This window comes from Exiguobacterium sp. s168, assembly GCF_018619035.1.
GTDB lineage: Bacteria > Bacillota > Bacilli > Exiguobacteriales > Exiguobacteriaceae > Exiguobacterium_A > Exiguobacterium_A acetylicum.
In genome coordinates this window covers 1-57,671 of the sequence record NZ_JACSNE010000012.1, presented here as the reverse complement: position 1 = coordinate 57,671, position 57,671 = coordinate 1, and the positions used below count along the sequence as shown (strand labels likewise).

Sequence of the window (57,671 nt, the reverse complement as noted above, 5' to 3'; positions counted from 1 at the left end):
TGAATTTCTTCTGCGGAACGTCGTAAGCGAAAGCCCCCTTTGACACCTGGTACGGAATACAACAGATCCGCCTGAACGAGTTTTCGTAAGAGCTTTTGGAAATAGGTCGGTGAAGCACCAAGTTGTTGACTAATGAACTCACCGGACAAAACGGCGCGCTCTGGCAGGAAGGTTAAGAGCAACATTGCATAAACGGATTGCTCGACTCCTGTTTTCATTTGCATAGAAAGACTCCTTTCGTTAAACGTGGATAATATATATCCATAATGGTTCGATGATGAAAAATTGTCGAATGATATGCTCTCACAAAACCGTCACACCTTTTCGACAGCATCTGCATGGCATCCCTGTTCCGGATTCGGTATACTAAATATACGATATGTGAAAATATTCACTAAAAGTCGTTCACACTTTGTGAAAGGACGTTTGTATATGAATCCATTAAAAGGAATCGTCCAGATTCCACGTAGTATTCTCATTCAATTCATAATTGCGGCTTTCTTAATGGGGGTTGCGGTCGTCGGTCAGTCATATGGCATCGTGTTGACGGTCGATCGCATTTTCTTAAAAGAACAACCGTTTGAAGCCGTCATTCCGTTACTACTCACCGTTCTCGGTATGCTGTTGCTCCGGGTCGCCGTGACGTATTGGAACGGTCGTCTCGGTACGACGTTATCGGCACACATGAAGCAGGCACTCCGGGAAGCGCTCGTTGCGAAATACACAGGTCGCTCGGTCGAGATGATGCTACAAGGGCAAGCGGGACAGAAGGTCAGTGTCTTGCTCGATGCCGTAGACGAGATGGACAGCTATTACAGTCAATACTTGCCGAAAGTCGTCCAGACGACAATCGTTCCCTTGATGGTCTTGATCGCGGCATTCAGCTATGACTGGATCACCGGTCTCGTCATGATGATCACGGCACCGTTCATTCCGTTGTTTTACATCATCATCGGCATCATGACGCAAAAGCGGGCCGATGCTCAACTCGAGAAGATGACGGCGTTCTCAGGAATGTTTCTTGATACGTTGCAGGGATTGACGACCTTGAAGTTATTTGGTCGCGCGAAACGACAACGTGACGTCATCGAAAAAAGCAGTCTTGATTTCCGGGATGCGACGTTAACGGTCTTGAAGCTCGCTTTCTTGTCGTCGCTGATGCTTGAGTTCATCTCGATGCTCAGCATGGGAATGATCGCACTTGAGGTCAGTCTGCGCTTGATTCTGTTCCAAAGCATCACCTTCATTCCAGCGTTCCTGATGCTCGTGTTAGCACCAGAGTACTATCTTGCCTTAAAAGAGATGGGGGCTGCCTTCCATACCGGACGCGGTAGTGTCGCGGCAGCGAAACAGATCGCAGCCGAACTGACGGCAGACGATCGTCCCGTTGCCTTCGGTCAATCAGAACTTTCGATGAACCGTCCATCACGAATCGTCTTGGATGAAGTTGATTTTACGTATCAAGAAGGACGTTTTGCCTTACAAGACGTGACACTCGCGATTGAACCATATCAAAAAGTGGCGTTGATCGGTCGCAGTGGTGCCGGTAAGTCGACTGTCTTACAGTTGATTGCTGGACTCGCGGATCCAAAAGAAGGACGGATTCTGCTCGACGGGATTGAGCGCAGTCAGGTGGCGGAAGCAAGTTGGTTCCGTCAGTTGAGCTACATCTCGCAACATCCGTATCTGTATGCCGGAACGCTGGCAGAAAATATCGCGATCGGTGAACTCCGTCAAGCGACACCGGAAGAGATTTTCGAAGCGGCGCAGGCGGCAGGGCTCGAGGAGTTGATTGCGACGTTACCTGAAGGAATTAATACGGTCATCGGAGAAGGCGGACGTGGTCTATCGGGTGGCGAGAAACAGCGCGTTGCGTTGGCACGCGCATTCTTGAAGCGACCGAACGTCATCGTCTTTGATGAACCGACGACCGGACTCGACGTCAAAACAGAGCGACTGCTCCAACAAGCGATCGAACAGCTTGGACAAGCAGCGACGGTCATCACTGTCGCGCACCGCCTGCATACAATCGAGCGCTCAGATCAAATCGTCTTCCTCGACGGCGGACGAATCGTCGATCGCGGCACCCATGATGAACTGCTTGGACGTGATTCGGAATATGCCCGGATGCGGAGCGTCCAGAGAGGGGAGGAAACACGATGAAGGAATTACTAGGAGTCTTTCGGTTGATGGTGAATCAAAAACGCGATATCGCCTGGTCGATCTTCTTCGGTGTCCTCGCCGGGGTGACAGCAGTTGGGTTATTCGCAGCAAGTGGTTACCTGATTTCAAAGGCAGCCTTGTTGCCACCAATCCAGACACTCGCCGTCCTGATTGCCCTGCAAAAAATCTCGAGTCTGACGCGTGCTGTCAGTCGGTATGCGGAACGTTATTATTCGCACCGAGCGACGTTTACGATCCTCAGTGATATCCGGACGTCGTTCTACCGGAGACTCGAGCCGCTTGCACCCGGTATTTTCGGGAAGTACCGAAGTGGGGATTTACTTGCCCGAATCGTTGGGGACGTCGAGAGTCTGCAAAATACGTTTTTACGTGTCCTTTATCCACCGATCGTCTTGTTGCTCGTCTTCTTCTGTACGATCTTTTTCGTCAGTTTCTTCTCGTGGACGATTGCAGGGATTCTATTGCTTGGTCTGATTCTGACCGGTTTCTTGATTCCAGGTTGGTTCGCGTACCGCGAACAACGTTTCGCACGTTCGGTCCGTGTCCGACGCGGTGATCTGTCGACAGAGGTGACGGAGTTGTTCCAAGGCTATCGCGACTTAAAGATTTACCAGCAACTTGATCAAAAAGAACAGGACTTGAATGCCGTCGCAAAACGGTATGTCGAAGAAGAAAAACGGAATGGGTTACATGCCGTTTCGAACCTTGCCTTGAATACGATGGTGACGCTGATCATCTCTTGGCTCGTTCTGGGTGTCGGTGCCTATCTCGTCGCGAGTGGACAACTCGAAGGGGTATTCCTCGCTTTACTCGTCATGACATCGCTGACGGTCTTTGAGAATGCGGCACCGATGGCAATTTTACCAGGCTTTTTCGAAGATAGCCGGCATGCTGCGAAACGACTCGATGAAGTCGTGACCGAACAAGAAGAGGCAACTTACGACACGTTCGTTCTCAATCAGGCACCATCCTTTGAAACGAACGCGTTGACGTTCACTTTCCCTGATGCACCGCGTCCGGTTTTACGTGACGTCACCGTCTCGATTCCTGCCGGCAAGAAGACGGCGATCGTCGGGGCGAGTGGTTCCGGGAAATCCACGTTACTTCAATTGATGTTACGGATGTATCCGACAGACGGATTAACGATTGCTGGTCAAGACAGTCAGACGGTTGATCCGGAAGGACTTTGGCAACACGCAAATGTTGTCTTGCAACAAAATCATTACTTTTATGGAACGCTTCATGACAATCTATTGCTTGCGAACGAAGCAGCGACGGACGAGGCAATGCGTCAAGCACTCGATGATGTCGGATTAACAACATTTGAATTGAACGACCGTGTATTTGAAAAAGGCGAGAACTTGTCTGGAGGAGAAAAACAACGCTTAGCGATTGCCCGTGTGCTCTTGCGCGAAGCGTCGCTTTACTTGCTTGACGAACCAACGTCTTCTGTTGATGCTTTAACGGAACAGATGATTCTTACACGGCTCTTCGAACGGGCAACGGATGCGACACTTGTCCTTGTCAGCCACCGATTAGCGGGTCTTGAAGCGATGGATCAAATCATCGTCATGGATCAAGGTCACGTCATCGAAGTCGGAACGTATGCCGAATTGATGGCGCGACAAGGAGCGTTCTATGAATTAAAACAAGTCGAACAGTCTGTGTTTGCTCCAATTGGATAAAAAATATGGAAGGCGATGAATCAAGTAGGGTTCATTGCCTTTTTTATTTAGCGTGGAAGAACTGAAAAGACATGACAGTCCACCTCTGAAATGGTAAAGTCTAGAAAAAGTGCGGAGGGATTTCATGCATATCGAACAATCATCCATCGTCGTCGATCAGACGACCATTTCGTATGATCATTTTCAAATGGGATCCAAACAGATCTGCTTCTTGATTTCGGGAGCATCTTACTTGTACGATCATCCTTACTTCTACTACAGCCGGATGGCACTACTCGCTCGAGACATCGATGTCATCTGTATTCACTATGTGACGGAAGAGCTCTTTTCGATGACGGACGCAGAATCGAATGCCTGTATGACCCGTCGAGTCGACGCTGTCGTCTCAGAAGTGCTTGCGACGCATCCGTACGAAAACGTTCAGTTCATCGCAAAGTCGTTAGGAACGATTCCGCTTGCCGCGTTACTTACAAAGTCGAGTCTACAGACAGCACGCTTCGTCTTTTTAACACCCGTCCTGAATGAAGTGGTCGAACAAATTGCCACATCGACGCAAGATGGACTCCTCGTCATCGGAACAGCCGATAAGTTTTATGATGAAGCGGCACTTGAAACGTGTCGGACATCACAACTAAAGATTGATGTCATCGAAGGAGTGAATCATTCACTGGATCAAGGATTCGAGGTCGATTCGTCACTTGCAGTCCTTGGACATGTCGTTCGGCAAATCGAAGCGAGTTTTTTCGAACCGCTACATAAGTAAAAATCCGTCCAGCAGAGAGTCTGCTGGACGGATTTTTTAGTATGGACGAAGTAAGGCACGAACGGGACTACCGTCGCCATCGACGAGCGGGAGCGGGACGGCGTTGAGGTGGTAATCACCAGGCGTGATCGCATCAAGGACGAGTCCTTCGAGAATATGGACTCCATGCTGCGCCAGTGCGTGATGGGCTGCCATTTCCTTACTATCGATTGCATCGACGCTTGGTAAGTCGAGACCAATCAGCGAAATCCCGAGTTCCCCAAGACGTTCAGCAAGACTTGGCGTCAAGACGGGAATCGTTTCTGGGAAAGTTGATTTGTCGATCCAACCATCCGTTTTGATGATCAAGCGCTGGACGTCATTTAGCTCAAAGCCATCTAAATCAGCGGCTGTGATTTCCTTACGACCTGGTAAGTAAATGACGCGCGCATGTCCGATATAGACATCTGGATCAAGGTCGATGATTTTTTGTCCGGCATCGTCAAAATGAAACGGCGCGTCGACGTGAGTGCCGGTATGCAGACTCATCGTTACTTTACCGACATTGACGGAACCGGTGTCTGCCTTATTCCATGTCAGTGTCGCTTCAAATGGTGTATCGCCCGGCCACGTCGTGACGTGGCGATCAAGTGGTTGTGAAACATCAATCCATCGTGTCATCGCTGCATCCTCCTCATAATGTCGTGCGGACCGACCACAGTTCCGGGAAAAATCTATGGTCAAGCACACGTCGTAGATAACTGACACCAGACGAACCGCCTGTTCCTGGCTTTTGTCCGATGATCCGTTCGACGGTACTCATATGGTTAAAGCGCCACATCTGTTGCTGGCTCCCGATATCGAGTAGTTTTTCACCGAGTTCATACAAATCCCAGTACTGATCGACATCACGATAGACGGTCGCCCAAGCTGCTTCGACACTTTCATTCGGCGTCCAGTCCTGCGTGACATCATGCTCAAGGACGGATTCGTCGATGGGTAGCCCATGGCGCGCCATCGCCCGGATCGTTTCATCGTAGATGCTTGGTGTCTTCAAATCTTCCAGCAACATTGGATAGAGTGTTTCGTCATGCGCATAAACTTTTAGCATCTGCTCATTCTTGAAGCCGAGCGCGAATTCGATTTGGCGGTTTTGATACGACTGAAAACCGGATGAGTGACCAAGCGCGTCACGGAATTCAAGATATTCGGCAGGGGTCAAGGTCGACAAAACATTCCACGACTGAATTAGCTGGTGCTGAATCTTTGAGATGCGTGCGAGCATCTTAAACGATGATTCGAGATCATCGTTTGCGACGGCTTGCGTCGCTGCACGCATCTCATGCAGGATCAGCTTCATCCAGAGTTCGCTCGTCTGATGAATGATGATGAAAAGCATCTCATCATGATGCCCCGATAAGCGATGTTGACTCGAAAGCAATGGATCTAGTTGCAAATAATCCCCGTAGGACATATCTTTCTTAAAATCCGTTTGAATCGATGCTTCAATAGACGTAGGATCTGTCTTTGTCATTCCCGTTCATCCCCTTTATCGAATTAATTCAGTTTTCGTTTTTCAGCGGTCTGTGGTTGTTCCGGATGCGCCCGTTTCCAGAAGAAATAGGCGATCGATAAGAACACTAACCACGGTACACCAAACTTCAAGACGATTTGGAAATCTGTGAACCATGTCGTTAGTACGAGTGCGGATAACAACAATGCACCGAGGGCAGTCAGATACGGATAGCCCATCATCCGGACCGGTAACGTCCGTCCACCTTCACGTTCCCATGCTTTACGGAAGTACAGATGGGAGATGAAAATCATGAACCACGTGAAAATCGCCCCGAACATCGAAATTCCCATCATGAATGGATAAGAAACGCTCGATTGACTGCTGATGATCCCCGCGAGAAAAATCCCGAGCGTTGATACGGCGAGTGCGAAGAGTGGAACACCTTTTCGATTCAAACGACCAAATACTTTTGGCGCATACGTTGCCTTCGATAAGGAATACATCATCCGTGTCGAAGCATACAGCTGACTGTTCATCGCAGACAGCGCCGCCGTCAGGATGATGAAGTTCATGATGCCGCCTGCATACGGAATCGATAGCATCTCCATTACTTTGACGAACGGACTTTGATCGACGCCGCCCGCTTGTTGCCAAGGGACGATCATCAACATCAAAGCAATCGTGATGACATAAAACGTCGAGAGACGGAAGACTGTCGCTTTTAATGCTTTCGGTACGGCGACGTCCGGGTCCTTCGCTTCACCAGCAGTTACGGCAATCAATTCCGTTCCGAGGAAGCTGAACAGAGAGATGAAGATTGCGATCCAGAGACCCGAGAAGCCGAACGGCATGAAACCACCGTCGTTCGTGAAGTTTTGCGGACCAATCTCAGGACTTGGGCTACCGATGACCAAGTAGGCACCGAGCAAAATGAATAGCAAGATGGCACTGATTTTAATGACGGAGAACCAGTATTCGAAGGTTGCGAATGTATTGACTGTCGTGGCATTGATGTAAATCAACGCGGCAGCGAATACGAGAATCCAGACGACCCCGGGAACGTCCGGGAACCAGTATTTCATATAGATCGAAATCGCACTGACTTCAACGCCAATTGCAAGAACGTTTGCGATCCAGTACGAATAGCGGACGAGAAAACCCGCATATGGACTAATGTATCGTTCGGCAATCGTACCGAACGAGCCAGATGTCGGATGGGCGACCGTCATTTCAGCCAGACAGCCCATTAAAAGTAAGACGATGAAGGCACCGACTGCGTAACTGATCAAAACGCTCGGTCCGGCAAGCCCGATCGCGAGCCCACTTCCGAGGAAGAGACCAGTTCCGATCGCACAGCCCATTGCAATCATCGTAAGTTGACGTGTCTTGAGTTCACGCCGTAGTTCAGTAGGTTGTTCCATGGTGTACTCCTTAAGCAACGACTTCGCGTTCATTTGCGAAACGTTCGTATTCTTTATCTTCCATGATTCGTTTGAGTGTCGCGACGACGTCATAGACATCGGTAAACGTATTGTAGAGCGCGACGGGTGCTAGACGAACGATGTTCGGTGCTCGGAAATCGGGGATGATTCGATTTTCCTTGAGTGCTTTACAGATCCGTGCCGCTTCCGGGTGCTCGAGGCTGAGATGCGCCCCACGGCGTTTATCGTCGATCGGGTTTCCGATGACAAAACCGTACGGTGTGAGCTCCAGCTCGACAAGTTCCATCATGTACTGTGTCAGCGCGAGTGACTTCGTCCGGACGGCTTCGATACCGACTTCGTCAAACATCTCTAATGCACCGATTTGTGGAGCGAGACTTAAGACGTGTGGTGTCCCGATTTGGAATGCCCCGGCATGCGCCGCCGGTGTCATCGTGTGATCCATGTCGAACTGCTTATCCTTACGCGAACCGAACCAGCCCGTCAGACCAGGCAACGTTCCAAAATGACGTTCGTGGACGAACAATCCACCGACCGTTCCAGGACCACCGTTCAAGTGCTTGTAATTACACCAGTAGGCAAAGTCGACACCCCAGTCATGGAAAGCATGGGGAACGGCTCCGACGGAATGACAACCATCAAAACCAATCAGGATGCCACGGTCGTGTGCCGCTTTCGTTAAACGCTCCATATCGAGAATTTGTCCACTTCGGTAAAGTACCGCCGGCAAGACGATCAACGCGATATCGTCCGTCATCGCAGCGATGATGTCGTCTTCTTCTAAAAAGCGACCGTCACGACTTGCTACTTGGACGAGGTGTGTCTCCGGATCGAGTCCACGTAAGCGAAGTTGGCTTTGAAGGGCATAGATGTCCGACGGGAATGTCAGCGCATCCGCTAAAATCTTATCTCGTCCTTCCGTCGGTTGGAAGAATGTCGCGACGAGTTGATGGAGATTGACGGTCGTCGAGCCGGTGACCATGACTTCTTCTGCTTGTGCGCCGACGAGCGGAGCGTTGAGAGCAGCGAGACGTTCCGATAATTCGAACCAAGGATGACGTCCTTTCATCCAGCCATCGATCCCGAGTTCTTTCCAGTCTGATAGCGACTCAAGCAACGTCTTCTCGGCACGCTTCGATAATAAACCGAGCGAGTTTCCGTCCATATAGATACTACCCGGTTGCAGATAAAACTCATCACGATAAGCAGATAGTGCATCGTGCTCATCCCGAGCAACAGCATCGGTCCGTTTTGCTTGCAGTGTCATACGTCATCCTCCTCAAATGAATGCTCAATCAATTTTGACAAAAGCGTAGCAAACAAGTTGACATTGTGTCAATATTATCGAATAGAGAAAACAAAAGGAGTGAAGGACATGTCATCTTCTCAACCAGAAAAAATCGATAAACGTCATCTGCGTACGGTGCGGACACGCGAGAAACTGTTGAGTGCGGCACGTGACGTCTTCTTAGAACAAGGGTTTCAAACGGCAACGATTTCACAAATCATTAAACAAGCTGGCGTCGGTTACGGAACCGCTTATGTCCATTTTGAAGGGAAAGATGAGCTACTCGTTGTTTTAATGGAAGATGTCATGAGCCGTTTCCATGCGATCGCGGAACGAACATTCGAACCGGCGACACCGATGGAGGCAAAGGAACGCATCGTGACCCAAGCAACGGATTTCTTACGTCTCGCGGAAGAAGAACGAGCGATGCTACGGATCGTCGAGCAAGCAATCGGCGTGTCTTACATCGTCCGTGCAAAATGGAAAGCGATTCGGGAACGGTTCATCGATCGGATCAGTCAGGATATCCAGTACGCGCAAGAGACAGGACTTGCACGGCAGGATGTCGACCCGAAACTCGTCGCCCGTGGTTGGTTCTTCGCGAACGAGATGTACTTATTCGAAGTCGTCCGTGAAGAGGCGACGGCCACGATTGAAGAGATTGCACACGTCTTAGCGACGATCTATACACAAGGACTCTACCGGATCGAGGATTGATGAACGGACGGGAAGGGAACGTTTCGAAGTAGAAGGGAGCGTGACCGGGATGGCGTTTGATTACGATCTCGATTTCAAGACAACGGATTTTCGTAAGGAGCCGGAAAAGTACAGGGTTGGACGCGGGGAGCAAGGGGTCTTACTCGTCGAACCTTATAAAAGTGAGATTTTGCCGCATTGGCGTTTTAAGACACCGGACATCGCGAAGGAATCGTCCGAGAAAATTTATGAGATGTATTTAGCTTATAAAGAAGACGGAGACTTCGTCGGCATGGATATGGCGCGGAAGTTCATTCAAATGGGGCATACGCGCGCACGACGTTACGCGAACTATAAGGGTGGACGAAAATACAAAGATAAAGAGAAAAACGAATTGCACACACGCGAGATCGACGAAGAAAAAGCGAAATCCGCTGCGATCTTCCAAGAAAAATGGGATTTGATCCGGGCGGACGAAGAGTACCTTGAACTCAAACGTGCGCATCAAAAGCAGTACGGATAAGTCATTTCAAAATAAAGGGAATCAATTCAAATCATGCGATACTGAAAAGAAAACGGGAGGGATCGGTATGAACCGTTGGTGGGTTCCGCTGTATCCGATCGGTCTGTTTTTACTGGTCGATCACTTTTTCTATAATATTGCAGTGACGTGGCTTATCATGCTGGGTGTCGTGAGCATCCTGTTGAGTGTACGTCCGAATCGACCGTCCTTTTCTTCGTATCGTCCATTAATGATTGGGACACTTTTGATTGGCTGTGGTCTGATGCCGTGGTTGACGCTGGATTTTACAGGAGTCGTCTTCGTCTTCTTGTTAACAGAAATCGTCGCGAAACTGCTCGTGTCAAGAACAGAGGAACAATATGTATGACGAACGAATAGGGATAAACGAAATAGCCTCGATTGCTCTGTCCGATGGGAGGGAGTAATCGAGGCTATTTTTAATACGTTTAAGAACTCTGTTCGACCTTGGCAATTAATCGTGCTTGACGTTTTTGCCAGATGAACGATCCGATGAACGTCATGACGAGGAAGATCAGACCAAGTGCGAACGGATAGAGAATGTTGACGTCATACAGGATACCTGCAAGCGTCGGTCCGAGCACGTTCCCAATGCTCATGTAGGCGTTGTTCATTCCCATAGCAAAGCCCTGCTCATTACCAGCGAGCTTTGAAATCATCGTATTCAAGACGGGACGTAAAATTGACGTCGCGAGGAAGATGACGAGGGTGATCGCAAAGAATCCACCGTAACTTGATGTCAATAATGACAACAGGAAGCCGAGCGCTGCGATGAACAGGAATAGGTTCAAGACCTTTCCTTCTCCGAGACTACGTGACAGCTTATCGACGATGAAGATTTGAGCAATGACGCTGATGATACCAGTCGACGTCACCATGATCGCGATGTCTTTCGGTGAAGCGCCGAATTGATCATCGACGAATAGACCGAGTACTGATTCGTATGCCATGAGACCAAAGCTCATGACGAGTGTAATGACGAGTGGGACGAAGTACGGTTTCTTAAACGACGTCCCGAGTTTCTTGAGCATCGATCCTTCATCGGGTGCCATTGCTGTTGCATCGTGTTGTTCGCTTTCTTGAAGCAATAAGACGCTGAATAGGACGGCTGCCCCTGAGACGATCGCTGAGACGAGGAGTGGCAATTTTAAGTCGTATTCGGCAAGGAATCCACCGATTCCAGGACCGATGACGATTCCGAGTGACATCGCAGCTGAGACGTAACTGTTTCCTTTTGCGCGTTGATCCATCGTTGTGATGTCCGCGACGTAAGCAAAAATCGCTGGAATCAGAAGTGCAGCACCGGCACCGCCGATTGCGCGCGAGATGTAGAGGACCGTGACGGAATTGGAGAAGTAGAAGACAAACATCGAGAGCGTCAAGCCGATCAATCCATAGATGATCATCTTGCGACGACCGTATTGGTCCGCCCATTTTCCGGCAATCGGTGACATGACGAGTTGTGCTCCGGCAAAGATGGCGATCATTAACCCAGCCGCCGTCCCACCTTGTCCAATCGAAGCTAAGTAAGCGGGTAGAATCGGAATGATGATCCCGAAGCTCCCGACCGCAATAAACATATTGATCATGAGGACCGTTAATTTTTTTCGTTGATCCGCGTGCAAGGGGACCCCTTCTTTCGACCCGCTTTCTGTAAGCGGTTATTTGTTTCACCTTCATTATCTTAGATTCAAGCTAAAGGACCTGTCAATGTAGACGAGTCGAGGATTCAAAAAAGACTCCATCCTTTGAGAAGGATGAAGTCAGTTCAGACTTATTGTTCTTTTTTTAATAACCATTTGATGTTCGGTGACAGCAACGGTCGGAAGATTGTCACGACGGGGCGACTCGACAGCAACCAGACGAATCCGGTAGCGAGCAAGAAGGACAGTCCGATTAGTAACAGTGGCGACTCCGTAATGGCTGGTGGAACCGAATCACGGAACAACCGGACGATGAACGAGTGAATCAAGTAGATCGCTAGCGTCTGGATGCCGATCTGATCGAATCGATCTCCAAATGACCGGTGCGGCACGAGCAACAAGACCGAGAAGATCATGATCGTACTGACGGCATAGAGGAACAATTGAATCGCTGCTCCCTTCAGAAGCGAGACTTCAAATTCCCCATAGGTGTCGCGGTAGAAGAGCCAGACCGTATCAAATCCGTTTTTCGTCCAGACAATCATGAAGACGACAATCAAGAGCGAGACGATTAGTCCGGTCAGTCGACCGATCGGTGCCGTCATCTGCTTTCGCCAGCCGGCGTCAGTCAGCCAACCGCGCTCTTTGACGAGGTAACCCATCAAAAAGAACGGATAAAAACTGACGACTTTTTGTAACGACAGGAAGTTCGTGATTGAATCTGGGTTGGCATTGATCAATAACGCAAATAAGACACTGACGATCAGCGGGAAACGCATCACCTGGAATGCCGGTGTGACGGTTTGCCAAATGATGATCCCAAGCAGATACCAAAGCGTCCAATTCGGAACGAGCGGATGGAGTAACCCATCGAGCATCTCACGTAAGGAATCATCCTGCGTGTAGGACAAATAGATTTCGTGAATCGATTGCCAGATGAAATACAGGGCAACGAAGGCGAGGATGCGTTGAGGTCGAACTTGTTTGAAAAAGTAGCCGCTCATGAAGATGAAGGCGGGCATGTGCAACAAGTAAATGACGTTATACGCCATCCTCACACTATCGTTTCCCGGTAAATCACGGAACGTCTCGATCAAATGACCGAAGACGACCATGAAGATGAGTAAGACTTTATAGTTCCCAAGCCAATGATCGTACGTAGGGGTAGTCACTGGTTTGATAGGAGCAGTCATTTGTTCTCACCTAGCAGAATTTGATCAACGAACCGGGCACTCGATTTCCCGTCCTGATGTTCAAAGAAATATTCTGCGAATGCTTTGACGTTATGCATTTCAAAGTCTTTGTTTTTAATCCGTTCAATCAACTCTTCCGATGTTTTGACGATTGGACCCGGAACGAATTCTTCGAAGTCGTAATAGAAATCACGTTTTGAGATGTAGTCCTCAAGGTCATACGCGAAGAACAACATCGGTCGATTCAATAGGGAGAACTCGAAACACGTCGATGAGTAATCCGTGATCAAGATGTCTGAGACGAACAGCAACTCATTGATTTCACGATGATCCGTCAAATCGAGGAAGAAGTCAGCGTAGACTTTTGGAATCTCCATTCGGCGGCGGATGAATGGGTGCAGTTTCAGGACGAAGACGTACTCCTCATGAAGTGCCTCGTATAGCGCATCGAGATCAAGTTGATCAAAATCATAATAGGCACTCTTCGCACCATTTCCTCGGAACGTCGGCGCGAACATGATGACTTTCTTTTGTTTGAAGATTGGATATTCCTCATAGATACGTGCTTTCGCTTCCTCGATGAACGGTTGATCGAAGAACATATCCGTCCGCGGAATACCGGTCGCGATGACTTGATCTTCGCGTAAACCGAATCCTTCTGCGTAATGACGGGCGACATTATGGGAGCTGACGATGGCTTTCGTATAGTTCCGGTGACTAAGCGAGTTCGCGCTTGGACCACCTGGTTTTCCGAGGCGGCTGTAACCGAATGTCTTGAAGGCACCAACGGCATGCCAGACTTGAACCAGATCACTGCCTTTACGAATATTCAACGGATAGATCATCGGATAGAAGTCATCGACAAGAATCGTCTTTGCTGTCGCTAAGTGGTACGGCAACGTAAATTTATCGCGCCAATCGCGACGAGACTGAAGGTTCGGCTTGAAGAAGGTCTTCACATCGAGATCGAGATTGCGACGCTCGACCTCATCTAAGATATAAGCAAAGTTCCCACTGATATCACTCCGAGAATCCGAAGCGAGGATGACTTTATTCTCTTGGATCGGTTGCGTCCATTTCGTGACGTTATAAATCGCCTTAAAGGTAAAACGACGGAACTTGAACGCGCGCTTCTTCATATTCTTCTTCCACTTTTTATAGCGATCGATGACTTGGATTAGACGTTTCGATTCGCCTTTCTTTAGGGAATGGAAACCTAAAGAGTTGCTGTATTCCGAATACTGCACGACAAGTTCGTATTCAAGTAAGATCAAGGCGTTACTATGTTTTGTATCGACGCGGTAAGCGACGGGGATTAACGAACGCGTATCACCAAAAGGCGCTTCATGTAAGATCGTCTTTCCTTGGACGATGGCGAAGAACGCATCAAAATAGCCCATTGGCAATGGACGACCTGTCGGCGTGATATGATTCAGATTCAATTCGCCTGTAAAGGACTCTTCCGTCCAGTCTCCTTCGAATGGAAAGCGGCAAATGAACGTTCGTTTGTTTCGTTTGTTACGGAAGACGATGGCACGTTCGAGAGGCACCAACGCTTCAGCAGGTTCGGACTGGATGTAATCATCGCCCGGCTCCTCAAGTTCAGGTTGCTGTTGCGATACAGGATTTTCAAATAATGTTTGTTCGGCGCGCAAAAAATCAGTCAACCCGCTCAAACGTGCTTCGAAACGAAACGTCGTTCCAGCTAACTCCAAGTAGGTGACCTCTGCTTGTAAAGTAGGCGCAAGTGTCTCTTCTGTCAAAACCATCTCTCCTCGCTCGAATAATTACATTACATTTACACAATACTGATAAAATTTTAAAATTCATGTGAACGTAGTATAGTGAAACTAGAAATCACCACTCATTATATCGTGAGACATTGAAATTAATAGGGATTTCTTTATTTTTTTGTGTTTTTGTAAAATAACACTTCAACACAAACTGCATCATTACACATACCCTGAACGATAGGGAGAGAAAACCGAAATACGATTATTTCATAAGGGAGGGAAGCAGGTCGTCTCGTTTGAAGGATTCAACGAGACACTGCGTCAGAAGATGATTTATGCAGCCATTTTAGCTGGAGGAAAAGGAACACGAATGGGGAACGTCGATCGACCGAAACAATTCTTATCGATCGGAGAACGTCCAATCATCGTCCATACAGTAGAGAAATTCCTATTACATGAGGATTTTGACCGCATCATCATCGTCACACCGACTGCTTGGATTAACTATACGCGCGATATTTTGGAGAAATACATTGGAAAAGATGAACGCCTCGTCATTACACCGGGTGGGCAGGATCGAAATGAATCGATCATGGCAGCGGTGAACTGGATCGAAGAGAAAAACGGTCTGTCTGAGGAAGATATCATCGTCACACACGACGCTGTCCGTCCGTTCTTGACGCACCGCATCATTAAAGAAAACATTGAAGCAGCGCAAGAATTCGGTTCATGCGACACAGTCATTTCAGCAATCGATACGATCGTCGCGTCAACGAACGGTAAAACGATCACGGATATTCCGGTTCGTGATCAAATGTATCAAGGGCAGACACCACAAAGTTTTCAGATCACGAAGTTGAAATCGCATTATGAGTCGCTTTCAACGGAAGAACGAGCGATTTTGACGGATGCGTGTAAGATCCTTCTTCTGAAAGGGGAAGATGTCGCGCTCGTCACAGGGGAACTGTTCAACATTAAAGTGACGACACCATACGACCTACGGATTGCGAATGCTATCTTGAAGGAGCGGATTCATCAATGATTAACCAAGTCTATCAACTCGTCGCCCCGCGTCAAATCGAAGTGACGTATGATGAACGGTCATTGAATACCGATCGTGTCGTCGTGCGTCCGACCTATTTGTCGATTTGTCACGCGGATCAACGCTACTTCACGGGTAGCCGTAGTGCGGAAGTATTAGCGAAAAAATTACCGATGGCCATGATTCATGAAGGCATCGGAAAAGTCGTACATGATCCGAGTGGAACATTCAAGAAAGGAACACTCGTCGCGATGGTGCCGAATACGCCGACGGAAGAAGATGACATCATCGGTGAAAACTACCTGCGTACGAGTCGTTTCCGTTCGAGTGGGTACGATGGCTATATGCAAGACTATGTGTTCTTAAAAGCAGATCGCCTTGTCGAGGTACCGGCTGATCTTGATCCTGAAGTCGCGGCATTCACTGAGCTCGTCAGTGTAGCGGTCCATGCCTTGACTCGTTTCGAAAAGATTGCCCATCCGCGTCGGGAGACGTTCGGAGTGTGGGGGGATGGGAACCTTGGCTTCATCACAGCACTCTTGCTACGTAAGTTGTATCCGGAAGCGAAATTACTCGTCTTTGGCAAAACACAGTCGAAGCTTGATTATTTCTCGTTTGCAGACGAGACGTACCACATCGACCAGATTCCAGCCGATGTCTCCTTCAACCACGGTTTTGAATGTGTCGGGGGAATTGGCAGTCAATATGCGATCAATCAGATGATCGACTACATCATTCCGGAAGGCACGATGGCGTTACTTGGCGTATCAGAGGATGCCGTCGCGATCAACACGCGGATGATTCTTGAAAAAGGACTTCGTGTCTACGGTTCAAGTCGGAGTACACCGGCTGATTTCGCACGGACGATGGAATTGTATCAAGCACATCCTGATATTCCAGCTTATTTATCGAACCTGGTTTCAGGCGTATTCCAAATTCGACAAATCGAAGATATTCATAAAGCGTTTGAAAACGATTTGACGAACCGGTTCGGAAAGACGGTCATGGAATGGTGCATGTAACGATGTGCGCTGAAAAAGAGGAGAATCGTCTATGAAACAAAAAATTCGGTTATTGCAACGACGGACGGTTCACTATCTGCTTGCTATGACGTACTGGTTGACGAAACGGTTACCGATTCAACCGAAAAAAGTCGTCTTTGCGACGTATCGTTCCGATCGTCTTGTCGATAACTTTCGTGCCGTCTACGATGAACTCGAACGACGCGACTTAGGGTATGAATACGTTTTTTTGTTAAAGCGATTCCCTCAATCGTTGGCGGGGCAAATCCAATACGTCTTTCATATGATGCGGGCGACGTACGAATTAGCGACTGCTCGTTACTTCATCATTGATGACTATTATTACCCTGTCTATGTGTCGTCCTTACGGAAAGGAACAGAAGTCATTCAGCTATGGCATGCTTGTGGAGCCTTTAAAAAGTTCGGCTATAGTGTGCTTGATAAGTCCTATTCGCCGGATGACGATTATTTGAAGATGGTCCAGATTCACCGGAATTATAGCAAGGTCTATGTTTCCGGTGAAGCGTGTGTTGCACCATATGCGGATGCTTTCGGAATGGAGCAGAAACGGATCTATCCATTAGGAGTTCCACGGACGGATCAGCTACTGAACACAGCACGCCAAGCCCGTGTTCGAGAAAAGTTGTATGACCGATATCCAGAATGGCGCAAAAAACGAATCATCTTACTCGCGCCGACGTTCCGAGGAAATGGACAGACAACGGCACATTACGATCAAGAGCTCGATTTTGAGAAGTTCCGTCGTGAGCTTGGACCGGATACAGTGCTCTTGCTTCGCATGCACCCGTTTGTTCTCAATCCACCCGTCGTACCGGACGCGTATGCGGATCAAATCATTAACATGACAGACTATCCGGACATCAATGATTTGATGCAAATTGCGGATATTCTGATTACGGATTATTCGTCTGTCATCTTCGAGTTTGCCTTGTTGCAGAAGCCGATGATTTTTCTCGTCAACGATCTTCAGTCGTATAAAGCAGAACGCGATTTCTACTTCCCATATGAAACGTTCGTACCGGGACCAATCGTGTCGACGTTCGAAGACGTCATTGCTTGGATTAAACGTGGGCAATTCGATACACAGAAAATCGAGACATTTGCGAATCAGTTCTTTACGTATCAGGACGGAGAAGCGACCAAACGAATCGTCGACCATATGTTATATGACACGATTCCAGAGGCGCCTGTCTATACGAAAACACCAGTGTGAATACAGAAAAACGTTCCGATTGCGTCTCCGTTTGGGGAGAGAGACGTCATCGGAACGTTTTTATTTTTGAATTGGGGCTTGATTGGCGCGAGCAGGGGTAGCTCGCAGAATGCGCACCTCTTAAAAGTGCGTCAACTTGTCCTTTGCGGACGTTCTAGGTTTGACAGGTGGAACGATGGCAGGCCAGCCGATTTGAATGACGCCGAGAACGCGTTCGTTTTCAGAAGCGTCAACGAGTGAGGCATACTCTGGTGTGAACCAGTGTTTTCCGCTCTTCCAGCAACACCCAAGACCTCGTTCTGTTGCTACTAACTGCAGATTTTGAATCATCGCAGCTGTTGCAAGTGTATCCTCTAGCTGTTGATCCGGTGTCCCTTGTACCTGACAAAGTACCGTTAAATAAACCGGGACTTCCCGTAATTTTTGTTCAGCCTGTTGACGTTGTTCAGACGTTTTCGTCTCGAATTGACCACGTGCTGTCAGCAATTCCATCAAGGCATCGACATACCGTGTTTGTCCGTCTTCGATTGCGAGAACAAAGCGCCAAGGCTCTCGTAATTTATGATTCGGGGCATAAATCGCCGTGTCGAGTAATGCTTCTACCAATTCGACCGGAACGGGTTGTTCCGCATAGGACCGGATCGACCGGCGTGTTTCAATCACTTGTTGGGCATGCATCCGTTTCATCTCCTCACTGAGTACTTTTTCACTATAAATGATAACGATTATCATTGTCAATGTTATTTGTCAGAAAACAAAAAAGACGATTCCCAAGAGGAAATCATCTTTCGTTAGATTCGGATTAAGAAGCTTTTCGTTCCTCGTCTTGATCTTGAGCAACAGTCGTTAGTTTCTTTTTCATAAGACGAATCCGGTATAGGGCAAATAGATAATGGGCGAAATAGATCGTAAAACCAAGGAAAATCGTCAGTGCTACATGAATTTGAACGCCGGGAACAGCATGAAGCTGAATGAAGAGCAAGACAGCCATTGCCATCGTATAAAGCACCATTTCCACCGATTGTGGCATGACGCGTTGACGTTTTAAGAAAAAGGAACGCATGAGTGGCAGGACGACGAGACTGACGAGACGATCAACCAGTCCGATGACGAGGACGCTGATCACCATCGCTAAACCATTTTCAAAAGCGATTAACCGTGGGAAGACAAGATAAGTGACGAGTAATAGTGGTCCAACTAATAAAAAGATTGAAATCGAGGCACGTGCGAATACGAAGAGCCCGTTGACACTTGTTAAAAAGGCACGAACGATCTTTTGTGACCAAGGGGATGGTCGACCAACTTGCCAAGCAAAACAACAAGCAAAGATGAACGCATAAAATTGCAGAAAGGCAACCATAAAGCATCTCCTTTAGATATGAAACTCATTGTCCCTAGTGTATCGATTTTAAGGCTGAAGTGCAAAGAAGAACTTTTCGTAAAGTATAAGAAAAGACCAGCTGATAGGACATCAACTGGTCTGTCGTCAATCAATCCAGATTCGGTTCTTTTTTTCCGTGCAAGAAGAAGGACAGAATCAGTGCAAGCGCAGATAAAACGGTCGCAATCCAGAACGCATCGGTGATCCCTTGGATTGTTGCTTGTTTCGTCAGCATCGTAAACCAACTCGTCGAAGCGGCTTGTGAGCTACCCAGCTGTTGTCCAAGATCGTTTAAATGTTGCGAAAGCGTTGGGTCGAGCGTCGTGAACTGATTCGCGTCGTCTGCCAAATGAGCCGTCGTTTGACGGGTCATGACGGTGACGAGAATCGCGGTTCCGATAGATCCAGCGACTTGACGGAGTGTGTTTTGCGTCGCGTTTCCGTGTGGGATCATCTTCATCGGTAAGGCATTCATACCGGCAGTCATGATCGGCATCATGATGAACGCCATACCGAATGACCGAAGCATGTAGATCCCCATGATGGAGTAATACGACGTATCCATGTTCAATTGCGTCAGTTCCCATGTTCCGTAGGTCATTAACGTCAAACCGAAGATGGCAAGTGGACGAATACCGAAACGGTCAAATAACCGACCGGCAATCGGTCCGGTGATTCCCATGATCAGTGATCCGGGTAAGAGGAGCAGACCGGAGTCGACCGGTGAAAAACCGCGAATGCTTTGAAGGTAAATCGGCAAAAGTAACATCCCGCCGAACAAAGCCATCGTGACGATGACGTTGATGAAGAGGGTGAACGAAAATTCCGGTACCTTTAACACGCGAATATTCAACATCGGATCTTCCATCGACAGCTCACGCATCGCAAAAGCGGCAATTCCAATTAAGCCGATGACGATCGTGCTGATGACGATCGGGCTATCCCAGCCGTCATTCCCGGCTTCACTGAATCCGTAAAGGAGACTCCCGAATCCGATCGTACTGAATAAGACGCCCAGTGCATCAAAAGAAGGTTTCGAGAGGGGCTGTGTCAGTCGGAACCAGGCAGCACCAAGTAACAATGTCACTAATCCAAAGAACGACATCGCGTAAAACATGACGTGCCAATCATAGTTTTGGATGACATATCCCGTGATCGTAGGTCCGACAGCAGGAGCGAGAATCATCGCGATTCCAAGCATCCCCATGGCAGCTCCGCGCTTATGCGGTGGGAACAACGTCATGAAGACGTTTGATCCGAGTGGCATCAAAATACCAGCCCCCGCTGCCTGAACGACACGACCGATCATCATGACCGGGAAGTTCATTGCCATCGAACAAATGATGGATCCGAAGAAAAAGAGCGTCATCGAAGCGAGGAACAGCTGGCGGAACGTATAGCTTCGCATCAAAAAGGCACTGATCGGAATCAAAATCCCGTTGACGAGCATGAAGCCTGTCGTCAACCACTGGGCAGTGGAAGTCGATACGTTAAAGTCATTGATTAGAACCGGTAACGCGACATTAATCAACGTTTGGTTCAAAATAGCAATGAACATACCGATTAGTAAGACCGTTAGTACTTTCGGGATACTGACGTTTTCCGTCGATACCTGTTTTGAAGGTGTTGCGACTGGTGGTGTCACGGTCATCGTCGGTTCCGCATCGAGGGATTCCTCAAGTGTTGGTCCGTCAGTCGCCAGTGCCATGTCGGATTGGCGACTTCGACGGGCGATCCAGTTGACGCCGATGATGATCAGAATCGTGAACGCACTATATCCGAACAAGAAGGTAGTAGACATGAACGTCCCTCCTTAATCCTTATGAATGCGGACGGTCACATTCATACCAGGTCGAATGTCGAGTGATTTTTCTTGCGAGAGTGATACTTTAACGGGAATGACTTGTGCGACTTTCGTGTAGTTCGCGTTTCCGTTTGAAGAAGGCATCATTGAGAACGTAGAAGCCGTCGTCATCCCGATTTGCTCGACTTCACCAGAAAGTGTCGTATCCGGGTAGCTGTCGACATAGACATCCACTGTTTGTCCGACTTTGATTTCATCGATTTCTGTTTCTTCGATGTTCGCTGTGACCCAAAGGTCGTTTAAGTCAAAACCGTAAGCAAGTGGTGTACCTGCTGCGACGAAGCCATTCTTTGTCGCCATCGACTGAACGATCGTTGCTTTCGCAGGCATCGAAACAGAAAGATCTGTCGGTTTTTGTCCAGCTTGTGCAGTCATGATGTGACCAAGTGTTGCACCGCTGTCGAGCGATTCGCCTGTTTTTGCCGACCAGTCTGTTAATTTACCGGCGCTTGGACTCGCAATCGTTATCATTTTGCCATCGATTTTTGCATTGTCTGTTTTGACATAGCTCGTTGCTTGATCGTAATAGTAGTATCCGACAACACCACCACCAATCAAAACGATGAGTGTCACGATATTGATGATTAATAGTTTTTTCATACTCATGGGTGTGTTTGCATCCTTTCTTGTGTACAATCGATTCAAAAAAAGTACTCCTCTGGGGGGAGGAGTAATTAATATAGTTAATTATATGGATAGTTAGGTAACAAACAACCGACAATTTCCGACAAAATGTCGGAAAAATAGATGATAACGGATTCATTAATGAAAAGATGATGAAAAAGGAGTGAAATATGGATGAATGAGAGCCGTGATCCTCGACCAAAACGGTCACGTGACCGTATTACAATGGTATTATTTCGTTTACTGAAGACGCACAGCTTCTCAAGTATTACGGTCAAAATGTTGACGGATGGAGCCGGTGTGAACCGTTCGACCTTCTACGCACACTATACGGATAAGTATGATTTGCTTGACCAAATCGTTGAGGAGCAAATGAAGGCACTTGAACAAGCGATTCGGATCACCGGTACAGGAACTGCCTTTCCGACAGTCGAGCAGGTGAGTCGCTATTTTGCTCGGTTGTTCATTCATATCGAAGAAAATGAATTATTCTATCAGACGATGCTTGTTCAAGGACCGATCAAAACGTTCATCTCGCGCTTTCTCGATACGTTGAAAGAGAATTACCGACTAATGTTTCGACCGCAAATCACAGAAGAAGCTACGTTCGTCGATCGGGACTTATTATTAAACTATGTCATTGGTGGACAGTTGGGATTGTTGATTTCTTGGTTACGAAACGGTCGACCGTATTCATCAGAGTATATGGCAGAACAATTAAGTCGGATGATCGTCTTTGGAACAGTAGAAAGCATCGGTTTTCCTAAAGAGCCGGAATGAAGACGTAAAAAAAGACACTTCCCTACGGAAGTGTCCAGTCAGGTTAAGCTTGTCGGAATGCAAGTTCTTTCGTGTAGATCGTACTCCGATTCCGTCCGCTTTCTTTTGAGTAATACAACGCTTTATCTGCCTGTTGTAATGCTTCAAGTGACGTATGAGAACCACTAGAATGTGCGATTCCAAGCGAAATCGTGATTTGTAGATCAGGTACATCTGCTGTCGGGAACAGGTTACGTGCGACCGTCAGCCGAGCTAGTTCTGCGATTTTTTGCGCTTCTTTCGCCGAAGTACTTGGTAAGATGATTAAAAATTCTTCACCACCGTACCGTCCGACGAGGTCGTCTGGACGCGTCAAGGAAGCAAGAGTCATGCCGAGTTGGCGTAACACATCATCGCCCGCATCATGACCATATGTATCATTGACATGCTTGAAGAAATCGATATCGATGAGTACAAGCGAATAGCCTTGGTCGGTCGAACCGACAAGCGAAAGGGAGTCATCAAGACGACGACGATTGGCGAGCCCTGTCAATGCATCCGTCATGGCGAGTTTCTGCTGATACTGGATGTTTTCGAAGTGACGGCGTAATTCCGTTAGCAATCGAAAAGCGACAAAGCCAGCTAATAAATTAAAGAAGACGTACGCAATCGAGATTTTAAAGAATGTCGACCAGCTGTGCGTCAGGATGTAGATGGCGGGTAGCGAATAGAGAATACCGACCAACACCATAAGCTGAAAATGACGCATCGAGACATGAACGAATCGACGAATGATTCCGATTGTCGTGATGAACAAGACGATGATCAGCGTAGATAAATAAAAACCTTCCATTTGATCAACTGGTGTTAAAAAGTAACGTGTCCCAATGATCATCGCACCCGCAACGATGGCGCTTGGAAAACCAACGAACAGCATGGCGATCGCGACGGGAACGATACGTAAATCAACACGGGCGACATCGATTTGGATCCCATTGAACATCAATAAAACCGCAACCAGACCACAGACCGCTCCGAGTATAAGTCGAATGCTCCATTTGGAGTTCAATGAAATACGCGGTTGATTTCGAAACGGTAAGAACAAGAGAGTAATCGTTGTAAACAGTAGACAAAAGTTAATGATGAATTGATTCATGATGGACAACAAATCCTCCCAACTCCCCCAGCTAACAGATTTCCATATATATACTTCCAGTATACTCAAGTAGATAACGGTTAGACAGAGGGAAATCTTTAGATAAAATAGAAAAAACGGTAGAAAATCTACCGTTTTTAAGAAGACGAAGTAAGTGTATCCTCATCCATCGTCTGTAAAATTTTATCAAAGACATGAACCATCGTTTCAAGCTCTTCTTCTGTCAATGTGCCGAAGCGGTCTTGTAAATAGTTTTTCCGGACGATTTCGAGATCCCGAAATGCACGTTCACCGTCCTCCGTCAAAGCGAGGACGATTGAACGACGATCTTCCGTCGAACGTGTTCGGGTGACATATCCTTGTTTATACAGTTTATCCGTCAAAGCAGTGACTTGACTCGTCGCGAGCTCAAATTGTTCCGCGAGAAGCGTCGGGCGCTGAGGACCATTTTCGGAAAGGCTTCGTAAGATGAAAAATTCACTCCGGGTCGCCGTTCCTTCAAATAGCCGGTTAAGTTCACGTCGCAGGGTACGAAGAATGACACGCATTTGTTCTTCGAGTCGATAAGTTAGCAAATCACGTTCCTGTGGCATGCAAGCAGCATCCTTTCTCTCAGTGGACTTCTACCATTTAGTGTACTAAACATATCGGATTTTTACCATCGACTACCCGATATTCGAAAAAGACAATTGACAATTTCGTGGCGATTTGTGTAATATGGCGTAGTAATAACTAACTTAATTCAGTTCTCACTCAACCAGTGGGATGGAGGTTGCAGTTCTTAAGAGTACGGTTACGGATGTCGTCAAGCGACAGATGAGGTGACCTGAAAGGAAGAATTGCCGAAATCAATCATCGCTTTGAAGATGATCGATTGGGATTAGATCAAATAGGTCTAATACTGTCACAAGTCGGGTATCACCTACTTGTGGAGAGCTATCTTTCACGACGGTAGAATGAGGCGCATCCATTTTATTATGTTGCGTTCTCATCTTCCATCTGGAAGATGAGGGCGCTTTTTGTTTTTTTATTCAAAAAGTGTCCTCTCAAAATTTATTAAAGAGAGAAGCGAACGAAATGAACAATCTAGATGTGAAACAAACAACAGATTCGACAGCAGAAGGATTAAAACGTGGATTACAAGCCCGTCACATGTCGATGATCGCCATCGGTGGAGCGATTGGAACAGGACTCTTCATTGCGTCCGGTGCTTCCGTCGCAGCAGCAGGACCAGGTGGTGCGCTCCTATCGTATGCAATCGTTGGTCTGATGGTCTACTTCCTAATGACAAGTCTTGGTGAAATGGCAGCGTACATGCCGGTCGCTGGATCCTTCTCGACATATGGAACGAAATTCGTCGATCCATCATTCGGCTTTGCACTCGGCTGGAACTACTGGTACAACTGGGCAGTCACGATCGCAGTCGAGCTCGTCGCAGCACAAATCGTCATGACGTATTGGTTCCCGGATGTTCCTGGATTTTATTTCAGTGCCTTGTTCCTCTTACTCATGATTGGCTTGAACTACTTCTCCGTTAAAGGATTCGGGGAAGCGGAGTATTGGTTCGCGATGATTAAAGTCGTTACCGTCATCGTCTTCTTAGTCGTCGGTGTTGCGATGATTTTCGGTGTCTTTACATCGGAGCCACCGGTTGGCTTTAAAAACTTTGCTCTTGGCGATGCACCGTTCGTCGGTGGGATTCCTGCCGTCATCGGAATCATTCTTGTTGCTGGATTCAGTTTCCAAGGAACGGAGCTCGTCGGGATTGCCGCGGGTGAGTCAGAAGACCCGAAAAAGAACGTTCCTAAAGCAGTCAAACAAGTTTTCTGGCGTATCTTACTTTTCTACGTCTTCGCGATTTTCGTCATCGGAATGCTCATTCCGTATACGAGTCCGAACTTGGTTTCGAATGACATTACGGACGTAGCGGTTAGTCCGTTTACGCTCGTCTTTGAAAAAGCAGGTCTTGCGTTCTCAGCAGCACTCATGAACGCTGTCATCTTGACGTCTGTTCTATCTGCCGGAAACTCAGGCATGTATGCTTCGACACGGATGCTGTATACACTTGCGCGCCAAGGCGATGCACCGAAGTTATTCGCGAAAGTCTCGAAAAACGGTGTACCCCGTAACGCCTTGCTTGCAACAGGTGCAGTCGGTGCGCTCTGTTTCTTGACGTCGATGTTTGGTGGACAAGTCTACCTGTGGTTACTCAATGCTTCCGGGATGACAGGATTCATCGCATGGCTCGGGATTGCGATCAGTCACTATCGCTTCCGTAAAGGATTCGTTGCACAAGGTCACTCGTTGAAAGACTTACCATATGTTGCACCAGCGTTCCCGTTCGGTCCGCTGTTCGCATTCGGTCTTTGTTTCCTTGTCATCGTTGGTCAAAACTATGCCGCATTCCTCGCTGATCAAATCGATTGGGTTGGGATTGCTGCGACGTACGTCGGTATTCCATTGTTCCTTGCCTTCTGGTTAGGACATAAATTCAAAAACCGGACGTCGATCGTTCGTTATGACGAGATGGACTTCCCAGAACATCCGCGTCAATCGTAATGTGTGAACCACCTTCTATAATGAAGGTGGTTTTTTTATTTCTTTAAATGAAAACGTTTTCTAAAATATAGTTTTGGAAAAGTATAAAAAAGGAATCAATGAATACATATTACAAGAATAGAAAACATGAATGAAGAATAGGGGGGAAGACGCATGACTACATCTGAATTATTTTTCACATTAGGTTCTGCAGCGTTTTTCATGTTGCTCGTTGCCTACATATCCTATCGATTGACGCGTGGGAAAACACAAGGCGTCGATGAATACTTCTTAGCGGGGCGAGGTCTAAGTGGCGTTTTCATTGCCGGATCATTACTACTGACGAATTTGTCGGCAGAACAGTTGATTGGACTCAATGGACAATCCTTCATGGGGAATATGTCGAGTATGGCATGGGAAGTTACGGCGGGATTTGCTGCAATCATCATGGCCATCTATCTGCTCCCGAAATTTCTCGGGCTAGGTATCTCGACATTACCGGAATACTTAAGTCACCGGTATGATGAGACGGTTCGCCGGATGACAGTCTTACTCTTTTTACTTGGATATATGTGTGTCACGATTCCTTCGATGCTTTATTCGGGTGGAATTGCTGTCTTGCAGCTGTTCGATGTTCCGGAATTATTTGGTCTCAGTTATACGCAATCCCTTTGGTTAGTCGTCTGGGTCGTTGGAATCATCGGAGCGATTTATGCAATTTTTGGAGGACTACGTGCGGTGGCTGTCTCCGATACCTTGAACGGGATTGGGCTTGTCTTCGTTGGATTCCTAGTTCCGGTGCTTGGCTTTATCGCGCTGGGTGACGGGAATTTGCTTCAAGGAATGAAGACGATTGCGACTGTGCAACCGGAGAAGCTGAACGCAATCGGAAGCTCAACCGATGCCGTTCCGTTCTTTTCGATTTTCACGGGCATCCTATTTGCGAACTTATTTTATTGGTCACTCAATCAATATGTCATTCAACGTGTGCTCGGGGCAAAAGATTTGAAGGAAGGACAGAAGGGCGTCTTGATGACAGGCTTCTTGAAGTTATTAGTTCCGATCTTCATGCTGATTCCTGGGATCATTGCCTATCACTTATATGGGAACACACTAACGAGCGGTGATCTATCATATCCTCGACTCATTACGGAGTTGTTGCCGGTCTCGCTGATGGGATTTTTCTTGGCTGTCTTACTCGGAGCTGTCTTCAGTTCGTTTAACTCGTTGCTCAACAGTATTGCGACACTTTTCGTACTCGATATCTATCAGCCGGTGTTTGCGAAAGAGGCGAGTGATGAACATTTGATTCGCGTCAGTAAATGGTTTGGAACGATCGTTGCCTTAATTTCTTTCATCATTGCGCCGTTCTTGATGTACGCGCCGGACGGCTTATGGAGTTTGATCCGGCAATTCACAGGATTTTTCAACATTCCAATTCTCGTCATCGTATTAATGGGGATTTTCATGAAACGAATTCCGGCGATTGCGGCGAAAATCGTCATTGTCTTTCACGTGTTCGCGTATTACTTATTCGTCTTCGGTTTCAAACAACTGTTTGGCTGGGATCATGGCATTAGCTATATTCATGGATACGGTATTCTACTCGTGATTGAAGTGCTATTCATGGTATTCATGGGGTATCGTTACCCAGCCGTCCAGTCAAGAAAGGTCAATCGACGACAGTCTGTCGAGCTCACTCCATGGAAGTTCGCGATTCCAGTATCGATCCTATTATGTACATCAATCATTTGGACGTACGTTCTGTTTTCAAAGATCGGACTGGCTTCGACAGCAGGTGTCGTGTCGAGTTGGTTCTGGCCGGTCACGTTAGGACTTGTCATTGCGACGATCGTATTATGGCGTGTGTCGCTAAACGCTTGGGAGGCGAAGTACCGGACCTATCTCGAAGAAGAGTACCGTCAAGTCGAATAATCCTCTCGCAGAAGGCATGACATATCAGGTAAGATGAAAGAAAAACAGGAGGCGATCTTCTTGAATTACTGGTACCACTTTAAGCGTGCCTTCCTACCGATCGCATTATTGCTTGTGACGCTTGCCTTGTACCAAATGATTTATCGTTTGAATAACATCTGGTATTCGTTTGGAGGACTTCTTCTTGTCTTTGCTGCGATTTACTTCGTCATGCGTCGTCTAAAAGCGAACCCAGAGGATTGAATGAGCAGGAAAGTCGAGTCCATTCTCTGAACGAGGTAAAATAGACACATACAGAGGAGGGGAAGATAGATGGCAAAAGCAATATTTGCAGGTGGTTGTTTCTGGTGCATGGTCAAGCCATTCCATAAATATGATGGTGTAGAGCAGGTCATTTCAGGATATACCGGTGGTCATACAGAGAACCCGACTTATAAAGAGGTCTGTTCGGAAACGACAGGTCATTTGGAGGCAGTTGAAGTCACGTACGATCCGTCCGTCATTACGTACGAAGAATTACTCGAGATCTTCTGGCGTCAAATCGACCCTACGGATGGCGGAGGTCAATTCAATGACCGTGGTGAATCATACCAACCGGCTATCTTTTATGTCGATGAAGCACAGCGTGAGGCAGCTGAACGTTCGAAAGCAGAGCTTGACGCATCAGGACGCTTCTCACGTCCGGTCGCGGTAGAGATTCGTCCAGAAAAGCCGTTTTGGCCAGCCGAGGAGTATCATCAAGATTATTATAAAAAAAATCCGTTCCGTTATCAGATGTATAGTGTCGGCTCAGGTCGCGCGAAATTCATCAAGGAAGCGTGGAAGGATCACGGTAAGGAAAAAGAACTGAAAGAACGTCTGACACCAATTCAGTATAAAGTCACACAAGAGAACGGGACAGAACCCGCTTTCCGTAACGAATACTGGGATGAAGAACGTCCAGGTCTTTATGTCGACATCGTCGATGGCACACCACTCTTCACATCGAAAGATAAGTTCCAGTCGAACTGTGGTTGGCCGAGCTTCGCTAAACCAATTTCAGAAGAGAAGATGGAAGTCGAACTCGACACGAGTCACGGGATGACGCGGACGGAAGTGCGTTCTGCGAATGCAGATAGTCATCTCGGTCATATCTTCGATGATGGTCCGACCGAACTTGGTGGTCTTCGCTATTGTATCAACTCAGCAGCGTTACGATTTATTCCGCTTGAAGAGCTTGATTCGGCAGGATATGGGGAATATAAAAAACATTTCGAGTAACATGTAAGGAGCAGTCAAACGATTTCGTTTTGACTGCTCTTTTTTCAAATGGAAGGGAGAGAATCGAATGTTTCGACCCGTATATGAAGAGATTCGACAAATGACGATTGCGAAGGTACTTGATTTTTACGATCATGAAATTCGTCAGCTCAATGAGCAAGCACGTCAGGAAAAGTACGACAAGATGAGTTTGAGTCCATTTCGCTTTTTCCGCGGGAGTTCACATCTGTTTTATTATGACGTGACGCGAATCCCTCTTGGTTTTGATACACCTCGTGATAAACCGACGTGGATTCAAGGCGATCTTCACTTTGAGAATTTTGGTGTTCATGGCAATGCGAAGGGAGAGATCATCTACGATATCAATGATTTTGATGAAGGGTACTTAGGATCTTATTTATATGATTTGATTCGCATGGCGGTCTCCGTCCGGTTGTTCGCTGAAGAGGCAGGATACGATCCGACTCCTGCGATTCGAAATTATGTCCTGGAATACTTACACGATTTAAAAAAGTACGCTCTCGGAAAAGATCCGAGTGATGTCTGTTTTACGCGGGATAATACGAAAGGACCAATCAAGAAGTTGATTAAAAAAGCAGAAAAGAAACGTGAAGAATTAATGGGAGAGCGGACGGAACTGGTGGATGGCGTGAGACGTTTTTGTACATTACCGGATATGGCAGCGGTAGATGATCCAACGCGAATAGCGATTGAGTCTGCTTGGTCCTCCTATATCGAGACGATTGACGCAGAGGATCGTCGTGACGAAGCGTTCTATACAATCAAGGATATCGTCCGGAAACTAGACAGTGGAACGGCATCGATTGGTCTTGAACGCTATTACATCTTGATTGAGGGGGAGGGAGGGGAAGAGGATTTGATTCTAGAGATGAAACAAGCTCAGACTTCTGTCCCTTCGTTGTTCCTTCCCGTCCATCGTCCAGAAGCAGAAACAGTTCATCAAGGACGCCGAATCATCACGTCCCAAAAAGCGATGCAGGCACATGAGGATCCATATCTTGGCTACCTGACGATTGGGAAAAAGGAATATTATGTACGTGAGCGCTCGCCATATAAGAAAAAACTAAAAGCAAAGCATATCAAAAGTCAGGAAGACCTTGAGAACGTATTGTGTATTCAAGGTCAAATCACCGCGAAAATCCATGCGCGGGCGGATCAGGACGCCGGGATTAAAGAAAAAATTTTGACACATCATGCGGATGTTGAAATCATCCAAGCCATTGGTGTTTCGGACACCGCTTTTTTAGAGCAAATCGAGCGTTGGTCAGAAGCCTACGTGACACGAACAAAGCTGGATTACCAAGTGTTTTTGGAGTGGGTGAAGACTCGCAAAACAAATTAAAAACCTAACAAACTGAGGCTTGTCAGATGGCTGTGTAACATGTGTTACACAGCCATCTTTTTTGTACGGATTTTTTTGTTTAACGAATGAAAGCGTTCAATAAAATAGAAATAGGTATAATGACCTATATCAATTTATCAGAAAACTTCGTAAATTTTTGATTAAGTTCTTGCGGACGACTCGCTCCGTAGGACGAATCATAACAGGTACAGGGGGAAATACATCATGAGTTTGACGCGGAAAAAAGATGTTTCCGCTATGATTGCTGCAAGTAAACGAAACAGTGGACTTGCTCGAAATCTTGGCGCGATGGATTTAACGTTTTTAGGAATTGGCGCCATCATCGGAACCGGAATCTTCGTTTTGACGGGAACAGGAGCATTGACTGCAGGACCAGGACTTATCGTATCATTCATCTTATCTGCCATCGCCTGTGGTCTAGCCGCTCTTGCTTACGCTGAATTCGCATCAACGATTCCGGTCAGTGGATCCGTCTATACGTACACGTACGCAACGATGGGAGAGATCTTTGCTTGGATCATCGGTTGGAACTTGATCCTCGAATATGGACTTGCCTCCAGTGCCGTTGCAGCAGGTTGGTCTGGGTACTTCCAGTCCTTACTTGCAGGATTCAACATCCATGTGCCAACAGCCTTATCAGCAGCTCCTGGAGCAGTCGAAGGAGCCAAGACATACTTCAACCTTCCAGCGTTCTTAATCCTCTTTGCCATTACGGCATTGTTGTCGATGGGAATCAAGGAAACGAAACGTGTCAACAACATCATGGTCGTCATCAAGGTTGCAGTCGTCATTCTCTTCATCGTTGTTGGTGTTGGCTACGTTGAGCCATCGAACTGGACACCGTTCACACCATTTGGTTGGGGAGGTGTCTTCTCGGGTGCCGCGATCGTCTTCTTCGCGTACATTGGTTTTGATGCCGTCACATCAGCAGCTGAAGAAGTCCGTGATCCGCAAAAGAACTTGCCACGCGGGATCATCGGTTCACTCGCTGTTTGTACAGTCCTTTACGTCATCGTCGCAGCCATCATGACAGGAATCGTACCGTACCAACAGTTCGCTGGTGTCGATCATCCAGTCTCACTTGCGATTCAAATGGCGGGTCAAAGCTGGGTAGCTGGATTCATCGATCTCGGTGCGATCCTCGGGATCACAACGGTCATTCTCGTCATGACTTACGGAATGGTGCGTCTTGCATTCGCCATCTCGCGTGACGGAATGTTCCCGAAAGTGTTCTCTGAAGTGCATCCGAAGTACCAAACACCATTCAAGGCGACTTGGATGATCGGACTGGGAAGCTCACTCGTTGCTGGTTTCGTTCCGCTCGATGTCATCGCAAACCTCGTCAACATGGGTACGCTCGCAGCATTCGTCTTGATCTCTGTCGCTGTCTTGATTCTTCGTAAGACACAGCCGGATCTCCCGCGTGCGTTCAAATGTCCAGGTATGCCATATGTGCCAATCGCAGCAATCGCTGCATGTCTCTTCTTGATGTTCAACTTGAAACTCGAGACATGGATTGCATTCGGAATCTGGCTTGCCATCGGTTTAGTCCTTTACTTTACGTTTGCACGTAAGAGTTCGAATTTACACCCAGGAAATATGCCGGCAGCGGAACTCGCTGCTTCGAAAGAAGAACAGTAACACACAAGAAGACCCGGTCGCCTGAAGGCGATCGGGTCTTTTGATGTTATGAAAGTGGAACAGGTCCTTTGACGCGGACCGCATCGAATTCACGACGAATACTTTCATTGGCTTTGGCTTCATCTTCTGCCGACCAGCCGAGTTCGCTACGCATTAAGGCGAGAACACCATCTGCGTACTGTTCAGCGTGAGGGAAATCAAAGAAGACGGCCGAGGCACGACGGTTCAAGAAGTCGCCGGGTTGCATGACGAGTTCAGCTTCTAATCCATATAGAAGGGCGCCGAACCAGTGTAACGGTAATTGATAACGAGCTGCCTCGTCGCCACGTGTCCGAATCAACTCGTAGACACGTTCGACGTTCGTACCGTAACGTTGGATGAGCCATGTCGCCTCATTCGGTGACAATCCGAGTGCTTCTCCTTTTGGTTGTTGTTCTTTCAAGTAGCGGGCAAATCCTTTACTTCCTTGTGGATGACCACCACCAAGCAAGATATCGTGCGTACGGGAAGCGAGGTAAATCCGATTTTCTTCTGTCTTGAATTGGTCTGCGACCATATCGATGATTCGTTCTGCCATCTTCCGGTACCCTGTCAACTTACCACCAGCGATTGACATCAGCCCGGATTTCGAGACGAAGATTTCATCTTTTCGGGACAGTTCACTCGGATCCTTTCCATCTTCATGAATGAGTGGACGAAGTCCGGACCATGTCGATTCAACGTGTTCAGGTCGTAACTCGACGTTGAACATTTGATTCGTCGCCTCTAAGATATAGTCCTGATCCTCGACAGTGACACCCGGCTCAAGAATATCTCCTTTATAATTCGTGTCGGTCGTTCCGACGTAGGTTTTCCCTTCGCGTGGAATCGCAAAAATCATCCGACCATCTGGAACGTCGAAATAAACGGCTTGTTGGAGTGGGAAATGCGCTTGATCGATGACGAGATGAATCCCTTTCGTCAGGTGAAGTGATTTCCCAGCTTTCGAACCATCTTTTTCGCGTAGTTCGTCGACCCATGGACCGGTTGCATTGATGATTTTCTTCGCCCGAATCGTATACGTTTTTTCACTTAAGACGTCACGGACTTCGACACCGACAACTTTTCCATTGTGGTAGACGAGCGATTCAGCCTTCGTATAGTTTACGGCACGTCCACCGTAACCAACGGCTGCCTTTAAGACTTCGACCGTCAGTCGGGCATCATCCGTTTTATATTCGACATAACGACCGCCGCCGACCAAGTGTTCCGAACGTAATAGTGGCTCGTAACGTAATGTTTCTTCTTTACTGAGCATCGTCCGGCGTTCATTGCGTTTGACGCCTGCGAGCTGGTCATAGACGCGTAAGCCGATCGATGTTGAGAAGCTACCGAACGTTCCGCCTTCGACGAGTGGAAGCATCATCCACTCCGGCGTCGTCACGTGTGGGGCGTTCTCATACACGATGGCACGTTCTTTTCCGACTTCGGCAACAAGTTTGATCTCAAACTGCTTTAGATAACGCAATCCACCATGGACGAGTTTCGTCGATCGGCTCGATGTCCCTTCGGCGAAGTCCTGCATCTCGATCAATCCTGTCCGCATGCCTCGACTTTGTGCGTCAAGCAGAATACCGGCTCCCGTGATACCGCCCCCGATAACGAGCACATCTAAAAGTTCTTGTCCCATCTCTTCTAACCAAGCTGTCCGTTCTGTACTTGAAAACATCTTGTCTTCCCCCTGTTCGTCTGAATGGATAGTTAGTCTACTTTTATCCATGTACCCGATTTTGCACTCTTTTGAGCACGATCAATGATTTTCATGACGAGTTCAGCCTGTTTCGGAGAGACAGGTGGTGTTGTCCGCTTACGAATAGCTGGCGCGAGATCTGTATAATAATCGCCAAATTGCCCGGAGACAAAAGGAAAGTCTTCAATGGGTCCGTTTGCTTCAGCCAACTGATAAGTCGTTCGTTTCGTATCGACTTCATCGACAAAATAGCTTGCTTGTGTCCCGTGTACCATTAGCGAAGGACCAACAGCCGGAACGATGGAACCGATGTGTAAAATAGCGCGTCGCGTACCGAATGCTAAAATCAGATGTGTATAGTCATCAACGATTCCACCTTGCCGTTGAATCGTTTGGTCACAAAAGACGCGATCCGGAATTTCATCGAAGGCGACGAGTGCTTGATCAATCAAGTGTGACCCCAGGTCATACAGTAGACCGGCACCGGGCACGTCCTGTTCGCGCCAACGATCTTCAACGTCTGGACGATAGCGATCATAATGCGCTTCGAACGTTTGGAGAGTGCCGAGACGTCCGGATTCGAGTAAGGTCATCAGCGTTCGAAAATCCTTCGTATACCGACGATTATGATAAACTGTCAGTAACCGATCGTGTACACGTGCTAGTTCTGTCAACGTTTCGGCTTCTTCGAGCGTGACAGTGAACGGTTTCTCGACGAGGACATCACAGCCCGATAGCAAAGCGAAGCGCGCAAGTGGATAATGTAGCTCATTTGCTGTCGCGATGACGACTAAATCGATCTGTTCTTTAGCGAGCAGGGCTTCAAGTGTCGAATAAACAGGTAGCGTCGCGTCATAAGCAGCGACTGCTTCCGGACGACTCGACTGAACAGCGACTAACTGATAATCAGGTGCGTGCAAATAAGGAGCATGTAAATGTTGACCGGCAAGACCAAAACCAACTAAAGCGGTACGAATCATGGAAAACACATCCTTTTCAAGTTCATACCCTCAATCTACCATAAGGAGGAATACAAGATGATTACGGAACAACACATCATCGAAAAGATGCGTCAAGCGATGCAACGCATTGAGCAAACGACAGGAGCCTCGCAGAAAGAGCAGATTGCAGCAATGAAGGCGTACTGTGAACTATTACTTGAATCTGAGGCGACATCAAGTTCAACGATATCGTTACCTACGTCAACACCTCAGGCAACACCAACAGTCGATCCGATGTTAGCGCGTTTCATGGGCGTTTCGCAGGAGAAAGAAGAAAAAGGCACTTCATTGCTTGATTTTTGAATGAAATGACGGGATTCAGGGAATAACCACCACAGTTGAAATCAGAAGGGGAGATGTGTCATGAAAACAGTAATCGTCATTGGAGCAGGACCAGGGAATGGATATGAGATCAGCAAACGATTCGGACAAGAAGGCTTTCAAGTCGTTTGTGCGGCGCGGACACAAGAAACACTCGCAGCCGTTATCACGGAACTAAAAGAAGCGGGTGTGGAAGCGGTCGGAGTGGAATGTGATGCTTCTCGAAAAGCCGATATCGCATCACTCATCGAATGGACAGAGGAGCAGTACGGACAAGTTGATGTCTTAGTCTATAATGCTTCGATTTTACATCAAGCGTCTGTCCTTGAAGTCTCAGCAGAACAGATTACGAAAGAGTTCGAAATCGATGTGCTCGGTGCACTGCATGCCGCACAACTCGTTGCTCCGTCGATGCAAGAACGGAAAGACGGCGCGATCCTGATTACTGGAGGCGGCGCTGCGATGCAAGCGATCAAATCGTTGCCAGGGCTTTCAATCGGGAAGGCAGGCGTTCGACAAGTGACGCATATGTTACATGATACATTGAAGGAAGACGGTGTCTACGTCGGAACTGTCACGATTGCCGGAGAAGTGAAGCGTGGCACGGCACTTGATCCAAAAAATGTAGCGGAAGCGTTCTATCAACTTTATACGAACCGAAATGAAGTCGAAACGGTTCTATCAGCAGACTAACGAATAACCAAGATAGCATATGCGGGTTCGGGCTTTGACCGGATCCGTATTTTCATGGAAAGGAGCGAAACAAAAGTGAGACGATACGCCATGATGAGTCTACTTTTTCTATTCGTTCTCATCGGTTGTGCACCAGAAGAAACCGATGTGCTTGGCATCAAACAACCGGATGACGAAAAGGTCACGAAGGCGACGGTCGAGCGCGTCATCGATGGGGATACGTTAAAAGTAAAGTTGGCGGATGGAAAAACGGAGGACGTTCGTCTACTCCTTGTCGATACACCAGAAACCGTCAAACCGGATACACCGGTTCAACCGTATGGAACGGAAGCTTCAGCGTTTACGAAAGAGACCTTACCGAGCGGAACAGCTATTCGGTTGGAGCGTGATCATTCCCGGACCGATGGATACGGAAGATTACTCGCATACGTCTGGTACGGTGATAAGATGTTGAATCAGGAGTTACTTCGAAAAGGGCTCGCACGTGTAGCGTTCGTCTATGAGCCGGATACACGTTATGTCGATATGTTCGAACAGATCGAACAGGAAGCCAAGCAGTCGAAGAAAAAGATTTGGGAGCACGATGGCTACGTCACAAATCGTGGCTTTGACGCTCAAGCGATTACAGAAACGAAATCCTGCGAAATCAAAGGCAACATCAATCGGTCAGGTAAAAAAATCTACCATGTACCGGGAGGGCAGTCCTACGATGAAGTGAAGCCGGAGCAACGATTCTGTACGGAAAAAGAAGCAGAAGAAGCCGGATTCGTCCGCGCTACACGCTAATGAATGCAAACAAAAAGCCATCTACCGATGGCTTTTTGTTTATTCTACAGGTGGTGAGGGAGATTGATACTGTTGTACTTTATCATCTTCATCAAAGGAGATCGTGACATCGGTGACCCCTTTAAGAATTCGAATTTGCAGTTCAAGCCGGTCCTTGATGTCGTCCGCTTGGGCAATCGTTAAGTTAGGATCCACTTCAATCTCTGTCTCGACATGGAAGTGATCCCCTTCCTTGATGACTTCAAGTTTTTCGATATCCCGAACGGCCTCATCACGTAAGAGAATTTCACCAATTTTAGCAGTCAGTACTTCATCAATTTCACCGAGCGCACCGGCAGCGTTTTGAATAAAGACATTATAAACGACGTAAAACATCATCAGACCAATCAAAATCGATGCAATGCCCTCTGCTTGATAAAACGATGTGTAGTGTGAAATCAGAACGGCGATGATTGCGATGATACCACCGAGAGTCGCAACAAGATCTTCCATGAAGACAAGACGTGTAGCTGGTTTTGCCTGCCCAAGATGGGTGAAGCTTTGACCAACGAGTGTCAACCCTCTAGACTTAAGCCCGGTTTCATGAGCAATCTCGATCATCGCTTTATAAAAGACGCCGACTTCGAGTACAACACCAATTCCAAGTGCCGTCAAAATGATCCAAAGCCCAGTCGTCTCTTCGCCAGGACCATGTGTGATATGCAAGATGCCTTCCCGGATCGTCTCATACGCAAGCAACGCGACGACGATGATTGCAGCCAGTAACACGAGGTTAACAAGGCGACCGAATCCGTTCGGAAACCGTTTCGTCGGTGCTTTTTTACTGAGAGCAGAACCGATATAGACGAAAAACTGATTCGCCGCATCGCCGATTGTATGCATCATTTCGGCAAACATCGCCACATTCCCAGTCAAGATATAAGCGACGAACTTGATGATAGCAATGATTGTATTGACGACAGCAGCAGCAAGTGCTGACTTATTTCCGCGACGGATCAATGAGAAAAAAGTGGTCATGAGCGGTTCTCTCCTTGTCTATTCAAAATAGGTTAACCGCGTCCTGCTTGGAACGACGGATAAAGTGTCATCCCGCCGTCCGCAAAGAGTGTGATACCTGTAACATAACTTGCTTCGTCAGATGCAAGCCATGCGGCAACGGCTGAAATTTCCTCGGGTTTTCCGATATTGCCCATTGGAATCATGCTCTCGACTTCTTTTCGTTGTTCCGGATCTTCGAATTTTTCAGCATTGATCGGTGTATTGATCGCACCAGGTCCAATCGCATTGACCCGAATGCCTTTTGGTGCATATTCCATCGCAAGAGTTTGTGTCATCAATTTGACGCCACCTTTACTCGCAGCGTAGTGGACGAACGTTGGCCATGGAATGATTTCATGAACACTCGACATGTTGATGATGCTACCTTTGACATCGTGTTCGACGAAGTACTTCAGTGCTTCACGCGCACCGAGGAATGCACCTGTTAAGTTGACGTCGATGACTTTTTGCCAGTCTTCGAGTGACATTTCATGAGATGCTGACGGCATCTCGATTCCCGCGTTATTGACGAAAACATCCAACTGACCAAAGTGTGCGACAGTCTCTTTGACGAGGTTGATCATATCGTCTTCCTTCGAGACATCTCCTTGGACGATCAGGGCTTCGCCACCCTGTTCTTTAATCGATTCAGCGATTTTCTTCGCTTCTTCCGGGTGACTGCGGTAGTTGATGACGACACGCATGCCTTCTTCTGCATAGCGGCGAATGACAGCTTCACCGATTCCCATTGATCCACCTGTTACGATGGCGACTTTTCCTTTTAAACTTTCATACATGATGCTTCACTCCTTCATTATTGTTTCGTAAATCCAATCATGATTCCGCCGGCAACGACTAAAATACAACCGATGATGACAAAGGTCATCTCTTTCTTTGTCTTCGTTTCTTTCAGTAAGAGGACACCGCCAATCGTTGAGATGACGACCCCTGTTTGGGAGAGGGAGAAGCTCGTCGCGACCCCGACTTTTGCCGTCGCAAACAGTAAAGCGACGTTCCCGACAGCCCACATGAGTCCACCAACCGTATTGCCGGCTGTTTTTTTCGTGAAGAGATCTCCTTCTCGTAAAGAAAGAAGAATCGCACTCACGACCATCCCGACAGCTTGTGGTAAGACTGCTTCCCAGCCATTGATATCGAACCAACGGGCAATGACGACGTAGCCGACATACCCGACAGTCGAGATGAGGAGGAGCGTCAGACCTTTTCCTATATTCTCATCTTCTTTACTCTTATCTTCCTTGTAAGACGTGAAAGCTGCTCCGGCAATGATCAATACAAGGGCACTGATTCCGAGAATCAACGCAGTTGTCGTTGACCACTCTCCGAAAGCGAGAACACCGAACAATGATGTTCCGACGAGTTGCATTCCTGTTGAGATTGGCATCGTCTTTGAGACACCCATCTGACGAAAGGCAGCAAACTGATTTTTTTGACCGAGCGCCCAGAAAGCACCAGAAAAGAATCCGGCGACCCAAGCAGTCGTCGACAGCTCTGGGCTGACAAAAAAGAAGGTGACGATCGCGAAAAGCAACGCACCCAGAGTCGTACCGATAATTTGTTGCGCCGTTGAACCTCCGATTTTCGAGACGACGAGCGGCAACGATCCCCACATCAATGCAGGAACGATGGCAATTAAAATATCAATCAAGTGTTTCACCTCTCCTTACTATTATCTCTCTACTTGAAGCTGTACCCCGCGAGACGCGAGGAAAAACCTCGAAGCGCGAAGAAGAGTTATTCTGAAATAAAAAAACGCCCACCGAAGTGAACGTTTACTGGTATTTCGTTTATCGGAACGGTTCGTCAGCAATCCGAACGATTTGTCGTCCGATTCGGCGACCATTCCATAAAGCGATGACCGCAATCGTCAAGGAAATCCCCATGACATCGTACTGCGTAAAATAATAGCCGAGATAACTAAAAGGTAGGCTGATGATTCCGACGAGTGAACTCGTCCACTGCCGGATTTTGAGTGATTCGATGTTCGCGACGCGAGAGAACTTTTGTTGCTCCATGATCCGCCAACGCGTCGGTTCGCTGAGAGCGTCGTTGACAAGGCGCGGGAAGGCAAGCAATCGCGCACCGTAGGATCCGGCAATCTGTAGGTAACGGTTTTGGTTTTTCCCTTCGTCATCGAGCCAACGTCGAACCATTGGCTTGGCTAACTCGAGTAGATTGATTTGTGGTGAAAGAATCTGAAGGATCCCAAGAATCGTCGAGGCAGCACGACCGAAGAACGCGAACTCGGCAGGAAGCTGGATCGGTTCGTTTCGGACGAGCAATTCGATATCGGATAAGACCTTCTCAATCAGCTTCGTATCGACGTTTTCCATATCACTCTCGAGATAAAACGTGACCGCTTTTTCAATCGCTTGTCGGATGTTTTGCTTATTCGCATTCGGCAACAGGAATCGTAAATCTTCTAAACCATCGACGATCGCATCGTAATCCAAGGTGACGAAAGATTGGAGGATTCGTTGAATCGCCCGCATGTCATCAGGCGTCGTCGCTCCAATCATTCCGAAATCTAGCAAAACAATTTTGCCATCAGACTGGACAAGGACGTTACCTGGGTGTGGATCGGCGTGAAATTTCCCACCGAACAGTAATTGCTCACCAGCGTTTAAGAATAAATTACGCGCTAGTTCGTCACGGTCAATCTGATGTTCCGCCAAATAATCGAGATCAGTAATACGTGTCCCGTCAATCCATTCCATGACGAGCACCCGATTCGTACAATGTTCTTCATAATAACTCGGGATATAGATGACGGGGTTCGTCTCATACATCTTTTTAAAGTAGAGACCGTTTTTTAATTCAGTTCGGTAATTCAATTCATCACCAATGACGAAGACCATTTGGCGGTACAGACTTTGTAGATCAGTCGATTTGTTTAATGACGTCCGACGTAACATGGCGATGACGATGCGCATGGCACGGAAATCGGTCTTGATGATTTGTTCGATATTCGGTCGCTGGACTTTGATCGCGACTTTTTTACCGTTTGATTTTAAGGTTCCGCTGTACACCTCACCAATCGAGGCAGAAGCGACAGGACGGGGACTGATGTCCGAGATAATCTCTTCAATCGGCATGCCCCAATCTTCTTCGATGATCTTTCGTGACTCTCCGAGTTTACTTGAAGGTACTTTATCGACCAGTTCGGTCAGTTCCATCAAGACGGATGGTGGGAACAAATCGGCTCGAATCGATAAGAACTGGCCGAGCTTGATCAGTAATCCTTCTAGCCGTAATGCTTTTTTCTTATAGTCACGCGCAATCCGGATCATGATGCGCTCAAACTCTTCGTTGTTCGTACCTGGCCGGTTTTTCCGGGTGAATCGATAGATCGTAAAAATGTAACGTGCGAACATCGTCACGATGACGACGATGCGATAAAGCGCCCAACGTTTCATACGGTCACCTAGCTTCCTGTACAGTTTGTTTCAGTATAGGTTACTTTACCTAAAAACGTCACTCGCAAACGGTCGAAACGGTGACAGAAAATTAATGCTTTACGGAAACTAAAAAGAGAGTATAGTAAGTATTGGAATTTCTTTGTAGAAAGGTGAAATGTGCGCATGTCCTGGGACTTATTGAATATCATCGGCACGGTCGCTTTTGCGATGAGTGGTGCGATTGTTGCGATGGAAGAAAAATATGATTTATTCGGTGTTTGGTTACTTGCTTTGATCACAGCATTCGGCGGTGGTGCCATTCGTAATTTACTGATTGGTGTACCGGTATCCGCTCTTTGGTCGCAAGGTGGTCTCTTCTTAGTCGCAATTCTCGTTGCGTTGTTGATCTTCATGTTACCCCAGTTGTTTTTGCCGCACTGGACACGTTGGGGCGTCCTCGCGGATGCGCTTGGGTTGTCGGCGTTTGCGATTCAAGGTGCTTTGATGGCGACAGCAAAAGGATTGCCACTGTCAGCGACGATTTCGGCTGCTGTTCTAACTGGTGTCGGGGGTGGAGTGATTCGTGATTTGCTGGCGGGTCGGAAACCGCTCGTCTTGCATAAAGAGATTTATGCGATGTGGGCTGTCATGGCAGCACTCGTGATTGATCGTTTCCAATTGACGAATCCTCTACATTTGTTCACATTGCTCGGACTCATCACTGTTTTACGTATGCTATCGTATTATTATGAATGGAATTTACCAGCACGACGCTTAGGGGGAGAATAAGCATGAAAGTATTCATTATGATTGGCGCGATCTCGATGATGTTATCGGTCGCACTAGGTGCATTCGGTGCACACGCCTTAAAAGATATGCTAACGGAACGGATGCTCGCGAACTGGCAGACAGGCGTTCTTTACCAGATGGTACATTCGCTCGGTATCCTAGCACTCGGGGGACTCTTATTAAAAGTATCGATTCCACAATGGTCGTTGGCTGCATGGCTGATGCTCGCCGGAATCGTTTTCTTCTCCGGTAGCCTGTATGTCATGGCATTGACGAACGTAACGAAACTGGGTGCCATCACACCAATCGGTGGCGTTTTATTCATCGCAGCATGGATCTTTGTCGCAATTGGCGCATATAAAGGATTATGAGGTTCGACCGTTTTTCTTCCGTCATGAAGAAGAACGGTTTTTTTATACGAAAAACGCCCACTCGATATCGAGTAGACGAAAGTATCAAAACGAATTCATCGTTTTGTCGTTTGTGTTTTGTTTAGCTTCGATAATGCTTGCTCGTAGCGATCCAGTACGCGATCTGCAACCGGTTTCAGCTCTTTTGAAAGCACAGCGAATTGCAATTCACGCGATCGTGTCGATCGGTTCATAGCATTCCCCATGGTAATTCCTCCTTACGTAATCAACCAACTATTTTATAGCCTGTTTTGTAGCCGCAAGGAGTATATTCCCATGAGATATTTCAATCAAACGTCATTCAACACATTAAAGTGCAAAATGAGTATTTAATTGTTCACTTTCGAGACGGTTCCCGATGAAGAACTCACCAAACTCACCGTACTTCGCGCTGACTTCGTCAAAACGCATTTCATAGACGATTTTCTTGAACTGGAGAATGTCGTCTGAGAAGAGCGTAACGCCCCATTCCCAATCGTCAAATCCAGTTGATCCACCGATGATTTGCTGAATTTTCTCGGCATAACTCCGACCGATCATACCATGACGATACATGAGCTCTTTTCGTTTCTCCATCGAGAGCGTGTACCAGTTGTCGCCATCGCGACGTGACTTGCTCATCGGATAGAAGCAGATGTGCTTCGCTTGCGGCAAGATCGGATAGAGACGATCACGCACGTACGGATTCTCGTATGGATTTCCTTCGCCCGAACCACGGTACGTACCGAGTTCGACGACAGAGACGTAAGAGTACGTCGGGATCAAGTAATCATAGAGATCAAGTTTTTGCATTTTAACTTCGACGTCTTGGATTTGTTCCATCGTTGGACGCAGAACCATCAAGACGAGATCAGCTTTTTGACCGATGATTGTATAGAGTGCGTGGCTTCCGTCTTTCGCCGCTTCGACATCAGAAAGCTCTGAGAGGAAGGCTTGGAACTCTTCAATCATGCGCGCCCGGTCTGTCGCGTCGACTTGTTTCAAGCGTGACCAATCGATCCGGCGGAAATCATGTAATGTATACCAGCCGTCGAGTGTTTCAGCGGCTTGTTGCGTAGCAGTCGGTTCAGATGTTTGATGTTGCATGGGATGACCTCCTGAGTCTGAAATAAGTTGTCTTTTTCCATATCCTATCTTATCACATTCTATTAATAGGCTCCGTCTTAAAAGGATTTTGTCCATGAGATCGTAACACATGAAAAAAGCAGAGAGTGGGTAAAAGGGGAAGTGGAAATTATTTTGCTCGAAAATAGTCTCTGTACCATTCTTGAAAATGACTGTAATAGTCGATGAATATGGCTTCAATGCTTTTGTTAGATAACTTTTTTGCAAATTGTTTTAACAACGATTGAGAACTGTGTATAATAAACGATGGAAAAGAAAATGGATCAAATCGACGACGTCGTGTTTACCTAAAAAGGAGAGAAACTCATGCAATTATTCGATATGTTAGAACAAAAGATTAAAGCGCACCAACCGAAAATCGTCTTCCCAGAAGGAATTGACGCGCGTGTTCTTGGCGCAGCTGTCCGTTTGAAAAAAGACGGTCTCGTCACACCAATCGTCATTGGACCACGTGTACAAATCGAAGAAACAGCAGCAGCAAACGGAATCGATATCACGGGACTTGATACGATCGATCCTGCTTCTTACGCTGGAATCGATGAGCTCGTTGCATCATTCGTTGAGCGTCGTAAAGGGAAAGCAACAGAAGAGCAAGCACGTGCTGTCATCTTAAAAGACGTGAACACGTTCGGTACGATGCTCGTTCACACAGGACAAGCAGAAGGTCTTGTATCGGGTGCCATGCACGCGACAGGCGATACGGTTCGTCCAGCACTTCAAATCATCAAAATGCAAGAAGGCTATAAAAAAACATCAGGCGTCTTCATCATGGTTCGTGACGATGAGCAATACGTCTTCGCAGACTGCGCGATCAACATCGCACCGGATGCAAACGATCTAGCAGAGAACGCAATTGCATCTGCGAAAACAGCGAAAACATTCGGTATCGATCCGAAAGTGGCATTGCTCAGTTTCTCGACAAAAGGTTCAGCAAAATCACCAGAGACAGAGCGTGTCGTTGAAGCAACTCGCATTGCTAAAGAACGTGCACCAGAGCTTGCAATCGATGGCGAACTCCAATTCGATGCTGCATTCGTTCCAAGCGTTGCGAAATCAAAAGCACCAGAATCAGATGTCGCAGGTCAAGCGAACGTCTTCATCTTCCCAAGTCTTGAAGCTGGAAACATTGGCTACAAAATCGCACAACGTCTTGGTGGATTCGAAGCAATTGGTCCGATCCTTCAAGGGTTGAACAAACCGGTCAACGATCTTTCACGCGGTTGTAACGAAGAGGATGTATACAAACTAGCGATCATCACGGCAGCACAAGCGGTCGAAGAACGCCAAGCTTAAGCACGGTGTGAAAAAGTCTTTACTTTTTCGCTAAACCCCGTACAATGGTACACATCACGAAAATCACGAAACGTAAACGTATAGCAACGCTCGTATAATAGTGGGAATTGGCCCACGAGTCTCTACCGGATCGCCGTAACGGTCCGACTACGGGTGGTGAGTTACTGCTCTCTTTTTTGGCGTACAGTGGCTGCCCCCGGGTAGCGGCTGTACGTTTTTTCGTTTTTAAAGAGGAGAATGCATGTATGAAACGTCTACACGACATGATTAATCAAGAGGGAATCGTCTTATCGGATCAAGTATTGAAAGTGGATGCCTTTTTAAACCACCAGGTCGACCCGACCTTGATGTGGGAAATCGCCTATGAGTTCATGGAACGCTTTCAAGATGCCGGTATCACGCGGATTTTGACGATCGAAGCGGGAGGTATTGCCCCGGCAATGATGACAGCACTTCGTCTTGGCGTGCCAATGGTCTATGCTCGTAAGACGAAATCGGTCACATTGAACGAAGGAACGATTTCAGCTGAAGTTTTCTCATTTACGAAACAACAGACGAATACAATCACGGTCGCAGAGAAATACCTGCAACCGGGTGAACGTGTTCTGATCATTGATGACTTCCTCGCAAACGGAGAAGCAGCATTTGGTCTCGCTCGTCTCGTTGAACAGGCAGGGGCAGAAGTCGCTGGATTTGGAATCGTCATTGAAAAGTCGTTCCAACCGGGACGTCAAAAACTGATCGAAGCTGGATTCCGTGTCGAGTCACTCGCGCGTGTTGAGTCATTGAAGGACGGAAAAGCGACATTCGTCGACTCGGTGACCGTATGAGACTATCAAACTTCAAAGCAGCCAGTCTCGGACTTCAGCATGTGCTTGCGATGTACACAGGAGCAGCTGTCGTTCCACTGATCGTCGGGAGTGCGATCGGATTGTCAGGAGAAGAACTTGCTTATTTAGTGGCGATTGATCTTTTCATGTGTGGCGTTGCGACCTTATTACAAGTACTCGTCACGAAATACACAGGTGTTGGTCTTCCAGTCGTACTTGGTTGTACCTTTACAGCAGTCGGTCCAATGATTGCGATTGGAAGTCTTCAAGGCATTACAGCGATTTACGGTGCTTTGATTGCCAGTGGGCTGATCATTCTTGTCATTTCAGGTTGGTTTAGTAAGATCGCGGTCCTGTTCCCACCGGTTGTCCTTGGTTCCGTCGTGACAATCATTGGGATTTCCTTGATTCCGGCTGCAATCAATGACATCGGAGGCGGACAGGGCGTAAAGGACTTTGGTGACGCACGTTATCTCGGACTCGCCGGACTGACGATCGTCTTGATTTTAATCTTGAATCGTTACGGCACGGTCTTTTCAAAAGCGGCAGCCGTTTTGATTGCTGTAATGATCAGTACACTCGTTGCGTTCGGCATGGGGATGATCGACTTCAGTCCGGTGGCGGAAGCATCATGGTTCCAAATGGTGACGCCGTTCTACTTCGGCGTTCCGACATTCAATGCGACGGCGATCTTGACGATGACACTCGTTGGTCTCGTCTCGATGGTTGAATCGACAGGTGTGTTCTTGACACTTGGTGAGATCACGGATCGTCGCTTAACGGATAAGGATCTAGCACGTGGCTACCGGGCAGAAGGTGTCGCGACGATCGTTGGCGGTATTTTCAATAGCTTCCCGTATACGACATACAGCCAAAACGTCGGTCTCGTTCAATTGACTGGCGTGAAGACACGTAAAGTCATTTTATTTGCGGGTGGATTTTTAATCTTGCTCGGCTTCTTACCAAAAGTGGCGACATTCACGACGTTGATTCCAAAACCAGTCCTAGGTGGGGCAATGTTGATCATGTTCGGAACAGTCGCAGCGAGCGGGATTCGTATTCTGTCCCGGGTCGATTTCTCGAAAAATGAACACGTCATCACGGTGGCACTCGCGCTCGGAATTGGTTTAGGAATCAGCATGAATCCGGAGATCGTAGCCGGTCTCCCGTCACAAATCCGTGTCTTGACGGATAGCCCAATCGTCGCGGGATCGCTGACGGCATTATTACTGAATGGCATCTTCCGATTGACCGGGAAGTCCGAGACAGCAGATGTACCACTTGCTAAAGTTGATTAACAATTGTAACTTTCCGAAAGGAGCCATCCTGTATACTATTTAGTAGCAGATGGTTCCTTTTTTTATATTGCTGTTGTAATCAGAATATTCCGAGTATGTGGATTTGGTGAGAAATATTGGATGAAAACGTTTACAAAATCGACACATCTTCTTTATACTGACAACGTAGCGGTACGGGGAACTGCTAAGAAACAAACAGAGACGGGAAGGACGTCGTAAAAATGAAACAACAGACAGAGTTGAATCGGGGACTGGAAGAACGTCATATTACACTAATGTCGCTGGGGGCGGCAATCGGTGTCGGACTCTTCCTCGGGTCAGCGAAAGCGATCCAACTGGCAGGTCCAGGGATCTTACTTGGTTATCTGATCGGTGGTATTATCATCTTCATCATCATGCGAGCACTTGGGGAGCTTGCGGTGCGGGAGCCGGTAGCTGGTAGTTTTGCGGAGTATGCCCGGAAGTATGTCAGTCCATTAGCTGGTTTTTTAACAGGTTGGAATTATTGGTTACTCTGGATTTTTACGTGTATGGCGGAAATCACAGCAGTCGGTATTTACATGAAAGTATGGTTCCCGGATTCCCAGGGCTGGGTATGGGCACTAGCAGCACTTGTCTTGATGACGAGCATCAACTTCATTGCTGTTAAATTTTATGGTGAATTCGAATTTTGGTTTGCGTTGATTAAAATCGTCGCGATCGTCGCCATGATCATCTTAGGAACTTTGACGATCGTCATTGGTCTTGGGAACGGCGGCACACCAGTTGGGATTTCGAACCTGTGGTCACATGGTGGATTCCTACCGAACGGGTTCACTGGTGTACTTCTTGCCATGCAGATGGTCATGTTTGCGTTCTTAGGAATTGAAGTGATTGGGGTCACAGCAGGGGAAGCGAAGAACCCGAAGAAAACGATTCGAAAAGCCGTTAACAACGTCTTCCTTCGGATTTTAGTATTCTACATCGGGGCGCTCTTCGTCATTTTATCGATTTATCCGTGGGATCAAGTTGGTGCAAATAACAGTAGTCCGTTCGTATTACTATTTCAATCGCTCGGTATTGAGTCAGCAGCCGGCATCATCAACTTTGTTGTCTTAACGGCAGCACTCTCGTCATGTAACTCGGGTATCTTCTCGACAGCCCGGATGATGATGAACTTATCCGAGAACAGTGAAGCACCACGTCGCTTCTCGAAAATCTCGAAAAACGGTGTTCCAGCACTGGCGACGATTCTTTCAGGTGTCGCATTGCTCGTCGGTGTCGCCTTGAACTACTTCTTACCGGAAGATGTTTTTGCAATCGTAACGAGTATCGCGACGTTCGGAGCCGTCTGGACGTGGGCGATGATTCTGATCGCTCAGATGCGGGCACGGAAGGTACATGGTTCAGCAGAATTTGCTGTTCCGTTCTTCCCGATTGCCAATTACATTGCCCTCGCGGCACTTGCCGGTGTCATCGTCTTGATGGCATTTGATGCAAGTACGCGCATTGCTTTGGTCGTTGGACCACTGTGGTACGCAATTCTGATTGCTGTCTATTATGCACGGGGAATGCATAAGGAGACACGTCAGTCGATTCGGAAAGCATCAGGAGAATAATAAAACGGGCGGATCCGGAAACGGGTTCGCTTTTTCATCACTTCGTATCAAACGGTTTCGTTTTGTTTTAACGATAGATTTGCTACACTTACGACAGAACCATACAGGAGGTCATACGAGATGAAAACGATTCATGTAGACGAGTTACAAGAGCGATTAGAGGCAGGCGAAGCGTTGCACGTCGTCGACGTCCGTGAGCAGGATGAATACGATGCAGGACACATTCCGAACGTCCGCTTCCTTCCGATGTCTGAGATCGGCGAACGCTATACGGAGTTGCAAGAAGGTGAAACCTACTACTTGATCTGCAAAGCAGGCGGACGGAGCGAAAACGTCGGTCGTTTCCTCGAGCAGTACGGATATGATATTGTCAACGTCGAAGGCGGTATGATGAACTGGAAAGGCGATCAAGAAGCATAAGGGTAAGCGTTATCAAGGAAGACGACTCGAAATGAGTCGTCTTTTTTCATGTGAACGAGTACACGTTTATCGATTTTTCTATGAACATTTTTCGTTATTCTTCCGATAGAGAAGGTAGAATAGCGAGTCCTTGCACTCGAGAATGGAGTGACACATGGAACAAAAGATCAAACGAACGATGAGCATCAAACAAAAATTAATTCTGACATCGATTCTCTTATTAGTAATTCCAGCGCTCGTGATCGGATTTGTTGCCTACAATCAGGCGAAACAAACGATGACGGAGCAAATTCTGCAATCGGCACATGGTGGAGTCGATCGGATGAACGATGAGATCCAGAACATCATTGATCCGATGCGACGCGATGTCGCCTTTTTTGCGGACCGGATTGACGGCACGCTTTATCAAAAAGGAAAACCGAATGCAGCGTTAAAAGAAAAAATGACAGAATATCTCGACATGCATCCGCAAGCAGCGAACATTTACTTCGCGACGACGGAAGGGGATATGAACATTTTCCCGGAACAGGTCATGCCAGAGGATTACGATCCACGTGAACGCTCGTGGTATCAATCAGCGGAAGCTGCTGGCGGAAAAGTCGTCATCACCGATCCGTACGTTGATGCTGCCTCGAACAAGATGATGGTGACACTGTCGCAGACGACCGGCAACGGGAAAGGTGTCGTGGCGGTTGATGTCGATGTCGACCGGATCGCGGAAATCGCAAAAAAGATTAAAATCGGTAAAGAAGGTTATGTCACGATTCTCGATTCGAATAAAAAATTCGTCACTCATCCGACACTGAAACCAGGTGAGAAGGCGACAGGGAACTGGGTCGCCCCCCTCTATGCGGAGCCAGCCGGACAATTTTCTTATGAATTTGAAAATGAAGGCAAACAGATGGACTTCATGACGAACGACCTGACGAAGTGGAAGGTTGCCGGAACCCTGTACGATCAAGAAATCACAGATGCGACGTCAAGTATTCTTTGGACGACGCTTGCTGTCATCGGTGGGATGTTACTCATTGCGGCGGTCTTCATTTACTTCATTCTTCGCTCGATCCTCCGCCCACTCGGTCATTTGACACGTGGAGCAGAACGGATTCAATCTGGTGATTTGACGGAACCCGTCATCGTTGAATCAAACGATGAGGTTGGGCAAGTCGCGCAAAGCTTTAACGTCATGGTCGACTCACTCCGCTCGATCATCATCAATCTTGATCAGTCGATCACACAAGTGGCCGGTTCGTCGCAGGAATTAATGGCGAACTCTGCCCAGACGACGTCCGCATCGGAACAAATTGCGGGATCGATTCAACAGGTCGCAGCAGGGGCGGATCAATCGAAGCGTCAACTTGATGCGAACGCTGTTTCGTTACAGTCGATTACAGCCGGCACCATGCGGATCGCTGAGAGCTCGACCGATGTGTCAGAGCTATCACGTTCAACGGCAACAGAAGCCGAGAACGGAACAGTTGCTGTCCTGCAGAATGTCCAGCAGATGAAAGAAATCGATGCCTCCGTTCAAAACTTTGGTGGTGTCATCAGCTCACTCGCACATCGTTCGAATGAAATCGGGAAAATCGTCGATGTCATCAACGGCATTGCCGAACAAACGAATTTATTGGCACTGAACGCGGCGATTGAAGCAGCACGGGCAGGCGAAAACGGAAAAGGCTTTGCCGTCGTTGCAAGTGAAGTGCGTAAACTAGCAGAGCAGTCACAGGATTCAACGAAGCAGATTGCACAGCTGATTCAAAACATCAAGCAGGAGACAGATCAGTCAGTCACGATGATGAAAGAAGTATCAGGACAGACGAAAGCCGGTTTATCGACGACAGAAGCATCAGCAGAACGATTCCAGAAGATTCTCGAACGGACGCAAGAGATGACACCGCGAATCGAAGATGTGACAGCAACTGTCGAGGAAATCGCAGCGAACGTTCAAGAGGTTTCTGCCTCTGCAACCGAAATCGCACATATCGCGCAAGAGAATTCATCGGCGTCGAAACAAGTCGCAGCGACGACAGAAGAACAGTTGAGTGCGATGGAAGAGATTTCGCAATCAGCCAAAGCATTATCCGATATGGCGGAAGAATTACAGGTTCTCGTTGCCCGTTTCCGTGTTTAAGCCATCGATTATACAAAGCAAGGAAGCTAGTCTTCCTTGCTTTTTTTGTCTGTCACCATTTTGTGACGAACTGAACAAATAGCTTGGAATCCTTGTGAATCCGGGCTTGAGATGGTACTAAATCGGGAATTTAATAAATATCTAAACACTTCGAAGGAGGTGGGTGCGATGAAGCAGTTACGCAAGATGAGAGAGTGGAGTGAAGCGGGGCTTTTGGACGAAGCAACCGTCAAACGAATCGTCGATTACGAGAACAATCGTAAGGAAAAGCAACGTCTACCGCTCTTGTTGATTGTAGGGGGTACGTTCGTCGTATTGGCTGTGTTCAGCTTTTTAGCCGCCAACTGGCAAGTCATGCCGGTCGGATGGAAAATCGGACTTGTCGTAGCACTCATGTGGAGCTGTTACGTCATGGCGGATCTTTCGGAACGTCGGAGTATGTTGCATCCGATTGTCTTCCGAATCGGTGGAATCCTAGCGTTTGGCGCCTCGATTCTCGTCGTTGTTCAAAGTTTCCACTTGCCGATGGAAGGATCATTACTCGGATGGTGTGTGTTTGTCGCCGCGTTAGCGCATTATGTGCTTTGGCGTCATGAAGCATACGGTGTCGTCGCCTTCCTTTCCGGATGGACGATCTTCACGAGTCTCGGTGGTTTTGGTCAAGAACAGGCGAGTTATCTCGACTGGATATCGTTCGGTCTGATGGTCGTGCTGTCGTTCAGTTGGTTTTACTTCAGCCAACGTCTGCCATCGCTTTTGTTTAGCTGGCTGTTTCTCTTCTTCAGTGGTCTCTCCTTGTTTCTCCTTGTATCATATGACGGATTCCTGTGGCCGGTCTGGACGCTATTTTTACTCGTTCCAGTTCTCTGGCTTGTTCGTGAGGAGTCCAATCGTCGGATCGTCGAAATGGTCTATCTGGTCGTTGCTGCCATCAGTTCGATCGTCTATCTGTCTGTACGTGCGGAATCAAATGCCGCATTACCATCTATGACAGAAGCGATTCTGCTAGCTATCGTATCCATCGGATTAGGAATTTTCCTCTATCAAAAACGTCGCTCCTTATTGTTTATCGTTCCGCTTGGATTCGTCGGAGTCCTGTGGCTCGATGAACAGGCAATTCTACTCGCCATCCTTTTTGAAATATCGGCGCTAGTCTATTTGTTGTATCAAGAACGCCGTCATGCGGTCGTCTGGCCAGCCTTTCTCTATTTCATTCTCGTTCAAATCGCGATATACGTCATCTATGCGTGGGATCGGTTGAACATGTCCTTATTTTTCCTCATCGGTGCGCTACTCATCTTCCTATTATCCGGTATCTTATGGTGGTTACGCCGTAGAGGAGGTGTGGCGTCATGAAACGCTATCTCATGCCCGTATTGCAGACGTGCGTCGTCGGTCTGTTGATTGTCAGTTTTTTTGCGACCTCCTGGTTCGGAACATCGTACCGTTTTCGGGCAGAACCGTTTGATCCGTTTGATCCCGTTTACGGCGAATACGTGATGCTGCAGTATCCGGATTTAAAACCAGGTCCGACGATTCAAAATGGGCGTGTCTATGTCAGCTTCAAGACCGATGCTTCTGGTTATGCTCAAATCGACCGGATTTCGAATGAACGATTCTTTGGAAGTGTCGCCGGCGACTATTACGATCAATACGTGTCGATTCCACAATTGACGCAGTATTATGTCGAACAGGGAAGCGGAAAACAATATGAAAAAGCAAAAGCACTGGAAGTCCGTGCGGATGTGTCACCATGGGGAACGATCCGGACGACGAATTTAAAAATTTCTGAGTAAAAAACCTTGCGTCAGGAATGAAACGGTTGTACTATTAATTTAAATTTTCAGACAACTAAATCTGCATGCGTAGACGGGAAGAGTAAAGTGATCAGAAATCGATAGAGAGTCTCTGTTGCTGGAAATGAGACGATTTCGTCATTTGAAGATGGTCCCGGAGCAGTCGGAAGAACGTGAACCGTGTTCATCAGTAGAACCGACCGGTAGGACGGATACCGTTAGCATTCCAGGGAGTCTCGTACTCCTAGAGGTGGCTGAACGTGAGTTGAGCCATGAACGAAGGTGGTACCACGTGATCAGACATCACGTCCTGAGAGATAAGGGCGTGGTGTCTTTTTTGTGGGGACGTCCGCGCAGGAGGAGGATGACGAGATGGCAGAAGCATTGGTATTGCAATCAGACTTTGGCGTGAGTGACGGGGCAGTGAGTGCGATGTATGGGGTTGCGCATAGCATCAATCCAGAGATTCGGATTTTTGATTTGACGCACGACATTCCGCCCTTCCACATTTGGGAAGCGTCCTATCGGTTACTGCAGACGGTACCGTACTGGACGGAGCAAACGGTGTTCGTTTCTGTCGTTGATCCAGGTGTCGGATCGAGTCGAAAGAGTGTCGTCGCGCGGACGCATGCGAATCAATACATCATCACACCAGATAACGGAACGTTGACGCATCTTTGGCAAGCCGGATACATTGCTGAAGTGAGGCAACTCGATGATCGACGGCATCGCTTACCTCGAATGGGTGAATCGTATACGTTTCACGGACGAGATATCTTTGCCTTCACGGGTGCTCGGTTATCGAGCCATGTCATCACCTTCGAGGAAGTAGGACCCGTTTTACCTGCTTCGGACATCGTCTTGCTCGACCGGACACTTGCCTCGTCGTCAGATACCGGTGTTACCGGTATCGTCGAGATTCTCGATGTTCGCTTCGGAAATGTCTGGACGAATATTCCGGTCGCTCTCGTTCGTCAGGCGGGTCTCGACATCGGTAGCCACGTCAAGGTAACGATTTCGTACCGAGAACGGATTGTTTACGAACAAACACTGCTCTTTGGTCATTCGTTCGCCGATGTGCCGGTTGGTTCAGGCGTCGTCTACATCAACTCGCTGGATCAGATTGCTCTTGCCTTGAATCAAGGTTCGTTTGCGCATGCATTTGAGGTTGGAATCGGAAATGATTGGAGTGTTAACGTACAACATATTAAAGGAGGAGATCGAACATGAAAGGATTTACGACAAAACAGATCGTCGCAACCGGGATCGGAGCAGCAGTATTCATCATTTTAAGTCGATTCGCTGTGATTCCGACAGGCGTACCGAACACGTCAATCGAGACATCCTATGCATTTCTCGCATTCATGGCAGTTTTGTTCGGACCAGTCACAGCCGGTTTGATTGGTTTAATCGGTCATGGATTAAAAGATGCGATTTTATATGGATCCCCGTGGTGGAGCTGGGTCATCGTATCCGGGTTCGTCGGCTTTGGCATCGGATTGATCGCTAACCGGATTCGTCTAGAAGAAGGCGGATTGACGACACGTAAAATCGTCTTATTCAATGTCACACAAGCCATCGTGCAAGCGATCGGTTGGATCATCATTGCACCGGTACTCGATATCTTAATTTACACGGAGCCAGCGAACAAAGTCTTCGTCCAAGGGGCTGTCGCTGCGACATCGAACATCTTGACGGTCGGTGTCATTGGAACGTTGTTGCTCGTCACCTATGCGAAAACAAGAAGTAAAGCAGGCAGCTTGAAACGCGAAGCTTGACCGAATGAGCTATGATCCTGTGCGAAGAGACGGCAGGATCATAGCTCATTTAGCTTGGGGGGAGAAGGACATGACAAACGTAATCGAATTTCAGGATTTTTCATTTACATATCGGAGTCAGTCGGAACCGACACTCCGACAGATTCAGTTAACGATTCAAGCAGGCGAACGCATCTTAATCGTGGGACCGTCGGGTTCAGGAAAAAGTACGCTCGCCCAGTGCATCAATGGGTTGATTCCGTTCTCGTACCCGGGAACGTGGGAAGGACAGGTCCTGATCAAGGATCAGGATGCCCGGGAGTTATCGTTATTTGATCGTTCGCTGCATATTGGAACGGTGTTACAGGATCCAGATGCGCAGTTCGTTGGTTTATCGGTTGGCGAAGACATCGCCTTTGCGCTCGAAAATAAACAGACTGGGCGACCGGAAATGCAGGAGATCGTCGAACGTGTCGCACGGATGACGGATGTCGAGACGCTCTTGCAAGCACGATTGAATGATCTATCAGGAGGACAACGACAACGGGCGGCATTAGCCGGAGTCCTCGTCGAAGATGCGGACATCTTACTGTTTGATGAGCCGCTCGCGAATCTCGATCCAGTAGCGGGACAAGAGGCGATGACGCTTATGGATCGACTGCAACGTGATACGAATCGCACATTGATTGTCGTCGAACATCGGATCGAGGATGTACTCGTCATTCCGTTTGACCGCATCATCGTCATGGTCGATGGCGAAATCATCGCTGATGATCATCCGGATGTCATCTTAAGTAACGGAAAACTGCAAGAAGCGATCTTGCGTGAACCTCTCTATGTCAGTGCCGCACGCTGGGCTGGGCTTGCCGTTCAACCTTCAGATCAGCCGAGCCGCATCGATCCCTTTTTAAAGCGATTCAACCAGACGAACGTGTTAGAGCGTTTAGAGAAAGCACCCCAAAAAGAGGTTGCAACCTCTACTTCATTGCTTGAACTCAATCAGTTGGCGTTTCATTATCGTCAAGGAACGCCGGTGCTTGAGAATGTGACGGCGACTTTTCAAAAAGGAACACTGACGACGATCGTTGGTCAGAATGGTGCCGGAAAATCCACGCTTGCGAAAGTGTTGAGTGGTTACCAACGGACGACAGGTGGTCGGATCCTGCTTGACGGAATCGACATCACGAACCAATCGATCGCAGAGCGAGCAGGAACGATCGGATTCGTTCTGCAAAATCCGAATCATATGATTTCGAAGCACCTCGTGCAGGAGGAAATCCGCTACGGGATGCAGGCGCTCGGACTGAGTGAGGCGGAAGAAAACGAGCGTCTCGAGCAGACATTACGTCGTTGCGGATTATATCCGTTTCGTAATTGGCCGATCCAAGCACTGAGTTTTGGTCAGAAGAAACGAGTGACGATTGCTTCGATTCTCGTTCGACGACCGGATATCTTGATTCTCGATGAACCAACAGCCGGTCAAGATTATCGGCATTATTCGGATATGATGGACTTTTTAGAAGGATTGAAGCAGGGCGGAATGACGTTACTCATCATCACGCACGACATGCATCTCGTCTTAGAATACAGCGATCAAGTCTGCCTCGTGCAAGCTGGGCGTATCCGTTATGCTGGACCATCATTTGGACTGCTGAATCAAGAACAATTGCTGCATCATGCCCATTTAAAACAAACATCGCTCTTTACGCTAGCGCAACACCTCGAAGTCGATCCGGAACGATTCGTCGAGTCCGTGATTACGGCGGAGCGAAAGGAGCGGGAACAATGGCTGTAGAAATGCTTGGCTATATTGAAAAAACGTCACCGATTCATCGATTGACGGGAACGACGAAACTGATCGGATTCTTATTATTTACGACAGCAACGATGTTCACCTATGATACACGTGTCTTACTTGTAATGGGGTTAGTCAGTATCGTGTTATTCCGATTGTCGCGTATCCAGTTTCGGGAAGTCCGCTTCGTCTTGATCTTTACAGCGCTATTCGTTTTGATTAATGCGCTCGCCGTTTATCTATTTGAACCAGAGCAAGGCGTAGCGATCTACGGATCGCGCCACGTCTTATTTGAAGGCATCGGGCGCTTTACGGTAACGGCAGAACAGTTGTTTTATCTGTTTAATCTCATCTTAAAATACAGTGTGATCGTTCCGATTGCTGTGTTGTTTCTCGTCACGACCCATCCGACGGAATTCGCTTCTTCATTGAATCGGATTGGTGTCCCGTATAAAATCGCCTTTGCGGTTTCCTTAGCACTCCGTTACATTCCAGACGTACAAGCGGATTTTCGGACGATCGCGAATGCCCAGGAAGCACGGGGAATTGCTGTCTCACGCGGTTCGCTTTGGCAACGGGCGCGTAATAGTATCCAGATTTTACTTCCCTTGCTGTTTACGAGTTTGGAGCGGATTGAGACCGTCAGTAATGCGATGGATCTCCGTGGATTCGGTGCCGGACGAAAGCGGACGTGGTATAACCAACAGACGATGACACGAATCGATTATGTCGCGATCGGCTGTGTGCTACTTTTGACGGTTTTGTCATTCGTCATCACTTTCTATGATGGCAACCGCTTTTATAATCCGTTTTAAAAATGAGATACGAAAAAGGCAGTGGATGCGTCGAGGCCACTGAAAAACTTCAATACTTTGTATCGTATTGAACAGTTTAAGACGAAGATACCGGATTTCCACTCAGGGAATCCGGTATCTT

The 57,671-nt window shown here is 47.6% G+C and carries 55 protein-coding genes and 2 riboswitches (1 of these 57 running past the window's edge); of the genes, 33 read left to right on the top strand and 22 right to left on the bottom strand.

What is annotated here, in order from left to right:
* Window positions 1-224 carry the 5' portion of an RrF2 family transcriptional regulator gene (locus KNQ15_RS08930; RefSeq protein WP_214728901.1) on the bottom strand. It extends 259 nt beyond the left edge of the window, so 224 of the gene's 483 nt are visible here — the first part of the coding sequence; it begins with the start codon at window positions 222-224; its stop codon lies off the left edge, out of view.
* 208 nt (window positions 225-432) lie between these two features.
* On the opposite strand from KNQ15_RS08930, the gene cydD reads away from it, so the two are divergent.
* From cydD to KNQ15_RS08915, 3 genes are all read left to right on the top strand, one after another.
* On the top strand, window positions 433-2,163 hold the full coding sequence (gene cydD, locus KNQ15_RS08925) for a thiol reductant ABC exporter subunit CydD (protein WP_214728899.1): 1,731 nt from the start codon (window positions 433-435) through the stop codon (window positions 2,161-2,163).
* Window positions 2,160-3,869 carry a thiol reductant ABC exporter subunit CydC gene (cydC, locus tag KNQ15_RS08920; protein WP_214728897.1) on the top strand — a complete coding sequence of 570 codons (1,710 nt, stop codon included), beginning with the start codon at window positions 2,160-2,162 and terminating at the stop codon, window positions 3,867-3,869. Before cydD ends, cydC begins: the two co-directional genes overlap by 4 nt.
* Before the next feature lie 124 nt (window positions 3,870-3,993).
* Window positions 3,994-4,632 carry a cyclase gene (locus tag KNQ15_RS08915; protein ID WP_214728895.1) on the top strand — a complete coding sequence of 213 codons (639 nt, stop codon included), beginning with the start codon at window positions 3,994-3,996 and terminating at the stop codon, window positions 4,630-4,632.
* Between the two features lie 36 nt (window positions 4,633-4,668).
* Here the strand turns inward: KNQ15_RS08915 and kynB are convergent, their stop codons facing one another.
* Genes kynB through kynU form a run of 4 tightly spaced genes read right to left on the bottom strand, consistent with a single transcriptional unit; the run spans window position 4,669 to window position 8,836 of the window.
* On the bottom strand, window positions 4,669-5,292 hold the full coding sequence (gene kynB, locus KNQ15_RS08910) for an arylformamidase (protein ID WP_214728893.1): 624 nt from the start codon (window positions 5,290-5,292) through the stop codon (window positions 4,669-4,671).
* Between the two features lie 13 nt (window positions 5,293-5,305).
* Window positions 5,306-6,145 (bottom strand): tryptophan 2,3-dioxygenase, encoded by an 840-nt coding sequence (gene kynA / locus KNQ15_RS08905; RefSeq protein WP_214728891.1) that lies wholly within the window; start codon window positions 6,143-6,145, stop codon window positions 5,306-5,308.
* A gap of 23 nt (window positions 6,146-6,168) precedes the next feature.
* Window positions 6,169-7,548 carry an amino acid permease gene (locus KNQ15_RS08900; protein WP_251137644.1) on the bottom strand — a complete coding sequence of 460 codons (1,380 nt, stop codon included), beginning with the start codon at window positions 7,546-7,548 and terminating at the stop codon, window positions 6,169-6,171.
* Between the two features lie 10 nt (window positions 7,549-7,558).
* Window positions 7,559-8,836: a kynureninase gene (gene kynU, locus KNQ15_RS08895; RefSeq protein ID WP_214728887.1), complete on the bottom strand. Its 1,278-nt coding sequence runs from the start codon at window positions 8,834-8,836 to the stop codon at window positions 7,559-7,561.
* Between the two features lie 108 nt (window positions 8,837-8,944).
* Here kynU and KNQ15_RS08890 point away from each other — a divergent pair, with 108 nt between their 5' ends.
* The 3 genes from KNQ15_RS08890 to KNQ15_RS08880 all read left to right on the top strand — a co-directional run bounded on the left by KNQ15_RS08890 (window position 8,945) and on the right by KNQ15_RS08880 (window position 10,443).
* Window positions 8,945-9,574: a TetR/AcrR family transcriptional regulator gene (locus tag KNQ15_RS08890; RefSeq protein ID WP_069940161.1), complete on the top strand. Its 630-nt coding sequence runs from the start codon at window positions 8,945-8,947 to the stop codon at window positions 9,572-9,574.
* A 49-nt stretch (window positions 9,575-9,623) separates the two neighbouring features.
* Entirely contained in the window at window positions 9,624-10,076 is a 453-nt protein-coding gene (locus KNQ15_RS08885; RefSeq protein WP_214728885.1) for a DUF4385 domain-containing protein, read from the top strand.
* A 67-nt stretch (window positions 10,077-10,143) separates the two neighbouring features.
* Window positions 10,144-10,443, top strand: coding sequence for a hypothetical protein (locus KNQ15_RS08880; RefSeq protein WP_214728883.1), 300 nt, complete (start codon window positions 10,144-10,146; stop codon window positions 10,441-10,443).
* A 79-nt stretch (window positions 10,444-10,522) separates the two neighbouring features.
* On the opposite strand, the gene KNQ15_RS08875 is transcribed toward KNQ15_RS08880, so the two are convergent.
* The 3 genes from KNQ15_RS08875 to KNQ15_RS08865 all read right to left on the bottom strand — a co-directional run bounded on the left by KNQ15_RS08875 (window position 10,523) and on the right by KNQ15_RS08865 (window position 14,693).
* Window positions 10,523-11,719 (bottom strand): MFS transporter, encoded by a 1,197-nt coding sequence (locus KNQ15_RS08875; protein ID WP_214728881.1) that lies wholly within the window; start codon window positions 11,717-11,719, stop codon window positions 10,523-10,525.
* A gap of 149 nt (window positions 11,720-11,868) precedes the next feature.
* Window positions 11,869-12,930, bottom strand: coding sequence for an acyltransferase family protein (locus tag KNQ15_RS08870; RefSeq protein ID WP_214728879.1), 1,062 nt, complete (start codon window positions 12,928-12,930; stop codon window positions 11,869-11,871).
* The gene (locus tag KNQ15_RS08865) at window positions 12,927-14,693 is read right to left on the bottom strand and encodes a CDP-glycerol glycerophosphotransferase family protein (protein ID WP_251137643.1); all 1,767 of its coding nucleotides are present in this window, start codon (window positions 14,691-14,693) and stop codon (window positions 12,927-12,929) included. The genes KNQ15_RS08870 and KNQ15_RS08865 overlap by 4 nt, the downstream gene beginning before the upstream one ends.
* Window positions 14,694-14,991: 298 nt before the next feature.
* On the opposite strand from KNQ15_RS08865, the gene KNQ15_RS08860 reads away from it, so the two are divergent.
* From KNQ15_RS08860 to KNQ15_RS08850, 3 genes are read left to right on the top strand one after another with little or no spacing between them, the layout of a single operon-like run.
* Window positions 14,992-15,705, top strand: a complete 714-nt coding sequence (locus KNQ15_RS08860; protein ID WP_056064491.1) for an IspD/TarI family cytidylyltransferase — start codon at window positions 14,992-14,994, stop codon at window positions 15,703-15,705.
* Window positions 15,702-16,727, top strand: coding sequence for a ribitol-5-phosphate dehydrogenase (locus KNQ15_RS08855; RefSeq protein ID WP_214728876.1), 1,026 nt, complete (start codon window positions 15,702-15,704; stop codon window positions 16,725-16,727). Before KNQ15_RS08860 ends, KNQ15_RS08855 begins: the two co-directional genes overlap by 4 nt.
* Window positions 16,728-16,758: 31 nt before the next feature.
* Window positions 16,759-17,961: a CDP-glycerol glycerophosphotransferase family protein gene (locus KNQ15_RS08850; protein ID WP_214728874.1), complete on the top strand. Its 1,203-nt coding sequence runs from the start codon at window positions 16,759-16,761 to the stop codon at window positions 17,959-17,961.
* A gap of 120 nt (window positions 17,962-18,081) precedes the next feature.
* Here KNQ15_RS08850 and KNQ15_RS08845 read toward each other — a convergent pair whose 3' ends face one another.
* The 4 genes from KNQ15_RS08845 to KNQ15_RS08830 all read right to left on the bottom strand — a co-directional run bounded on the left by KNQ15_RS08845 (window position 18,082) and on the right by KNQ15_RS08830 (window position 21,812).
* Window positions 18,082-18,639 carry a nitroreductase family protein gene (locus KNQ15_RS08845; RefSeq protein WP_214728872.1) on the bottom strand — a complete coding sequence of 186 codons (558 nt, stop codon included), beginning with the start codon at window positions 18,637-18,639 and terminating at the stop codon, window positions 18,082-18,084.
* A gap of 124 nt (window positions 18,640-18,763) precedes the next feature.
* Window positions 18,764-19,321 carry a hypothetical protein gene (locus tag KNQ15_RS08840; RefSeq protein ID WP_023466728.1) on the bottom strand — a complete coding sequence of 186 codons (558 nt, stop codon included), beginning with the start codon at window positions 19,319-19,321 and terminating at the stop codon, window positions 18,764-18,766.
* A gap of 130 nt (window positions 19,322-19,451) precedes the next feature.
* Window positions 19,452-21,143 carry a DHA2 family efflux MFS transporter permease subunit gene (locus tag KNQ15_RS08835; RefSeq protein WP_214728870.1) on the bottom strand — a complete coding sequence of 564 codons (1,692 nt, stop codon included), beginning with the start codon at window positions 21,141-21,143 and terminating at the stop codon, window positions 19,452-19,454.
* A gap of 12 nt (window positions 21,144-21,155) precedes the next feature.
* A complete protein-coding gene (locus KNQ15_RS08830; RefSeq protein WP_056064483.1) occupies window positions 21,156-21,812 on the bottom strand; it encodes an HlyD family secretion protein in 657 nt (218 codons plus the stop codon).
* Window positions 21,813-22,004: 192 nt separating this feature from the next.
* Here KNQ15_RS08830 and KNQ15_RS08825 point away from each other — a divergent pair, with 192 nt between their 5' ends.
* On the top strand, window positions 22,005-22,610 hold the full coding sequence (locus tag KNQ15_RS08825; RefSeq protein WP_051656326.1) for a TetR/AcrR family transcriptional regulator: 606 nt from the start codon (window positions 22,005-22,007) through the stop codon (window positions 22,608-22,610).
* Window positions 22,611-22,653: 43 nt separating this feature from the next.
* Here KNQ15_RS08825 and KNQ15_RS08820 read toward each other — a convergent pair whose 3' ends face one another.
* Window positions 22,654-23,745, bottom strand: a complete 1,092-nt coding sequence (locus tag KNQ15_RS08820) for a diguanylate cyclase (RefSeq protein WP_251137642.1) — start codon at window positions 23,743-23,745, stop codon at window positions 22,654-22,656.
* A gap of 137 nt (window positions 23,746-23,882) precedes the next feature.
* A complete protein-coding gene (locus KNQ15_RS08815) occupies window positions 23,883-24,338 on the bottom strand; it encodes a MarR family winged helix-turn-helix transcriptional regulator (RefSeq protein ID WP_058265451.1) in 456 nt (151 codons plus the stop codon).
* 165 nt (window positions 24,339-24,503) lie between these two features.
* Window positions 24,504-24,692, top strand: a riboswitch (Lysine riboswitch).
* Window positions 24,693-24,822: 130 nt separating this feature from the next.
* Here KNQ15_RS08815 and KNQ15_RS08810 point away from each other — a divergent pair.
* The 6 genes from KNQ15_RS08810 to bcaP all read left to right on the top strand — a co-directional run bounded on the left by KNQ15_RS08810 (window position 24,823) and on the right by bcaP (window position 32,503).
* The gene (locus KNQ15_RS08810; RefSeq protein WP_029343164.1) at window positions 24,823-26,304 is read left to right on the top strand and encodes an amino acid permease; all 1,482 of its coding nucleotides are present in this window, start codon (window positions 24,823-24,825) and stop codon (window positions 26,302-26,304) included.
* Between the two features lie 153 nt (window positions 26,305-26,457).
* Window positions 26,458-28,218, top strand: coding sequence for a solute:sodium symporter family transporter (locus KNQ15_RS08805; protein WP_214728865.1), 1,761 nt, complete (start codon window positions 26,458-26,460; stop codon window positions 28,216-28,218).
* A gap of 60 nt (window positions 28,219-28,278) precedes the next feature.
* Window positions 28,279-28,461 carry a hypothetical protein gene (locus KNQ15_RS08800; protein ID WP_029343166.1) on the top strand — a complete coding sequence of 61 codons (183 nt, stop codon included), beginning with the start codon at window positions 28,279-28,281 and terminating at the stop codon, window positions 28,459-28,461.
* A gap of 69 nt (window positions 28,462-28,530) precedes the next feature.
* Entirely contained in the window at window positions 28,531-29,478 is a 948-nt protein-coding gene (gene msrA / locus KNQ15_RS08795) for a peptide-methionine (S)-S-oxide reductase MsrA (protein WP_029343167.1), read from the top strand.
* A gap of 67 nt (window positions 29,479-29,545) precedes the next feature.
* Window positions 29,546-30,841 (top strand): DUF2252 domain-containing protein, encoded by a 1,296-nt coding sequence (locus tag KNQ15_RS08790; protein WP_029343168.1) that lies wholly within the window; start codon window positions 29,546-29,548, stop codon window positions 30,839-30,841.
* 225 nt (window positions 30,842-31,066) lie between these two features.
* Window positions 31,067-32,503 (top strand): branched-chain amino acid transporter BcaP, encoded by a 1,437-nt coding sequence (gene bcaP / locus KNQ15_RS08785; RefSeq protein ID WP_047391976.1) that lies wholly within the window; start codon window positions 31,067-31,069, stop codon window positions 32,501-32,503.
* 46 nt (window positions 32,504-32,549) lie between these two features.
* Here the strand turns inward: bcaP and KNQ15_RS08780 are convergent, their stop codons facing one another.
* Together KNQ15_RS08780 and KNQ15_RS08775 are read right to left on the bottom strand one after the other, a co-directional pair.
* On the bottom strand, window positions 32,550-34,211 hold the full coding sequence (locus KNQ15_RS08780; protein ID WP_214728863.1) for a glycerol-3-phosphate dehydrogenase/oxidase: 1,662 nt from the start codon (window positions 34,209-34,211) through the stop codon (window positions 32,550-32,552).
* Window positions 34,212-34,243: 32 nt separating this feature from the next.
* Entirely contained in the window at window positions 34,244-35,212 is a 969-nt protein-coding gene (locus KNQ15_RS08775) for a Gfo/Idh/MocA family oxidoreductase (RefSeq protein WP_214728861.1), read from the bottom strand.
* 57 nt (window positions 35,213-35,269) lie between these two features.
* Between KNQ15_RS08775 and KNQ15_RS08770 the strand changes: the two genes are divergently transcribed.
* The 3 genes from KNQ15_RS08770 (at window position 35,270) to KNQ15_RS08760 (ending at window position 37,033) form a co-directional block, all read left to right on the top strand.
* Window positions 35,270-35,536, top strand: coding sequence for a DUF5327 family protein (locus KNQ15_RS08770; RefSeq protein WP_058704595.1), 267 nt, complete (start codon window positions 35,270-35,272; stop codon window positions 35,534-35,536).
* 60 nt (window positions 35,537-35,596) lie between these two features.
* Window positions 35,597-36,247, top strand: coding sequence for an SDR family NAD(P)-dependent oxidoreductase (locus KNQ15_RS08765; RefSeq protein WP_029343173.1), 651 nt, complete (start codon window positions 35,597-35,599; stop codon window positions 36,245-36,247).
* A gap of 75 nt (window positions 36,248-36,322) precedes the next feature.
* A complete protein-coding gene (locus KNQ15_RS08760) occupies window positions 36,323-37,033 on the top strand; it encodes a thermonuclease family protein (RefSeq protein WP_353048904.1) in 711 nt (236 codons plus the stop codon).
* 39 nt (window positions 37,034-37,072) lie between these two features.
* Here the strand turns inward: KNQ15_RS08760 and KNQ15_RS08755 are convergent, their stop codons facing one another.
* The 4 genes from KNQ15_RS08755 to KNQ15_RS08740 form a co-directional block, all read right to left on the bottom strand.
* Window positions 37,073-38,050, bottom strand: coding sequence for a cation diffusion facilitator family transporter (locus KNQ15_RS08755; RefSeq protein WP_214728857.1), 978 nt, complete (start codon window positions 38,048-38,050; stop codon window positions 37,073-37,075).
* Window positions 38,051-38,082: 32 nt separating this feature from the next.
* Window positions 38,083-38,868: a glucose 1-dehydrogenase gene (locus tag KNQ15_RS08750; RefSeq protein WP_214728855.1), complete on the bottom strand. Its 786-nt coding sequence runs from the start codon at window positions 38,866-38,868 to the stop codon at window positions 38,083-38,085.
* Between the two features lie 17 nt (window positions 38,869-38,885).
* Window positions 38,886-39,737: a GRP family sugar transporter gene (locus KNQ15_RS08745; protein ID WP_174514744.1), complete on the bottom strand. Its 852-nt coding sequence runs from the start codon at window positions 39,735-39,737 to the stop codon at window positions 38,886-38,888.
* Between the two features lie 142 nt (window positions 39,738-39,879).
* Complete coding sequence (locus KNQ15_RS08740; RefSeq protein ID WP_023466751.1) at window positions 39,880-41,508, bottom strand: ABC1 kinase family protein; 1,629 nt, start codon at window positions 41,506-41,508, stop codon at window positions 39,880-39,882.
* Window positions 41,509-41,673: 165 nt separating this feature from the next.
* On the opposite strand from KNQ15_RS08740, the gene KNQ15_RS08735 reads away from it, so the two are divergent.
* Window positions 41,674-42,279: a trimeric intracellular cation channel family protein gene (locus KNQ15_RS08735; protein WP_023466752.1), complete on the top strand. Its 606-nt coding sequence runs from the start codon at window positions 41,674-41,676 to the stop codon at window positions 42,277-42,279.
* A gap of 2 nt (window positions 42,280-42,281) precedes the next feature.
* Complete coding sequence (locus KNQ15_RS08730) at window positions 42,282-42,650, top strand: DUF423 domain-containing protein (RefSeq protein ID WP_029343179.1); 369 nt, start codon at window positions 42,282-42,284, stop codon at window positions 42,648-42,650.
* 95 nt (window positions 42,651-42,745) lie between these two features.
* On the opposite strand, the gene KNQ15_RS08725 is transcribed toward KNQ15_RS08730, so the two are convergent.
* Window positions 42,746-42,895 (bottom strand): hypothetical protein, encoded by a 150-nt coding sequence (locus KNQ15_RS08725; protein ID WP_023466754.1) that lies wholly within the window; start codon window positions 42,893-42,895, stop codon window positions 42,746-42,748.
* A gap of 103 nt (window positions 42,896-42,998) precedes the next feature.
* On the bottom strand, window positions 42,999-43,775 hold the full coding sequence (hemQ, locus tag KNQ15_RS08720; RefSeq protein ID WP_214728853.1) for a hydrogen peroxide-dependent heme synthase: 777 nt from the start codon (window positions 43,773-43,775) through the stop codon (window positions 42,999-43,001).
* A 345-nt stretch (window positions 43,776-44,120) separates the two neighbouring features.
* On the opposite strand from hemQ, the gene pta reads away from it, so the two are divergent.
* The 12 genes from pta (at window position 44,121) to KNQ15_RS08660 (ending at window position 57,550) form a co-directional block, all read left to right on the top strand.
* Complete coding sequence (gene pta / locus KNQ15_RS08715; RefSeq protein ID WP_214728851.1) at window positions 44,121-45,107, top strand: phosphate acetyltransferase; 987 nt, start codon at window positions 44,121-44,123, stop codon at window positions 45,105-45,107.
* 70 nt (window positions 45,108-45,177) lie between these two features.
* Window positions 45,178-45,277, top strand: a riboswitch (purine riboswitch).
* Between the two features lie 75 nt (window positions 45,278-45,352).
* On the top strand, window positions 45,353-45,937 hold the full coding sequence (locus tag KNQ15_RS08710; RefSeq protein ID WP_035411444.1) for a xanthine phosphoribosyltransferase: 585 nt from the start codon (window positions 45,353-45,355) through the stop codon (window positions 45,935-45,937).
* On the top strand, window positions 45,934-47,235 hold the full coding sequence (locus KNQ15_RS08705; protein WP_214728849.1) for a nucleobase:cation symporter-2 family protein: 1,302 nt from the start codon (window positions 45,934-45,936) through the stop codon (window positions 47,233-47,235). The genes KNQ15_RS08710 and KNQ15_RS08705 overlap by 4 nt, the downstream gene beginning before the upstream one ends.
* A gap of 221 nt (window positions 47,236-47,456) precedes the next feature.
* A complete protein-coding gene (locus KNQ15_RS08700) occupies window positions 47,457-48,833 on the top strand; it encodes an amino acid permease (RefSeq protein WP_029343184.1) in 1,377 nt (458 codons plus the stop codon).
* Window positions 48,834-48,953: 120 nt separating this feature from the next.
* Complete coding sequence (locus KNQ15_RS08695) at window positions 48,954-49,253, top strand: rhodanese-like domain-containing protein (protein ID WP_029343185.1); 300 nt, start codon at window positions 48,954-48,956, stop codon at window positions 49,251-49,253.
* Between the two features lie 154 nt (window positions 49,254-49,407).
* The gene (locus tag KNQ15_RS08690) at window positions 49,408-51,387 is read left to right on the top strand and encodes a methyl-accepting chemotaxis protein (RefSeq protein ID WP_214728847.1); all 1,980 of its coding nucleotides are present in this window, start codon (window positions 49,408-49,410) and stop codon (window positions 51,385-51,387) included.
* A gap of 168 nt (window positions 51,388-51,555) precedes the next feature.
* Entirely contained in the window at window positions 51,556-52,743 is a 1,188-nt protein-coding gene (locus KNQ15_RS08685; protein WP_214728845.1) for a DUF2157 domain-containing protein, read from the top strand.
* Window positions 52,740-53,183, top strand: coding sequence for a GDYXXLXY domain-containing protein (locus KNQ15_RS08680; RefSeq protein WP_023466766.1), 444 nt, complete (start codon window positions 52,740-52,742; stop codon window positions 53,181-53,183). The genes KNQ15_RS08685 and KNQ15_RS08680 overlap by 4 nt, the downstream gene beginning before the upstream one ends.
* A 372-nt stretch (window positions 53,184-53,555) precedes the next feature.
* Window positions 53,556-54,413, top strand: coding sequence for an SAM hydrolase/SAM-dependent halogenase family protein (locus tag KNQ15_RS08675; protein WP_029343188.1), 858 nt, complete (start codon window positions 53,556-53,558; stop codon window positions 54,411-54,413).
* Complete coding sequence (locus KNQ15_RS08670; protein ID WP_023466768.1) at window positions 54,410-54,961, top strand: ECF-type riboflavin transporter substrate-binding protein; 552 nt, start codon at window positions 54,410-54,412, stop codon at window positions 54,959-54,961. The genes KNQ15_RS08675 and KNQ15_RS08670 overlap by 4 nt, the downstream gene beginning before the upstream one ends.
* 70 nt (window positions 54,962-55,031) lie before the next feature.
* Window positions 55,032-56,735, top strand: coding sequence for an energy-coupling factor transporter ATPase (locus KNQ15_RS08665; protein WP_029343190.1), 1,704 nt, complete (start codon window positions 55,032-55,034; stop codon window positions 56,733-56,735).
* A complete protein-coding gene (locus KNQ15_RS08660) occupies window positions 56,726-57,550 on the top strand; it encodes an energy-coupling factor transporter transmembrane component T family protein (protein WP_214728843.1) in 825 nt (274 codons plus the stop codon). The genes KNQ15_RS08665 and KNQ15_RS08660 overlap by 10 nt, the downstream gene beginning before the upstream one ends.
* The last annotated feature ends 121 nt before the right edge of the window (window positions 57,551-57,671 follow it).

Bases quoted from the DNA above. Each gene is read 5' to 3' on its own strand.
- cydD (WP_214728899.1), top strand. From the start codon at position 433: ATGAATCCATTAAAAGGAATCGTCCAGATTCCACGTAGTATTCTCATT.
- cydC (WP_214728897.1), top strand. From the start codon at position 2,160: ATGAAGGAATTACTAGGAGTCTTTCGGTTGATGGTGAATCAAAAACGC.
- KNQ15_RS08915 (WP_214728895.1), top strand. From the start codon at position 3,994: ATGCATATCGAACAATCATCCATCGTCGTCGATCAGACGACCATTTCG.
- kynB (WP_214728893.1), bottom strand. From the start codon at position 5,292: ATGACACGATGGATTGATGTTTCACAACCACTTGATCGCCACGTCACG.
- kynA (WP_214728891.1), bottom strand. From the start codon at position 6,145: ATGACAAAGACAGATCCTACGTCTATTGAAGCATCGATTCAAACGGAT.
- KNQ15_RS08900 (WP_251137644.1), bottom strand. From the start codon at position 7,548: ATGGAACAACCTACTGAACTACGGCGTGAACTCAAGACACGTCAACTT.
- kynU (WP_214728887.1), bottom strand. From the start codon at position 8,836: ATGACACTGCAAGCAAAACGGACCGATGCTGTTGCTCGGGATGAGCAC.
- KNQ15_RS08890 (WP_069940161.1), top strand. From the start codon at position 8,945: ATGTCATCTTCTCAACCAGAAAAAATCGATAAACGTCATCTGCGTACG.
- KNQ15_RS08885 (WP_214728885.1), top strand. From the start codon at position 9,624: ATGGCGTTTGATTACGATCTCGATTTCAAGACAACGGATTTTCGTAAG.
- KNQ15_RS08880 (WP_214728883.1), top strand. From the start codon at position 10,144: ATGAACCGTTGGTGGGTTCCGCTGTATCCGATCGGTCTGTTTTTACTG.
- KNQ15_RS08870 (WP_214728879.1), bottom strand. From the start codon at position 12,930: ATGACTGCTCCTATCAAACCAGTGACTACCCCTACGTACGATCATTGG.
- KNQ15_RS08860 (WP_056064491.1), top strand. From the start codon at position 14,992: ATGATTTATGCAGCCATTTTAGCTGGAGGAAAAGGAACACGAATGGGG.
- KNQ15_RS08855 (WP_214728876.1), top strand. From the start codon at position 15,702: ATGATTAACCAAGTCTATCAACTCGTCGCCCCGCGTCAAATCGAAGTG.
- KNQ15_RS08850 (WP_214728874.1), top strand. From the start codon at position 16,759: ATGAAACAAAAAATTCGGTTATTGCAACGACGGACGGTTCACTATCTG.
- KNQ15_RS08845 (WP_214728872.1), bottom strand. From the start codon at position 18,639: ATGCATGCCCAACAAGTGATTGAAACACGCCGGTCGATCCGGTCCTAT.
- KNQ15_RS08840 (WP_023466728.1), bottom strand. From the start codon at position 19,321: ATGGTTGCCTTTCTGCAATTTTATGCGTTCATCTTTGCTTGTTGTTTT.
- KNQ15_RS08835 (WP_214728870.1), bottom strand. From the start codon at position 21,143: ATGTCTACTACCTTCTTGTTCGGATATAGTGCGTTCACGATTCTGATC.
- KNQ15_RS08830 (WP_056064483.1), bottom strand. From the start codon at position 21,812: ATGAGTATGAAAAAACTATTAATCATCAATATCGTGACACTCATCGTT.
- KNQ15_RS08825 (WP_051656326.1), top strand. From the start codon at position 22,005: ATGAATGAGAGCCGTGATCCTCGACCAAAACGGTCACGTGACCGTATT.
- KNQ15_RS08820 (WP_251137642.1), bottom strand. From the start codon at position 23,745: ATGAATCAATTCATCATTAACTTTTGTCTACTGTTTACAACGATTACT.
- KNQ15_RS08815 (WP_058265451.1), bottom strand. From the start codon at position 24,338: ATGCCACAGGAACGTGATTTGCTAACTTATCGACTCGAAGAACAAATG.
- KNQ15_RS08810 (WP_029343164.1), top strand. From the start codon at position 24,823: ATGAACAATCTAGATGTGAAACAAACAACAGATTCGACAGCAGAAGGA.
- KNQ15_RS08805 (WP_214728865.1), top strand. From the start codon at position 26,458: ATGACTACATCTGAATTATTTTTCACATTAGGTTCTGCAGCGTTTTTC.
- msrA (WP_029343167.1), top strand. From the start codon at position 28,531: ATGGCAAAAGCAATATTTGCAGGTGGTTGTTTCTGGTGCATGGTCAAG.
- KNQ15_RS08790 (WP_029343168.1), top strand. From the start codon at position 29,546: ATGTTTCGACCCGTATATGAAGAGATTCGACAAATGACGATTGCGAAG.
- bcaP (WP_047391976.1), top strand. From the start codon at position 31,067: ATGAGTTTGACGCGGAAAAAAGATGTTTCCGCTATGATTGCTGCAAGT.
- KNQ15_RS08780 (WP_214728863.1), bottom strand. From the start codon at position 34,211: ATGTTTTCAAGTACAGAACGGACAGCTTGGTTAGAAGAGATGGGACAA.
- KNQ15_RS08775 (WP_214728861.1), bottom strand. From the start codon at position 35,212: ATGATTCGTACCGCTTTAGTTGGTTTTGGTCTTGCCGGTCAACATTTA.
- KNQ15_RS08770 (WP_058704595.1), top strand. From the start codon at position 35,270: ATGATTACGGAACAACACATCATCGAAAAGATGCGTCAAGCGATGCAA.
- KNQ15_RS08765 (WP_029343173.1), top strand. From the start codon at position 35,597: ATGAAAACAGTAATCGTCATTGGAGCAGGACCAGGGAATGGATATGAG.
- KNQ15_RS08755 (WP_214728857.1), bottom strand. From the start codon at position 38,050: ATGACCACTTTTTTCTCATTGATCCGTCGCGGAAATAAGTCAGCACTT.
- KNQ15_RS08750 (WP_214728855.1), bottom strand. From the start codon at position 38,868: ATGTATGAAAGTTTAAAAGGAAAAGTCGCCATCGTAACAGGTGGATCA.
- KNQ15_RS08740 (WP_023466751.1), bottom strand. From the start codon at position 41,508: ATGAAACGTTGGGCGCTTTATCGCATCGTCGTCATCGTGACGATGTTC.
- KNQ15_RS08735 (WP_023466752.1), top strand. From the start codon at position 41,674: ATGTCCTGGGACTTATTGAATATCATCGGCACGGTCGCTTTTGCGATG.
- KNQ15_RS08730 (WP_029343179.1), top strand. From the start codon at position 42,282: ATGAAAGTATTCATTATGATTGGCGCGATCTCGATGATGTTATCGGTC.
- KNQ15_RS08725 (WP_023466754.1), bottom strand. From the start codon at position 42,895: ATGGGGAATGCTATGAACCGATCGACACGATCGCGTGAATTGCAATTC.
- hemQ (WP_214728853.1), bottom strand. From the start codon at position 43,775: ATGCAACATCAAACATCTGAACCGACTGCTACGCAACAAGCCGCTGAA.
- pta (WP_214728851.1), top strand. From the start codon at position 44,121: ATGCAATTATTCGATATGTTAGAACAAAAGATTAAAGCGCACCAACCG.
- KNQ15_RS08710 (WP_035411444.1), top strand. From the start codon at position 45,353: ATGAAACGTCTACACGACATGATTAATCAAGAGGGAATCGTCTTATCG.
- KNQ15_RS08705 (WP_214728849.1), top strand. From the start codon at position 45,934: ATGAGACTATCAAACTTCAAAGCAGCCAGTCTCGGACTTCAGCATGTG.
- KNQ15_RS08700 (WP_029343184.1), top strand. From the start codon at position 47,457: ATGAAACAACAGACAGAGTTGAATCGGGGACTGGAAGAACGTCATATT.
- KNQ15_RS08695 (WP_029343185.1), top strand. From the start codon at position 48,954: ATGAAAACGATTCATGTAGACGAGTTACAAGAGCGATTAGAGGCAGGC.
- KNQ15_RS08690 (WP_214728847.1), top strand. From the start codon at position 49,408: ATGGAACAAAAGATCAAACGAACGATGAGCATCAAACAAAAATTAATT.
- KNQ15_RS08685 (WP_214728845.1), top strand. From the start codon at position 51,556: ATGAAGCAGTTACGCAAGATGAGAGAGTGGAGTGAAGCGGGGCTTTTG.
- KNQ15_RS08680 (WP_023466766.1), top strand. From the start codon at position 52,740: ATGAAACGCTATCTCATGCCCGTATTGCAGACGTGCGTCGTCGGTCTG.
- KNQ15_RS08675 (WP_029343188.1), top strand. From the start codon at position 53,556: ATGGCAGAAGCATTGGTATTGCAATCAGACTTTGGCGTGAGTGACGGG.
- KNQ15_RS08670 (WP_023466768.1), top strand. From the start codon at position 54,410: ATGAAAGGATTTACGACAAAACAGATCGTCGCAACCGGGATCGGAGCA.
- KNQ15_RS08665 (WP_029343190.1), top strand. From the start codon at position 55,032: ATGACAAACGTAATCGAATTTCAGGATTTTTCATTTACATATCGGAGT.
- KNQ15_RS08660 (WP_214728843.1), top strand. From the start codon at position 56,726: ATGGCTGTAGAAATGCTTGGCTATATTGAAAAAACGTCACCGATTCAT.